General features: G+C 37.5%; 43 protein-coding genes. 25 read left to right on the forward strand and 18 right to left on the reverse strand.

What is annotated here, in order from left to right:
- Nucleotides 1-47: 47 nt before the first annotated feature.
- Both H4J56_RS16715 and H4J56_RS16720 read left to right on the forward strand, forming a co-directional pair.
- Nucleotides 48-446, forward strand: coding sequence for a hypothetical protein (locus H4J56_RS16715; protein WP_182222783.1), 399 nt, complete (start codon nt 48-50; stop codon nt 444-446).
- Between the two features lie 1,001 nt (nt 447-1,447).
- The gene (locus H4J56_RS16720) at nt 1,448-3,019 is read left to right on the forward strand and encodes an ATP-binding protein (RefSeq protein ID WP_182244820.1); all 1,572 of its coding nucleotides are present in this window, start codon (nt 1,448-1,450) and stop codon (nt 3,017-3,019) included.
- Between the two features lie 99 nt (nt 3,020-3,118).
- On the opposite strand, the gene H4J56_RS16725 is transcribed toward H4J56_RS16720, so the two are convergent.
- From H4J56_RS16725 to H4J56_RS16745, 5 genes are all read right to left on the reverse strand, one after another.
- Nucleotides 3,119-3,484 carry a hypothetical protein gene (locus H4J56_RS16725; protein WP_182259628.1) on the reverse strand — a complete coding sequence of 122 codons (366 nt, stop codon included), beginning with the start codon at nt 3,482-3,484 and terminating at the stop codon, nt 3,119-3,121.
- A gap of 339 nt (nt 3,485-3,823) precedes the next feature.
- On the reverse strand, nt 3,824-6,004 hold the full coding sequence (locus H4J56_RS16730; protein WP_182259629.1) for a malate synthase G: 2,181 nt from the start codon (nt 6,002-6,004) through the stop codon (nt 3,824-3,826).
- 472 nt (nt 6,005-6,476) lie between these two features.
- Nucleotides 6,477-7,196 (reverse strand): LrgB family protein, encoded by a 720-nt coding sequence (locus tag H4J56_RS16735; RefSeq protein WP_083278021.1) that lies wholly within the window; start codon nt 7,194-7,196, stop codon nt 6,477-6,479.
- Nucleotides 7,193-7,570, reverse strand: coding sequence for a CidA/LrgA family protein (locus H4J56_RS16740; RefSeq protein ID WP_182259630.1), 378 nt, complete (start codon nt 7,568-7,570; stop codon nt 7,193-7,195). Before H4J56_RS16740 ends, H4J56_RS16735 begins: the two co-directional genes overlap by 4 nt.
- A 9-nt stretch (nt 7,571-7,579) precedes the next feature.
- Nucleotides 7,580-8,515: a LysR family transcriptional regulator gene (locus H4J56_RS16745; protein WP_146795953.1), complete on the reverse strand. Its 936-nt coding sequence runs from the start codon at nt 8,513-8,515 to the stop codon at nt 7,580-7,582.
- Nucleotides 8,516-8,857: 342 nt separating this feature from the next.
- On the opposite strand from H4J56_RS16745, the gene H4J56_RS16750 reads away from it, so the two are divergent.
- From H4J56_RS16750 to ribBA, 11 genes are all read left to right on the forward strand, one after another.
- On the forward strand, nt 8,858-10,441 hold the full coding sequence (locus tag H4J56_RS16750; RefSeq protein WP_182202968.1) for an isocitrate lyase: 1,584 nt from the start codon (nt 8,858-8,860) through the stop codon (nt 10,439-10,441).
- Between the two features lie 713 nt (nt 10,442-11,154).
- A complete protein-coding gene (locus tag H4J56_RS16755) occupies nt 11,155-12,621 on the forward strand; it encodes an alpha/beta fold hydrolase (protein WP_182251702.1) in 1,467 nt (488 codons plus the stop codon).
- 13 nt (nt 12,622-12,634) lie between these two features.
- Nucleotides 12,635-13,381: an ATP-binding cassette domain-containing protein gene (locus H4J56_RS16760; protein ID WP_182216697.1), complete on the forward strand. Its 747-nt coding sequence runs from the start codon at nt 12,635-12,637 to the stop codon at nt 13,379-13,381.
- Nucleotides 13,378-14,541 (forward strand): ABC transporter permease, encoded by a 1,164-nt coding sequence (locus tag H4J56_RS16765; protein ID WP_070375855.1) that lies wholly within the window; start codon nt 13,378-13,380, stop codon nt 14,539-14,541. Before H4J56_RS16760 ends, H4J56_RS16765 begins: the two co-directional genes overlap by 4 nt.
- A 32-nt stretch (nt 14,542-14,573) precedes the next feature.
- Complete coding sequence (locus H4J56_RS16770) at nt 14,574-15,176, forward strand: RNA polymerase sigma factor (protein WP_182243780.1); 603 nt, start codon at nt 14,574-14,576, stop codon at nt 15,174-15,176.
- The gene (locus H4J56_RS16775) at nt 15,173-15,862 is read left to right on the forward strand and encodes a hypothetical protein (RefSeq protein ID WP_182243779.1); all 690 of its coding nucleotides are present in this window, start codon (nt 15,173-15,175) and stop codon (nt 15,860-15,862) included. The genes H4J56_RS16770 and H4J56_RS16775 overlap by 4 nt, the downstream gene beginning before the upstream one ends.
- Nucleotides 15,863-16,168: 306 nt before the next feature.
- Nucleotides 16,169-17,425, forward strand: coding sequence for a serine hydroxymethyltransferase (gene glyA, locus H4J56_RS16780; RefSeq protein ID WP_070375858.1), 1,257 nt, complete (start codon nt 16,169-16,171; stop codon nt 17,423-17,425).
- Nucleotides 17,426-17,654: 229 nt separating this feature from the next.
- Nucleotides 17,655-18,110 (forward strand): transcriptional regulator NrdR, encoded by a 456-nt coding sequence (gene nrdR, locus H4J56_RS16785; protein WP_070375859.1) that lies wholly within the window; start codon nt 17,655-17,657, stop codon nt 18,108-18,110.
- On the forward strand, nt 18,111-19,247 hold the full coding sequence (gene ribD / locus H4J56_RS16790) for a bifunctional diaminohydroxyphosphoribosylaminopyrimidine deaminase/5-amino-6-(5-phosphoribosylamino)uracil reductase RibD (RefSeq protein ID WP_182222787.1): 1,137 nt from the start codon (nt 18,111-18,113) through the stop codon (nt 19,245-19,247). It begins immediately after the preceding gene.
- Between the two features lie 55 nt (nt 19,248-19,302).
- Nucleotides 19,303-19,968: a riboflavin synthase gene (locus H4J56_RS16795; protein ID WP_182222788.1), complete on the forward strand. Its 666-nt coding sequence runs from the start codon at nt 19,303-19,305 to the stop codon at nt 19,966-19,968.
- 82 nt (nt 19,969-20,050) lie between these two features.
- Nucleotides 20,051-21,160, forward strand: a complete 1,110-nt coding sequence (gene ribBA, locus H4J56_RS16800) for a bifunctional 3,4-dihydroxy-2-butanone-4-phosphate synthase/GTP cyclohydrolase II (protein WP_070375862.1) — start codon at nt 20,051-20,053, stop codon at nt 21,158-21,160.
- A gap of 70 nt (nt 21,161-21,230) precedes the next feature.
- Here the strand turns inward: ribBA and H4J56_RS16805 are convergent, their stop codons facing one another.
- The 6 genes from H4J56_RS16805 to H4J56_RS16830 form a co-directional block, all read right to left on the reverse strand.
- On the reverse strand, nt 21,231-23,222 hold the full coding sequence (locus tag H4J56_RS16805; RefSeq protein ID WP_182259631.1) for a TonB-dependent siderophore receptor: 1,992 nt from the start codon (nt 23,220-23,222) through the stop codon (nt 21,231-21,233).
- A 181-nt stretch (nt 23,223-23,403) separates the two neighbouring features.
- Complete coding sequence (locus H4J56_RS16810) at nt 23,404-24,483, reverse strand: hypothetical protein (RefSeq protein ID WP_182222790.1); 1,080 nt, start codon at nt 24,481-24,483, stop codon at nt 23,404-23,406.
- A 156-nt stretch (nt 24,484-24,639) separates the two neighbouring features.
- Nucleotides 24,640-28,275: a hypothetical protein gene (locus H4J56_RS16815; protein WP_182230287.1), complete on the reverse strand. Its 3,636-nt coding sequence runs from the start codon at nt 28,273-28,275 to the stop codon at nt 24,640-24,642.
- Nucleotides 28,276-28,469: 194 nt separating this feature from the next.
- The gene (dxs, locus tag H4J56_RS16820; protein ID WP_182222792.1) at nt 28,470-30,353 is read right to left on the reverse strand and encodes a 1-deoxy-D-xylulose-5-phosphate synthase; all 1,884 of its coding nucleotides are present in this window, start codon (nt 30,351-30,353) and stop codon (nt 28,470-28,472) included.
- 37 nt (nt 30,354-30,390) lie between these two features.
- Nucleotides 30,391-31,281 carry a (2E,6E)-farnesyl diphosphate synthase gene (ispA, locus tag H4J56_RS16825; protein ID WP_182230286.1) on the reverse strand — a complete coding sequence of 297 codons (891 nt, stop codon included), beginning with the start codon at nt 31,279-31,281 and terminating at the stop codon, nt 30,391-30,393.
- Nucleotides 31,281-31,544 (reverse strand): exodeoxyribonuclease VII small subunit, encoded by a 264-nt coding sequence (locus H4J56_RS16830; protein WP_070375867.1) that lies wholly within the window; start codon nt 31,542-31,544, stop codon nt 31,281-31,283. The genes ispA and H4J56_RS16830 overlap by 1 nt, the downstream gene beginning before the upstream one ends.
- A 513-nt stretch (nt 31,545-32,057) precedes the next feature.
- On the opposite strand from H4J56_RS16830, the gene pomA reads away from it, so the two are divergent.
- The 3 genes from pomA to thiI all read left to right on the forward strand — a co-directional run bounded on the left by pomA (nt 32,058) and on the right by thiI (nt 35,425).
- Nucleotides 32,058-32,825: a flagellar motor protein PomA gene (gene pomA / locus H4J56_RS16835; protein ID WP_182216714.1), complete on the forward strand. Its 768-nt coding sequence runs from the start codon at nt 32,058-32,060 to the stop codon at nt 32,823-32,825.
- Between the two features lie 12 nt (nt 32,826-32,837).
- Nucleotides 32,838-33,776 carry a flagellar motor protein MotB gene (locus tag H4J56_RS16840; protein WP_070375869.1) on the forward strand — a complete coding sequence of 313 codons (939 nt, stop codon included), beginning with the start codon at nt 32,838-32,840 and terminating at the stop codon, nt 33,774-33,776.
- Between the two features lie 194 nt (nt 33,777-33,970).
- On the forward strand, nt 33,971-35,425 hold the full coding sequence (gene thiI / locus H4J56_RS16845; RefSeq protein ID WP_070375870.1) for a tRNA uracil 4-sulfurtransferase ThiI: 1,455 nt from the start codon (nt 33,971-33,973) through the stop codon (nt 35,423-35,425).
- A gap of 19 nt (nt 35,426-35,444) precedes the next feature.
- Here thiI and H4J56_RS16850 read toward each other — a convergent pair whose 3' ends face one another.
- Both H4J56_RS16850 and H4J56_RS16855 read right to left on the reverse strand, forming a co-directional pair.
- Nucleotides 35,445-36,365 carry a ketopantoate reductase family protein gene (locus H4J56_RS16850; protein ID WP_182216717.1) on the reverse strand — a complete coding sequence of 307 codons (921 nt, stop codon included), beginning with the start codon at nt 36,363-36,365 and terminating at the stop codon, nt 35,445-35,447.
- A 1-nt stretch (nt 36,366) separates the two neighbouring features.
- Nucleotides 36,367-36,729, reverse strand: coding sequence for a VanZ family protein (locus H4J56_RS16855; protein WP_182259632.1), 363 nt, complete (start codon nt 36,727-36,729; stop codon nt 36,367-36,369).
- A gap of 145 nt (nt 36,730-36,874) precedes the next feature.
- Here H4J56_RS16855 and H4J56_RS16860 point away from each other — a divergent pair, with 145 nt between their 5' ends.
- A complete protein-coding gene (locus tag H4J56_RS16860; RefSeq protein ID WP_182216720.1) occupies nt 36,875-37,357 on the forward strand; it encodes a YajQ family cyclic di-GMP-binding protein in 483 nt (160 codons plus the stop codon).
- A gap of 241 nt (nt 37,358-37,598) precedes the next feature.
- A complete protein-coding gene (locus H4J56_RS16865) occupies nt 37,599-38,954 on the forward strand; it encodes a sodium-dependent transporter (protein WP_182230283.1) in 1,356 nt (451 codons plus the stop codon).
- A 185-nt stretch (nt 38,955-39,139) separates the two neighbouring features.
- Here H4J56_RS16865 and H4J56_RS16870 read toward each other — a convergent pair whose 3' ends face one another.
- On the reverse strand, nt 39,140-39,847 hold the full coding sequence (locus tag H4J56_RS16870) for a TIGR01621 family pseudouridine synthase (protein WP_182222796.1): 708 nt from the start codon (nt 39,845-39,847) through the stop codon (nt 39,140-39,142).
- Nucleotides 39,848-41,209 carry a Na+/H+ antiporter NhaC family protein gene (locus H4J56_RS16875; RefSeq protein WP_182222797.1) on the reverse strand — a complete coding sequence of 454 codons (1,362 nt, stop codon included), beginning with the start codon at nt 41,207-41,209 and terminating at the stop codon, nt 39,848-39,850.
- Nucleotides 41,210-41,479: 270 nt separating this feature from the next.
- Between H4J56_RS16875 and gshA the strand changes: the two genes are divergently transcribed.
- On the forward strand, nt 41,480-43,051 hold the full coding sequence (gene gshA / locus H4J56_RS16880) for a glutamate--cysteine ligase (protein WP_310733620.1): 1,572 nt from the start codon (nt 41,480-41,482) through the stop codon (nt 43,049-43,051).
- Nucleotides 43,052-43,662: 611 nt separating this feature from the next.
- Nucleotides 43,663-44,283 (forward strand): hypothetical protein, encoded by a 621-nt coding sequence (locus H4J56_RS16885; protein ID WP_182173615.1) that lies wholly within the window; start codon nt 43,663-43,665, stop codon nt 44,281-44,283.
- A 497-nt stretch (nt 44,284-44,780) separates the two neighbouring features.
- Here the strand turns inward: H4J56_RS16885 and H4J56_RS16890 are convergent, their stop codons facing one another.
- The 3 genes from H4J56_RS16890 to H4J56_RS16900 form a co-directional block, all read right to left on the reverse strand.
- Entirely contained in the window at nt 44,781-46,064 is a 1,284-nt protein-coding gene (locus H4J56_RS16890) for an HlyC/CorC family transporter (RefSeq protein ID WP_182216728.1), read from the reverse strand.
- Between the two features lie 77 nt (nt 46,065-46,141).
- Nucleotides 46,142-46,942 (reverse strand): cytochrome c biogenesis protein CcsA, encoded by an 801-nt coding sequence (locus H4J56_RS16895; RefSeq protein WP_182221883.1) that lies wholly within the window; start codon nt 46,940-46,942, stop codon nt 46,142-46,144.
- An 89-nt stretch (nt 46,943-47,031) separates the two neighbouring features.
- Nucleotides 47,032-48,147, reverse strand: coding sequence for an SO_0444 family Cu/Zn efflux transporter (locus H4J56_RS16900; protein ID WP_310733512.1), 1,116 nt, complete (start codon nt 48,145-48,147; stop codon nt 47,032-47,034).
- A gap of 248 nt (nt 48,148-48,395) precedes the next feature.
- On the opposite strand from H4J56_RS16900, the gene ffh reads away from it, so the two are divergent.
- The 5 genes from ffh to rplS all read left to right on the forward strand — a co-directional run bounded on the left by ffh (nt 48,396) and on the right by rplS (nt 52,015).
- Nucleotides 48,396-49,787 carry a signal recognition particle protein gene (gene ffh, locus H4J56_RS16905; protein ID WP_070375879.1) on the forward strand — a complete coding sequence of 464 codons (1,392 nt, stop codon included), beginning with the start codon at nt 48,396-48,398 and terminating at the stop codon, nt 49,785-49,787.
- Nucleotides 49,788-49,995: 208 nt separating this feature from the next.
- Complete coding sequence (gene rpsP, locus H4J56_RS16910; protein ID WP_070375880.1) at nt 49,996-50,244, forward strand: 30S ribosomal protein S16; 249 nt, start codon at nt 49,996-49,998, stop codon at nt 50,242-50,244.
- Between the two features lie 26 nt (nt 50,245-50,270).
- Nucleotides 50,271-50,801, forward strand: coding sequence for a ribosome maturation factor RimM (gene rimM / locus H4J56_RS16915; protein WP_070375881.1), 531 nt, complete (start codon nt 50,271-50,273; stop codon nt 50,799-50,801).
- 1 nt (nt 50,802) lies between these two features.
- Nucleotides 50,803-51,624 carry a tRNA (guanosine(37)-N1)-methyltransferase TrmD gene (gene trmD / locus H4J56_RS16920; RefSeq protein WP_259366338.1) on the forward strand — a complete coding sequence of 274 codons (822 nt, stop codon included), beginning with the start codon at nt 50,803-50,805 and terminating at the stop codon, nt 51,622-51,624.
- A gap of 37 nt (nt 51,625-51,661) precedes the next feature.
- Complete coding sequence (rplS, locus tag H4J56_RS16925) at nt 51,662-52,015, forward strand: 50S ribosomal protein L19 (RefSeq protein ID WP_070375882.1); 354 nt, start codon at nt 51,662-51,664, stop codon at nt 52,013-52,015.
- Nucleotides 52,016-52,774 lie beyond the last annotated feature (759 nt).

Raw genomic sequence — 52,774 nt, forward strand, 5'->3', positions numbered from 1 at the left:
AAATAAAATAAAAATAATAATAATAATAATAAAAGTAAGGGTCGTTAGTGATATCTATTAATAAAAAGTTGTGGTCGTTTAACTTCGGCTGCCTAATTGCAGGCACGTTTTTTTGGTTAGTCAGTTTTGGAGTCTCTGCTCCTATCTCTGAAGTATTTCATTCTTATCCCCATTTTATACTTAATTATCATGCCGGAGTTGTAACCGCTTTCACCGCATTCTTGTTAACGGGCGCTATTATTTTTATTATGCGCAGCTTGTTCAATGTCTGTGCAAGTGAACATACATTTTGGCTAATGTTACCAAGTTTAGGTTTTATTATTTTAGCGATACTCTTTAGTCAGTCAATATTAATAACCATGCTCTACGCCGCATTCCCAGCATTAATTGTTATCTTAACCAGTGCAATAAAGAGACGGATACCTAAATATAAAACGTTAGCGTAAAGTCCTCAGTTAAGTCTTAGTAGCTGATGTTTATTAATGACTGCTCATATGATGATTTATTTTATTGGTTAACTAATCCTTTAAAAATTATCGAGCTTGCTCTTCAGAGACAGTAAACTAGGCTTTACTGTCCCTATTGTTAATGCGCTTACAAAGCGCATTGACCAAAATATTACTGCGCCGCTGCGTTGACATTTTGATATTAAAAAATACGGGCAAGTCGACAAACAAAACTATTAATGATGCCAGTAGTAAACTCATTTCACTAATCTCTGATAATTACTTGCATGAACTGTCACCTATTCAAAATTTGTATTTGTTATTCGTATTAAAATAATTAATGTTAAATCAGTATTTATGCGTTATCACCGACTGCATAAAGAGCCGCTGCTACCTCTGGTTTAGCTTTTTATATTCATTGTGAAGCTATTGAAAATTTAAAAAACTATATCAATAAGGCGGATATTATTTCTTGTGCTACGCTAAATACACAAGCATTATCTTTTGGTTAATGATTACAAAAATATCAACATTTAGATATGGTTGGAGCCTATAGACCCAAGATGAGAGAAATGGATAATCTGTGCTTAGTGTGCGCATATTTTTTGTCGACAACATGGAAAGTGCCTTACATTAAACTGGCTATTTAGCTATGCTGTTAAAAGCGAAGGCTATACTTGCTGACCGTATTAATACTGATTTATTTTCGATGTCTGATAAACCTTATTTTGTAGAACATAAGGCAGTAGATATTATTATTTAAAAGGTGCTAGTACAGGCACTAGAAGATATAACCGCAGCAAAATTTGTCGCTAGATATGTTAATACATCTAAGTCAAACCTTGCTCGTTAGAGGCGTTTTTTTTATGCTGATTAATAGCTTTATGTCGTTATTTTTATTGACATTAAACAAGATCAATATTTAAATGATGTTATAAAAACTTTTTTAAGTAATACAGATAGTCGTATCTATTTTACTGCTTTTATTGATGGTGTGATAAATGGAAAAATCTGGATCCTTTAATAGTAAGTTAAGCCGTAGAGTACTTATTTACATATTGCTATGTAGTTCGGTATTGTCTATCAGCTCAACTTTTCTGCAATTGTATGTTAACTACAATGAAAGTCTAACGACGTTAAATCAAAGATTTAGCAATGTTGAAACAAGTTATCTTCAATCTATATCCACTAGCTTGTGGGATTTTAACGAGCCGTTAGTACAACAGCAAATTCAAGGTATTGTAAAATTACCTGATATTAGTCATGTGAAAATTGTTACAGGTTTTGGCAAAACTTATCAGTTTGGTGACGAAAATATCTCAGCCGATAAAGTCGTTGAGTACCCGATATTTTATAGCGAAAATGATATTGGTGTGCTTATTGTTACCGCGAGCTATAAAGATATTTATCAACGATTGTGGCAGCAAGCAGGATTTATTTTAACTGCCGAAGTGATCAAGATTTTTATTGTGGCGTTTTTTATTATATTCATTGTTCATTGGCTTATTACTCGTCATATTTATCATATTACTTATTACTCGCAACAAGTTGCGGCTGATGAAATAGATACGCCCTTGGTATTAAGCTCTCGTCCAAAAGCCAAAGACGAACTTGATGAGCTTGCCGAAACGATTAATAACATGCGTACCACTTTAAAAAACGATATCTTAAAGTTAGAAGATGCAGAAAATGCGTTAATTAACCTTAACGGTGAACTTGAAGTAAAAGTGTATGACCGAACGGCTAAATTGGCCTCGAGCAACAACCAATTACAACAATCTTTAGATGACTTAACATTAGCAAAAGATCAACTAGTACAATCAGAGAAAATGGCCTCTTTAGGGCAATTGGTTGCAGGGGTTGCACACGAAGTTAATACGCCATTGGGTATCTGTGTTACATCAATAACGGCATTAAAAGAGAAAGTCTTGGAGTTAAGCCATTCGGTAGAGACTGAAAATCTGACCAAATCACATTTAACTAAAACCTTGAGTCTGTTGATTGAATATCAGAATATTATTGAAAGGAGTTTAAACAAAGCGGTTGAATTAATCAGAGGTTTTAAATCAGTTGCTGTTGAGCAACATACCGACCCAGAGTTGAAAATTAATTTATCCAGACACGTTAATGATGTTGTTAACACGGTAAAAACTCTCTTTAAACGTAAAAAATATGTCATTAATATCGAAGTTGATGAAAAACTTAATTTGCTCACTTATCCGAGTGCATGGAATCAAATTCTAACAAATTTTTTAACCAATTCGCACATTCATGGTTTTGACGAAAGAGAAAGTGGTGAAATCTCAATAAAGTTTGTTGAGGATAATGGCTTTTTAACACTGACCTATAGTGATAATGGCAAAGGATTAGATAGCAGCGTTGTTAATCGTATCTTCGACCCTTTTGTTACAACCAAACGTGGTCAAGGTGGTTCAGGTCTAGGAATGAATATTGTTTATAATTTAGTGGACGCAAAATTAAAAGGCACTATAAAATGCCTAGATACAAAAGTAGGCTGTAGTTTTGAGGTCAGGGTACCGATAAAAGATAAACAAGGTGAACTTGAAGCATAAACCTTATTTTTCTGTTAAAAAAAAAGCCCTTGAGGCTTTTTTTTTATTAATAGCCTGAAATGATTTTTAGGCTATTATGATTAAAGTCGTTGTTTGAGTTTAGTCTATTTTAGATAACTGCTTTAAAGGGATGTCACGAGCGTTACCCATATCATCAACAAATAAAGCGGAAATTAACTGCTGTAATTTATCATTAAAAATAATGGCCAATTCAAAATATCCATTTTTAGTGGTTGTTGTACCCGCGTTAAGTTCTTTTAAGTTATTGTCTGGCTTTAACAAGGGTTTTTCTTTAGCGCCACCTTCATCTATCACTTTAGGAAAAGCAAACATATAAGTAATAGTCTTCAGCTCTTTGCTCATTTGTGTGTGACTTGATTCTGCTGAAGCAGTCGAAAGGGTACAGCACAATCCAATGATGCTGAATATGGCACTTAACGCTACCGTTCTAATTTGTGATTTCATGTTGCGATCCTCGTCTTATAAATTCACATAGCATTGACTACAAAATTTCTGTATCGAAAACAATGTTACTTGTACTATTCTATCTAATTGAAATTGTAACTATATTGTTTACACCCTAACTATAAATTGTTAAGAAATATATAGCCAACGATATAAGTTCAATGGTTAAAAATTTGAGTTTAATGGCTTTTTAGTCTTACTTAACCCAGGTAAATCATCATTAAAAGTGTATTAGTTAGTTAGATAGACAGGCAATTGTGGAGGAAAGTTTCATTGAGCTTAAATAAAAAAGAAATATTAAGATTAATATTTCTTTTTTAGAGGGCGTATTAGACGAGACTAACTGAGTTGCTTCACTTTTAGTCGGTAACTATGTAATAAAGGTTCGGTATAACCATTAACTTGTGTTGTGCCTAAAAATACTAAATCACAAGCCGCTTTAAAAGCGATACTCTTTTCAAAGTTAGTTGCCATTGGTTGATAGTTAACATCATTTTTATTTTGGCTATCAACAGTTTTAGCCATCTTTTTCAAACTAGCTAACACTTGTTGTTCACTACAAACCTCATGCTTCATCCAATTGGCCATATGTTGACTGGAGATACGTAAAGTTGCTCTGTCTTCCATTAAACCGACATTATTAATATCAGGCACTTTTGAACAACCGACACCTTGATCAATCCATCGTACAACGTAGCCTAAAATACCCTGAGCGTTATTATCGAGTTCATCAGAGATCTCCTGCTCACTCCAGTTGGTGTCTTTTGCGAGTGGTATCGTTAAGATATCATCTAAGTTAGCCGGAGTACGTAGCATTAACTTTTTCTGAAGCGCGAAAACATTCTCTCTATGATAATGCAAGGCGTGCAGGGTTGCTGCTGTAGGAGAAGGTACCCAAGCTGTATTTGCCCCTGCTTGTACGTGATTAATTTTAGTAGCTAACATATTCAACATTTGATCAGGAATGGGCCACATGCCCTTACCAATTTGTGCTCTGCCACTAAAGCCACAGGCTAAGCCTACATCAACGTTATTATCTTCATAAGCGCTTATCCAAGGTGTTAACTTGATATCTGCTTTTTTAGCCATAATACCAGCCGCCATTGATGTATGAATTTCATCACCGGTGCGGTCTAAGAAGCCAGTGTTAATAAAGACCACACGAGACTTAGCTTGAGCGATACAAGCCTTTAAATTAACACTTGTACGACGCTCTTCATCCATTATACCCATTTTTATGGTGTTTCTTGTTAACGCTAAAGCATCTTCGACTTGTTCAAATAATGTATTAGCAAAAGCGACCTCTTCTGGACCATGCATTTTTGGCTTAACAATATAAATTGATTTTTCTGCACTATTACAAAATGACTTGGCATCGGCAGTTTGTTGTAAATTAAGGCTAGCGATTAGTGAGGTTACCATGGCATCAATAATACCTTCTGGCACTTCAGAGCCATCAGCTAATAAGATGGCATTGTTCGTCATTAAATGCCCAACATTACGGACAAACATTAAACTACGGCCTTTTAGCGTTAAGTTCGCGCCATCAGTTTGATGATACTGTCTGTCAACCGCCATAGTGCGCTGAATAGTTTTACCATTTTTGACTAAGTCAGTGGTTAAGTTACCTTGCATTAATCCCAACCAGTTTTTATAAGCGACCACTTTATCATCAGCATCAACGGCTGCGACAGAGTCTTCACAATCCATAATGGTGGTTAAAGCCGACTCAAGGGTAATGTCAGAAATACCTGCTTTATCGCTTTTTGCGATAACACTACTTTTATCAAAGTTAATTTCAAAGTGTAAACCATTATGTTCAAACAATAGCGCGGTTGGTGCATCTACTGTGCCTTGATAACCTTTAAAAGCATCGCCATTTGCAAGTTTAACGGTTTCGCCACTTTCAAGTGTAACCGTTAAAAAAGCACCAGATACGTTGTAGTGTTTCGCTTGGACGTGACTACCAGCAGTTAATGGAATACTTTGATCTAAAAATTGTCGGGCAAATTCAATAACCTTTTGACCACGAATGGCATTATAGCCACCAGCGTTTTCAGCCCCATTTTCTGAAGAAATAACGTCGCTACCATAAAGGGCATCATACAAGCTTCCCCAACGAGCATTAACGGCGTTAATGGCAAACCTAGCGTTCATTATTGGTACCACGAGTTGCGGGCCCGCCATTGTTGCTAATTCAGCATCTACATTTTTGGTTGTTATGGCAAAGTCATCAACCTCAGGTACCAGGTAATTGATGTCTTTTAGAAATTTTTTGTATGATGAAAAATCAAAGTTATCGGCAAAGTTATTCTGATGCCAGCCATCTATTTTTGTTTGTAAATCATCACGTGTTGCTAACAAGGCTTTATTAATAGGTGTTAATTTTTCAATGATTGTTGAGAAGTTTTGCCAAAAATCTGTTGGTGAAATTAGGCTATGAGGAAGTACATCCTGTTCAATAAATTGATGTAAACATTGCGCTACTTGGATATTTTGGATCTTTATGTACGGGGTCATCATGTTTCCTCTTGTGCAATCATTTACGCAACTTCTATTTGAATATTTAACTATGGCGTAAATATTTTTATTATAAATGTATTTAACCCTCTTTCTAAAAGAGCATTAAACATAATTAATAACAGTATCTAAGTGCAATGTAGGAGGTATTATTTTTTCATGCAAGAGCTGAAAAAAGTTTCCTAAAGAAATTAGTTGTTATTTTTGTATTTTGATAAGTGATTTTTATTATATCTAAATGATAATTATAGACTATTTAGTTTTTGATTTTATTAAAATCGGTCCAATAACTAATTATTGTTATTAATAATAGCTACCATAAATATTGTGAATGTAAGTTGTTTGATTTGTTTTTTTTGTGAATGTAACTTTTGATAAAGCGCGTCAATCATTTTTCATCAAAAATATTATGGTGCAGCTGTTGCCGAGTATTCATAGTGAGCACTCTATATAGTAAAATCGTTGTGGGCCGTTAGCGTAAAAAAAGTACCAAAGTATTAATAATCATTGGACTAAAGATGGCAGTGATAACCGCTGAAATAATCAAAGCCAAAGAACTGTAGGCGGCATGCTCATAACTCACTTTGCTAATTGTTGCGGTTCCCAATGCATGGCTCGCCGCGCCAATAGCTAAGCCTTGTGCTTTAGGTGAGGTGACCTTAATTAAAGATAGCCAAGGAGGACCTAATAAAGCGCCAAACAATCCGGCTAAAATTATCGCAAACGCAGTGATGGAATTACTGCCATTGAGTTGTTCCGTTAATGCTATGCCAATCGGTGTTGTTACTGATTTCAAAGAAAGCGATACGGCAATATCGTATTGATTAATGGTCAATAAAGTGATGATAAAACTTATCGATATGGCGATAAATACCCCAACCAATAGCAGTACCATTATATGTCGCCATTGTTTTTTAATCGTTTGAAGATGCTGGTATAACGGGAAACCCAAAGCCACAACAGCAGGCTCTAAGAGTTTATTTAATGAGGCGGTGGCTTGGTAATATTGTTCAAAAGGAATGTTAAATATTAGCAAAAATGGGATCAGCGTTAGAATCGACAACAGCATTGGATTTAACCAGGCTTTTTTTAATTTTTGTTGTAACTTGGCATAAGCATGATAAACCGCAAGCGTAAGCAGTATAAAAAATAAGGCAGCGCTTATCATTGATAAAAGGGGTTGGCTTATCACTTGTTTTGCTCGCTAGTTGCGGTTAATTGCTGTCGATTAAGTTGTCGCTGATAAACAAGTCCAACAAAGGTGAGTAATAAAAAGGTCGTAAAAAATATGATGGCAATTAAGGTGAAACCATGCGCTTTAATTAATTCGAAATGATTAATGATGCCAACACCCGCAGGGACAAAACAAACCGCCATATTAGCCAACGCCCACTCAATACAAGGTTGAATACGCTTGGCATTAAGTATCTTAAAATGCAGTAGCATGGTGAATATCATCATGCCATATAAACTCGCAGGTAAGATCGGCAGGAAAGTCTCAATCACTTTTCCTGCTAACAAACAAATGCCTACCGAGAATATACTGTAGATTATATGACTAAACATGGCGTAATATTACCCTTGTGCTGCCGCTTCAATAACCAGTTGTCTAAACCAAATATGGCTAGCATCATGATGTAATAACGGGCTCCAAATCATTTTTAATTCTATATCAGGAATGTCAAAAGGGGGATCAACAATGGTATATTTGTTATCATCTTTGTGTAATAAAGCCGCTTTTGTCGGTAAAGTGGCGATTAAGCCATCTTCATGAGCGAGTTGCATGGCAACATGATAATTACGGGTAAATACCTTTATATCTCTTTGCTTGCCTAAACGTGCTAACGCTTCATCTACCCAACCCAATTTTTGTACGTCTTTGGGATCCATACCAACCCCAACCCCAAAGCCAGTTTTTGACACCCAAACATGCTTTGATGACAGATAAGTATCTAAATTGAATTCAGCTACATAAGGGCTATTAGCACTTAACAAACATGAGAATGAATCACGCCAGATGGTTTTCTGATGAAATGACTGTGGTAATTCATCAAAGCGGTTAATCGCCATATCAATTTTGCCAGCTTCAACATCGTGAAAAGTTACGTCACTTGGCGTCATAATATCAATGGTCACATTCGGCGCAATTTCATTTATTTTTCTTAATAAACTTGGCAGTAACGTTGAAGCCGCGTAATCACTTGCCATAATGCGGAAAACACGTTGGCTGTGCTTTTCATTAAACTCTTCTTCACCCTGCAACGCTTCTTCAAGTTCTAATAAGATTTTTCTGATCACCGGTGCTAAAGCGCGCGAGCGTTCGGTTGGTACCATGCCATCAGATGTTCTTACTAATATCGGATCATTAAATAAGTTTCTTAGTCTTTTTAAACCGTTACTCATTGCCGGTTGGGTAATATTAAGCTGGCTTGCTGAACGAGTAACATTTTTTTCTCTTAATAAAACATCAAGGTAAATAAGAAGATTTAAATCGATTTTAGCAATATTCATAGTTTTTATGACCAACAGAAATAATATAACTAATGTATATGTCATGTGCAGAAAAATAAATCAAGAAGTTTTCATTGTCTAATAAAAATATTAATAAGCTTTTAAAGCGGTAATACTGAGGTTTATGCTTATTACCTATTGAAAAATAAGTACAATTATTATTTGTGAGTTTGGTATTTATCTTGTGAATGGTAGTGATTGATATTATATATTTTAAGAATACTCTCAGGATGTTCTAGACTTTGTCTTGTTCGGTGTGTTTGCTTTAATTTTTACTTTTTATTTTAAGTGTTGAAGCGAACAAGACCTTTTAAAAATATTATCAGACTCTTGGAGAGTACTATGTCTAATTATCAAAATGCAATAGAAGCGGTTAAAGCGATTAAAGCAAATGCAGGTACCTCTTGGGATACTATTAATCCTGAGTCAATAGCTCGTATGAGAGCACAGAATAAATTCAAAACTGGTTTAGATATCGCTCAGTATACTGCCGACATCATGCGTCGCGATATGGATGCTTACGATGCTGATAGCTCTAAGTATACTCAGTCTTTAGGTTGCTGGCACGGTTTTGTTGGCCAACAAAAAATGATTTCTATTAAGAAACATTTTGGTGGCAAAACAGACCGTCGTTACTTATACCTTTCAGGTTGGATGGTTGCAGCACTTCGTTCAGAATTAGGTCCTCTTCCTGACCAATCAATGCACGAGAAAACATCTGTCGCTGCTTTAGTTAAAGAACTTTATACTTTTCTTCGTCAAGCCGATGCACGTGAACTCGGTGGTCTTTTTCGCGACCTAGACGCAGCAAGTGCCGCTGATAAAGCCGCTATTCAAGATAAAATTGATAACCATGTTACTCACGTTGTACCAATTATTGCTGACATCGATGCTGGTTTTGGTAATGCAGAAGCAACTTACCTTATGGCTAAGCAAATGATTGAAGCAGGCGCTTGTGCTCTTCAAATCGAAAACCAGGTTGCCGATGAAAAGCAATGTGGCCATCAAGATGGTAAAGTAACGGTTCCTCATGCAGATTTTCATTCAAAAATTCGTGCTTTACGTCATGCATTCCTTGAACTAGGTATCGACAACGGTATCATCGTTTCACGCACTGACTCTGAAGGTGCTGGCCTGACTAAAGAAATCGCGGTTGTTAAAACGCCAGGCGATCAAGGTGATATCTATAACTCTTTCTTAGATGTTGAAGAGATTGACGTAGCTGACATGGCTGAAGGCGATGTATGCTTTAACCGTGACGGTAAACTTGTTCGTCCTAAACGTTTACCTTCTGGTTTATACCAATTCCGTCAAGGTACTGGTGAAGAGCGTTGTGTTTTTGACAGCATAGAAGCAATTAAAGCGGGTGCTGATTTGTTATGGATAGAAACAGCGACACCTAACGTTGCCGATATCACAGCCATGATGGATGAAGTTCGTAAAGAAATTCCAAATGCTAAACTTGTTTACAACAACAGCCCATCGTTCAACTGGACATTAAACTTCCGCCAGCAAGCGTTTGACGCTATGGTTGCTGCGGGTGAAGATGTATCTAACTATGTACGTGCTGATTTAATGAATGTTGATTACGATACGACTGAGTTAGCTGCATCAGCAGATGACAAAATCCGTAGCTTCCAAGCTGAGACTTCACGTAAAGCTGGTATCTTCCATCACTTAATCACGCTTCCTACTTACCATACAACAGCATTGTCTGTAGATAACCTAGCTAAAGAATACTTTGGCGACGCGGCGATGCTTGGTTATGTTGAAGGTGTACAACGTAAAGAAATTCGTCAAGGTATTGCCTGTGTTAAACATCAAAACATGTCAGGCTCTGACATGGGTGATGATCACAAAGAATACTTTGCTGGTGAGAACGCGCTTAAAGCCGGTGGCGAGAACAACACCTCTAACCAGTTCTAATCACGATTAAAAACAGTTTTCTCTAGAAGTAAAAACCGAATAGCATTAAATGTTATTCGGTTTTTTTATGTACAGGATGTACGGTATGTCGTGGTGCCATGGATGGCAATGAACGACGAATGTATACGACTGCATGGATGCAGGAGGTAGAGCGAAGCATGGATGCCCGAGCCGAGGATGTACGGTATGTCGTGGTGCCATGGGTGGCAATGAACGACGAATGTATACGACTGCATGGATGCAGAAGGTAGAGCGAAGCATGGATGCCCGAGCCGAGGATGTACGGTATGTCGTGGTGCCATGGATGGCAATGAACGACGAATGTATACGACTGCATGGATGCAGGAGGTAGAGCGAAGCATGGATGCCCGAGCGGAGGATGTACGGTATGTCGTGGTGCCATGGATGGCAATGAACGACGAATGGTCAGCGTTTGTCTTGCGCACTTATCGTCATACTGAATTTATTTCAGTATCTAAGTCACGATATCTTAAGGTCGTCATACTGAATTTATTTCAGTATCTGTTCTTGTAGTTGCAGTAAAAGGTACTAAAGCCGTCATGCTATAAATCATCGGTCCTTGCTTAAAATAATACTGCTAAATGTCATTTATAAACAATCACTTAAAAATAAATGCAGCTTTATTAAAATAAACTGTAATAAAAAGTCTAAGGCTGAGACTATATGTTCGATATTTTAAAAGGAATAAAATAATGAAAATAAAATGGCAAAGCCTTTTAGCATTAAGTTTACTGAGTTTTAGCTCACTACTTTTAGCTGAAGACAATAATACACAAAATAATAATAAAGAAGTTTTAAGCTTAGAAAACTGCCACCTAAAGGGCATTAAGTCGCAAGTTCAGTGTGGCACATTACAAGTACCAGAAAATTATAGTTTACCTGAAGGTGAAAAAATAAGCGTTAATTTTGCGGTGCTGCCGGCTATTGATAGTAGTCAAAATAAAACGCCTTTAATGTTTTTAGCGGGTGGGCCAGGTCAAGCATCCGTTGAACTAGCTGCGCATATATTTAGTACTTTTGGTGAAATTAAAAAGTCGCATGACATTATTTTAGTGGATCAACGGGGTACGGGGAAATCACATCCTTTATCGTGTGATGAAAATGAAGTAAGAAACGCTTATGAAATTATTCCAGAAGACTTTTCTCCACAAGAAATCAAAGACTGTATCGCACAATTCAAAGGCGACTTAAGTCAATATAATTCAGAAAATGCTATTCGTGATTTTGATGCAGTACGCGTTGCACTCGGCCATGAAAAAATTAATATTTATGGTGGTTCTTACGGCACACGTGCGGCTTTGGTTTATATGCGCCTTTTTCCTGATGCACTTAACAGTGTCGTACTAGACAGTGTTGGTCCCATTGAAGTGCCTATTGGTACTTTTGGTCAAAGTTCCGCGCGTTCATTTAATTTATTACTCGAAAACTGCCAGCAAGATGAAAGTTGTAACAGCGCTTACCCTTCATTAAAAGATGACTTTACAGCGGTTATTGCTCGACTAGAACAAGCACCGGTAAATCTTAAAATAGCGCATCCCCGTTTAGGTACAAAGACTGACTTCGTGTTAAGTCGTAGCAAGTTTATTAGTAATTTACGCATGCAATTATACTCTATGCAAACACGTACTTTAGTGCCCTTGGTTATACATCAAGCTTTTTTAGGTAACTATCAACCCATGATTGGTTTAATTGCCATGTCAGAAGGGGGAATGGGTATGTATGTGGGGTTAACGTTAAATATTGTCTGTAATGAAGACTTTCCTAAAATTACTACTGAAATGTTTGCTGGCGATGCCAACAATACTTTTGGTGGCAACGATAGCCATAGTGCTTGGCTACAAGCCTGTCCGTTATGGCCTAAATATTCGGTTAGCGATGATTTCTATCAAAGTGTTACGGCTAATATCCCAACACTTATTTTATCAGGAAATTTAGATCCAGTAACACCGCCGAGTAACGGTGATGAATCTGCCAAAACCTTACCTAATAATCACCACATTGTTTCTAAAAACAGTGCACATATTGTTGCTTCAACGCCTTGCGGCATTGAAATTGTTAATGAATTTCTAACAACACTCAATCCGAATGATTTAGATGAATCGTGTTTAACTGAGTTAAAAAGTGAAACATTTATGACGCATTTAAACGGCAACCTATAAGGATATAATTATTATGATTGAAGTTAACAATTTACATAAAAGCTTTATCGATAAAAAAAACACGGTAAAAGCCCTAGATGGTTTGTCGTTTACTGCGAAAAATGGTGAGATCACCGGTATTCTAGGTCCAAATGGTGCGGGTAAAACGACTTGTTTACGTACTCTCTATGGTTTGCTAAAAGCTGATGAAGGTTCGGTATTAGTCGATGGTATTAATGTTTTAGAAGACCCTTTAGCCGTTAGGCAACGATTAGGTATCTTCCCGGATAAATTTGGTTTGTACGAACGTTTAACGGCCTATGAACAAGTGGACTACTTCGCCAGTCTTCATGGTATGCAAGGAGCGAAGAAAAAAGCGGCAATAGCGCAAATATTTAAAGATTTAGAAATGGAAGAATTAGCGCATCGTAAAACGGTCGGCTTCTCGCAAGGGCAACGGATGAAAGTCACTTTAGCTCAGGCTTTAGTGCATCAGCCGAAAAACTTTGTTCTTGATGAACCTACTCGCGGACTCGATGTTATGAGCACACGAGTTTTGCGCAATCACTTAGCCAAATTTAAAGAGAAAGGTCATTGTATTTTATTTTCATCACATGTCATGCAAGAAGTTGCTGCCTTATGTGATCGGGTAATTATTGTTTCTAATGGCAAATTAGCCGCACAAGGCACGCCACAAGAGTTATGTGATTTAGCGGGTGAAAAATTATTAGAAGATGCCTTTGTTAAATTAATTGGCTCAGATGAAGGAGTTGCCGCATGATCCAGTTTAAAGCATTATTAATTAAAGAATTAAGAGAAGCCTTTCGTGATAAACGTGCCTTGATGGTCGCGTTAAGTATGGGCTTATTCGCGCCAATAATGATTATGGTAATATCGAAAACCATGATCAAAGAAATCGTTGATAACCCCCCTATTTATGTGCAATTTACCGGCGCTGAATTTGCACCCAAATTGATTGAGAAGTTTGCCGTCAATAATATTTTACAATTTGCCGATGTACCTGAAGAAGAAAAGTACGCATGGCAAGAACGTAATATTGAAGTAGATATACCAAAAGATTTTGCTGAAAAAATGTTAGCGGGTCAGGCTATAGACGTTGTTTTACGTGCGGATTTTGGTAAAAAAGCCTCTAGTGCACCGATCCGAAGAGTCAAAGAAGTGGTACGAGAATACTCACTTGCTATCGGTTATAAGCGTTTACTGGTCAGGGGAGTTGATATTAATTTATTACAACCTATTGTTCTGCAAGAACAAGATACAGCACTTCCAACCAGCAATGCAGTGATGGTCTCGATGTTTTTAGGTATCTATTTATTGATGGGCGCTTTTGTTTCAGGGCTATCAATTGCCATTGACTCGAGTGCGGGTGAGCGGGAACGTAATGTTTTAGAGATGCTACTATGTCAGCCGGTCAGTACCCTTAAAATAGTGTTGGCAAAAATGACTTGTGCCAGTTCTATTTCAGTATTGTCTATTGTTATCATGTTGGTATTAACCACCGTTTCTGTTGGCTTTATTGATCTCACTAAAATAGGGGCAACCTTTAGTTTAAATGCCTTTAGTATTGCGGCCTTATTACTACTACTTATTCCACTATGTTTTTTTGCAACGGCTTTACAATTATTCTTTTCGTTTCAAGCGAAAAGTTTTAAAGAAGCGCAGTCAACCGTCTCTATGCTAATTATGCTTCCTGCTATGGTACCGTTTGCCATTATGATGATTGATGATAAGCCTGAATGGGTGAATTGGTTACCTATTTCAGGACAATCAATGTTGATGGAAGATGTTTTTAAGGGCTTACCTGTCGATTGGACTGTGCTTGCAAGTACCACCGCAATTACGGTGGGGATGACCGTGGCATTAGTGCTGGCACTCGCACAAAAATTAAAATCAGAAAAAGTGGTGATGTCATTAAGTTAATCTTTATGACAATACGCTGAGTTGGTATTAAGATGGATAACTCGATAGAATTAACATTACAGCAACAAGACCGCTTTCAAACGGCGTATCAACATATATTGAGTTATTCTTTGAAACGTACTGCAAATTATCAGCAAACATTCACCCAATGGATGACAGAGTATGAAAAATTACTCCGTCATATCATTACCGGATTTGAAGCAAAACCGTCAATTCAAGATGAGCTTTTTCAAGAAATAGCCCTCAATCTTTGGCGGGCACTACCTAGCTTTAGAAATGACTGTACGGTAAAAACTTTTGTCGCTCGTATTGCTCATAATGTTTTAGCTACGCATGTTGCCAAAGCAGTAAAAAGTGTCAAGGTAGAGCAAAGTATTGATGATATTTGCCAAGAGACAGAGCAAGATAAAATTCAACCTACACCCCATCAGAGCTTAGAAAAACAACGTAGACAACAACGTTTAGCTCAATCTATTAGGCAACTTAAACTTGAACAACAGCAAGTGATCACCTTAGCGCTCGAAGGTATGAGTTATCAAGAAATTGCCGATATTTTAGTGATATCCGTTAATCTTGTTGGTGTGCGTTTACAACGCGCAAAAATCGCTTTGAGTAAGTTAATGGAGGCGGTATGAACGAAGAAGATTCCCTGTTACATAAAAAAAGTAAAGTGATTTTATCTACTCAAAGTCAAGCTGAGGCGATACTTGATGTTGCAACTTTACCCAAGAATAAAGCGACTAAACCACTCGATAGTTCGGTAATTGATGAACAATGGGCGCAGATGAGCCAAGACTGGCAAAGCCAACCTATTATTAAAACCGATATTAACCGTTTACTTAAACAAACAAAGCAAAGAACTGTGTGGGCTAAATCTTTATTAGTCATAGATATTATGGCTACGTTGGCTATGTTGTTTGTAGCTAGCTATATGTGGCTCAGTGGCTCGAAAGATCAAGCAACCATTATTTACTTAGGTGGTGGCGGCATTCTTTCCATTATTTTTGTAATATTTGCCATTAAAGCTCGTTTATCGGCATGGAAAATAAATTGTGGCAGTCCTGATAAAGCAATTGAACATGCCATTCTCGGTTGTCAGTCGTCTATTAGCTACATCAAGTTAATAAAGTTCTCTTGTCTCATTATTGGGCCCTTTGCCAATTGGTATGTTTTTGCTGTCACCGAGCAATTAGAAAAATCGCCCATTGTTGGTCTAGCTATTTTGAATATATTTCTGGTGAGTATTTGGCTTGTCAGTCAGTCTTTTTATATAAAAAGGCAAAAAGAGCTAAAACAACTAAATGATATTTTAATAAAATAAATATTGGTTATGTCTTAATAAAATAGATTATATTTTGTTTTTCTGCTTTATTTCTGTTTTAAATTTCTTGTTATTGCTTTTTTTCTTCGTTATATTCTATTTGCTGTTAACGTTGATCAAAGCTGTAAAAGTTTTTATCGATAATAACAGCAACACTCTTGGCATATTAGATTACTAAATGAGCTAAAGCTTGTACCTTTATCCGTGTACAACTGAGCTGATTTCAGGCAATATACGCCGCATAAATTTTGCTATCCATTAGACAATTGTCTGTAACAGCTAAGGCTGAATAATTGAGGAAAAACCATGTTTACACGTGATATGAATATTGCTGATTTTGACCCGGAACTTTATCAAGCGATGAGCAATGAGAAAGTTCGCCAAGAAGAGCACATCGAACTTATTGCTTCAGAAAATTACTGTAGCCCGCGTGTTCTTGAAGCACAAGGTTCTCAATTAACTAATAAATATGCTGAAGGTTACCCAGGCAAACGTTACTACGGTGGTTGTGAATTCGTAGATATCGCTGAGCAATTAGCCATAGACCGTGCAAAAGAATTATTTGGCGCAACTTACGCGAACGTGCAACCTCATGCTGGTTCTCAAGCTAATGCTGCAGTTTTTCAAGCGCTTGTTACTCCAGGTGGTAAAGTGTTAGGAATGAGTTTAGCGCACGGTGGTCATTTAACGCATGGTTCTCATGTTAGTTTTTCTGGCAAGTCTTACGAAGCATTTCAATACGGTCTTCACCCAGAAACAGGTGACATAGATTACGAAGAAATGGAACGTTTAGCACAAGAACATAAACCAGAAATGATCATTGGTGGTTTTTCTGCTTTCTCTGGTGTTGTTGATTGGGCACGTATGCGTAAAATCGCAGACGGTGTTGGCGCATACTTTTTCGTTGATATGGCTCATGTTGCTGGTTTAATTGCCGCCGGTTTATATCCAAACCCAGTGCCACATGCGCATGTTGTTACTACAACTACTCATAAAACATTAGCCGGTCCTCGTGGCGGTTTAATTATTTCGGGTTGTGATGATGAAGCTATCTATAAAAAATTAAACTCTGCTGTTTTCCCAGGTGGCCAAGGTGGCCCATTAATGCACATTATTGCAGCTAAAGCGGTTGCATTTAAAGAAGCATTAGAACCTGAGTTTAAAGTTTATCAACAGAATGTTTTAGACAATGCTAAAGCTATGGTTGCTGTTCTTCAGGAACGCGGTTACAAAGTTGTTTCTAACGGCACTGAAAACCACTTATTGTTACTTGACTTAATTGATAAAGATATTACAGGTAAAGATGCTGATGCTGCATTAGGCCGTGCCCATATTACGGTAAATAAAAACTCAGTACCTAACGACCCACGTTCTCCGTTTGTAACTTCTGGTTTACGTTTAGGTACTCCGGCTATTACGCGTCGTGGTTTTGGCGTTGTTGAAACTCAAGCATTAACGGGTTGGATTTGTGATATTTTAGACGATATCAACAATGAACAGACGGTTACTGATGTTAAAGCCAGTGTTAAAGAACTTTGTTCACGCTTCCCTGTATACGCGTAAATTAAGCTAACGACTTTAGTGTCTTAAGCGATATAGCTGTGGCGCTTAAAGTCTAATGGGAAAAGCTATAAATAAGTTAATGTAACAATAGCTTAATTAGACTAAAATGGCCGCATTAGCGGCCATTATTGTTTCTGTCAATTAAACAGAGCTATGTGTCGAAAGTACCGAGTCCATTAAGATAAAAATATACTTATTGGGATTGGTATAACCTTTTTTGGAGCTTTCCATGTATTGTCCTTTTTGTAGAGCCTTAGATACCAAAGTCATTGACTCTCGTTTGGTCTCTGACGGTCATCAAGTTCGCCGTCGCCGCGAATGTCTAGCCTGTCATGAGCGCTACACTACCTTTGAAACTGCTGAGTTAGTTATGCCACGTATTATTAAAAATGATGGTTCACGTGAGCCTTTCAATGAAGATAAAATGCGTAATGGTTTAGTGCGAGCACTCGAAAAACGTCCGGTGAGTGTCGAGCAAGTCGAACTATCGATTAATAAAGTCAAATCAAAGCTACGTGCCACTGGTGAGCGAGAAGTATCGAGTGAGTTGCTTGGTAATATCATCATGGAACAATTAAAAGAATTAGATAAAGTCGCTTATGTGCGTTTTGCCTCGGTTTATCGCTCTTTTGAAGATATTCGCGAATTTAGTGAAGAAATTGCGCGCTTAGGTAATGAAAAATAGATGAAAGAATTTTCAGCCGAAGATTACCGTTTTATGCAACGGGCTATAATGCTTGCCAAACAAGGACATTATACCACCTCGCCTAATCCGCGCGTTGGTTGTGTTTTGGTAAAAGATGGTAAAATTGTCGGAGAAGGTTTTCATCAAAAAGCGGGTGAAGGCCATGCTGAAGTTAACGCGTTAGCAATGGCGGGTAAAAATGCGCAAGGTGCAACCGCTTATGTAACACTTGAGCCGTGTAGTCATTATGGGTTAACGCCACCCTGTGCTAAAGGACTTATTCTTGCCGGTATTAAACATGTCATAGCGGCGATGGTTGATCCAAATCCTAAAGTTGCTGGTAATGGTTTAAAAATGTTAGCACAAGCGGAAATATCTTCGCAACACGGTTTATTGAGACAAGCGGCTGAAGATTTAAATGTTGGTTTTATCAAACAAATGACCACAGGTTTGCCCTACGTCCGTTGTAAATTAGCGGCGAGTTTAGATGGAAAAACCGCGATGAAAAATGGTGAAAGTAAATGGATTACTTCGCCTCAAGCTCGACAAGATGTTCAGCGTTTACGCGCACAAAGTTGTGCGATTATCAGTGGTGCTGACAGTATATTAACCGATAATGCAAAAATGACGGTACGTTGGTCTGAGCTAGGGGAATTAAAAGATAGTTATCAAGAGGAAGACGTTAGGCAACCGATAAGAGTGATTATAGATACAAAAAATCGCTTAACGCCTAACTTAGCTTTATTTAATGAGCACAGCCCAATAATTTTAATTCGTCGTACCATTGAAAACATTCATCAATGGCCTCATTTTGTAAAGCAGGTGGTTTTACCTGTAGTCAATACATTAGCTAATGAACAACAGATTGACTTACATGCATTACTTCAATATTTAGCTAAGCTAAATTTAAATGATGTACTCATTGAGTCAGGTGCTCGATTAGCGGGTGCTTTTATTGAACAAAATTTAGTCGATGAATTGATTTTATATCAAGCCCCTAAATTGATGGGTGCAGACAGTAAAAGCTTAGTGAATATGACAAGCATTGAAAGCTTGAGCCAAGCAAAAGAACTAAATATAATTGATTTACGTATGATCGGCAAAGATATCCGTATTATTGCTAAACTTTTACCGTAAAATTTTAGTATGGTGTTGAGTTTTACTTGACCTAAAAATGACTTAAAGAGTGATTATGTTCACAGGAATAATTGAAGCAGTTGGTAGCATTCAAGCGATAAACATTACTGGACAGGGTGCAAGAATTGTTATTTCCACCGGTTTATTAGATATGAGTGATGTTAAATTAGGTGATTCAATAGCGACCAATGGCATTTGTTTAACCGTTGTCGCTTTTGACTCATCAACTTATAGTGCCGATGTTTCTAATGAAACCTTACAGCGTACTGGCTTTGTTGATTATCAAACAGGGCAGGCTGTTAATTTAGAAAAAGCCATGTTACCCACCACTCGTTTTGGCGGACATATGGTGTCTGGCCATGTCGATGCTGTGGTTGTAATAACCTCGATTGAACATAATGGTAATAGCCTAGAATACTGGCTTGAAATGCCAAGTGATTTAGCGCCATACATTGCCGAAAAAGGCTCTATCACAATTGACGGCACGAGCTTAACAGTTAACAGTGTCACCGATGATAAATTTCGTCTAACGATCGTTCCTCACACTAACGCGCAAACCATTATTGCTCAATATAAAGCGGGCACTAAAGTCAATTTAGAAGTTGACTTAATCGCCCGTTATATCGAAAGGCTATTAACAAAAAAAGCCGCTAGCACGGCCGAGCACCATAGTTCTGGTGTGACTCATGAACTATTAGCACGTAACGGTTTTATGAAGTAAACAAACAAGGTAGCGTTTGTATATCAAGCGCACTATTGTATTCCTCAAAATTATGAAAAAAAATTAAATAAAAGAGATGATCATGAATTTAAATACCCCACAAGAAATTATTGACGATATTGCTCAAGGTAAAATGGTCATTTTGATGGACGATGAAGACAGAGAAAATGAAGGTGACTTCATTATGGCTGCTGAAAAAGTAACCCCCGAAGCCATTAATTTTATGGCGACTCACGGTCGTGGTTTAATTTGTATGCCGATGACGGTTGAAAAATGCCAGCAGCTCAAGTTACCTTTGATGGTTGAAAAAAATGACGCTCAATTTAGCACTAATTTTACTGTGTCAATTGAGGCCGCTCAAGGAGTAACTACCGGGATTTCTGCTGGCGATCGTGCAACGACTGTATTAGCTGCTGTTGCCAAAGATGCTAATCATTTAAGTATTGTTCAGCCGGGGCATATTTTTCCATTAATAGCCAAAGATGGAGGTGTATTAAATCGCGCAGGCCATACGGAAGCTGGAACCGATTTAGCGCGTTTAGCGGGTTTAGAGCCTGCCGCCGTTATTGTTGAAATACTCAATGAAGACGGTACTATGGCGCGCCGCCCAGACTTAGAAATTATTGCTGAAAAGCATGATTTAAAGATGGGCACCATTGCCGACTTAATTGAATATAGAAATGCTAATGAGACCACTATTGAACGTGTCTCTCAATGTAAGTTACCAACAGCCTTTGGAGAATTCGATTTAACAGTATTTAAAGACACCATTGATGGACAGGCGCACTTTGCCCTAACTAAAGGTGAGATTAAAGCTGACGAACCAACACTAGTTCGTGTTCATCTAGAAAATACCTTTAGAGATTTATTATTTAGCCAACGTGAGAGTGTTGCTCAATGGCCAATGGCTAATGCTTTAGAAAAAATTGCCAAAGAAGGCGGTGTTTTAGTACTTTTAGGTAAGCATGAATCTACTGCGGAGTTAATTTCTCAAGTTGAAAAGTATGCAAAAATTGATGCGGGTGAAGTTGTTAATGAAATAAAGCGTCATGTTGGCTCTCGTAACGTTGGCGTAGGCTCACAAATCCTTTCTAACTTAGGTGTTAGTAAGATGCGCTTGTTAAGTTCACAAACTAAGTATCATTCGTTATCAGGATTTGGTCTTGAAGTTGTTGAATATATAGCGGAATAATTAACGTTAGTCCGAGTTTGTTCATCTATAGAAATATTTTTATAGATGAACATTTAAGCTTGTGATTACGTTAAAATTGATAGCGATAACTCACTGATATTTCTCTGCCTTTTCCTGGTACTTCACCGTTAAATACTCTTGGGTCGAAGACAACATAATCTTTATCCAGTAAATTTTGCGCAATTAATGAAAGTTGCTGTTTTTTATCAAGCTCATAAGTGACTTTACCTGAAATTAAAAAATACTGTTTTTGTATAAAACGGACATCATTAATTGGAGGTAGTGTTACTTCATCTCGCCAAATACCATTAACATTGAATTTCCATTGTCCTGACTTATAGCTTAAATTGGCGCTACCAAAGTGTTTAAAACTCTCGTTAATGGGGTCATCAAAGAGATGGGTGTAATTGAGTGAAAAACGTAATTTTGGCGTTAATTCAACACTGGCACTGCTTTCCAAACCACTAATTTCCATATCAACATGGTTAACAAAAGTAAATTGTGCGTCGCCATCGTCAGGAACCTTATTTATAAAGTCTCGTAAATCATTATGAAAAAAGACCAGTTCACTGGAAAAATCATTATGTTGATATATCCAAACGAGCTCTGTTGTTTTGACAAACTCTGAGGATAAATTAGGGTTGCCGTTAGTCACACTGTCATTTGAATAAAGTTCGTTGTTTACCGGAGTACGAAATGACTCACCATATTGCAGTTTTAAGCTATGGTTTTTATTGGCTTGCCAAACGGCTGCGGCACGCGGTGACAGTTTATGATCAATATCTATCACATTGTCATACCTAGCCCCTAAAAATAAACTAATATTATTGGCGACTTGCCACTTGAGTTGACTGTAAATTCCATGCATTTCTTGGGCTTGGTTTAACGCTTTTGTTTCAGGCATCACAGCGATAGCGACAATTTTGTCGAGATAGTTTTCATCACTAACGATAATCCGCTCTTGCTGATAATCATAGTAAGTGACGGCGTTACCCGATTGAAATTGATTAGCGCGGCGATATTCAACCCCAGAATTGAGATGAATACGTGGATTAACTATCCAACTGTGATCTAGGTTTACATCGCTTGATTGAGTGCGCCAAAAGGGCCCCACCAAAAAATCATTTTCGATAAGGCCAGACTCTTTTGCTAAGGCCATCCCAGCAGACTTGATTTCAAAGAGGCTATAAGACGCCTTAATCTCTAGTTGATGCTTGTCATTGTGCCATATCTTACTTTTACCCGATATTGAAAAGCTTTCACTGGTGTGGATATTATCGACAGAATAGCCACCAAGATTAATAAATTCATCGAGTTCATTTTCGCTGTAGCGGATGTTAAGTTTATTATTTTTATAGTGTGCACCGAGTTCTAAATAGGTATTACTATAGGGGTCTTTAACTTGGCGATTCAATGGTGAGGTATATTGATGGCCATTAGACTTCTCAATCGAAATATTACTGTGTAAACGTAAGTTTTTAGAGAGCGACTTTTGCCAGCTAGAGGAAAGTTGCTGATAACCTTTTTCACCTATACTTACTTTAAGCTGCTTAACTGATTGTTGAGTAATTATATTTAACACACCTAAAAAAGCATTGCTGCCATAAAGCGCTGAGCCAGGACCTCGAATAACTTCAATACGTTCAATAATATCAATGGGAATATAGGGGGTATAAACGGAAGCTTTACCAAAGGAAACTTCATTAAGTCGTTCGCCATTGAGCATAACAAGAATATAACCATTGTCTAAATAAACGCCACGTGCATGTTCTTTCGGGACTGCTCCCACCCAATCACCACGAGTCATTTGAAAGCCAGGAACAAAATTCATCACATCATAGGCATTTTTCACCCCTAATGATTCAATATCAGTGCGTTCAAAGACCGTGATTGTTGAAGGTACTGTTAGAACAGTTTCTTCAGTTTTTGTCGCTAAACTAATACGTACTTGCATTAGTTCTTTTATGCTGAGATCAAAGATGTCTTTTTCAACGACAGCAGCAAAACTACTATTAAGGGGTACAATGAAAAGACAGCTAATAATCCAAACGAAAATTTTCATATAAATTAAAAAATTAATAGCTTTGTCATTAAATTAGTTGGTTCTCCCGTGCAATGCAAGCGAAAAGCGACATCACTTCAGCCACCGGCTAACTTTAGAAGTGAAAGTCGAGATTAAAGGCTAAATTTACTGTGTTTTCAAAGTAAGCTAAAAGTTATATGGCTTTAGCCAATGGCTAGTTTTAGAAGCGATAGTAGAGATTAAAGCCTAAATTTAATAACATTGCCTGTTCTATTTTAAGACTGTCAATCGCAAAGGTAACTGAAAGCCAGTCATTTTTATATTGGATTTCTGGGGCGGTATTTTCAATATCAAATGAAATCCGTGTTGATGAATTTTCGTGTGCGATATCGAATCCTAAATAATAAAAATTTTGCTCGCCCTGTCTTTTATAACGCGCTAGATAACTTATTTGCTCGCTGTGATGATAAAAACCGATAAAGCTTAATTGTTTAGGTAACTTAAACTGATGTTTGCTGGTTGTTTCTTTACCACGATAAACAGGTAAGTAGGCGACCCCGCCAACACTATTAATAAAAGTACCATCGGTATCTATGTTGCCCGCACTAAAGCCAGATTCGTCAACGGTAAAATGGTTATAGATATCTTTTAAGTCAGCGTTAATAGATAAGTATTGGTTTAGCTGCCAACGTAAATGAATATCAATCGTTATACCTGTGCCATCGGCATCCCAATCGTTACTGTTGCGGCGCTTTAAAAAATTATTGGCAGTATAAAACTCATCTAATTGTGCAATGGCAGATATATTGCCATTAAGATCACTAGCAAGGGTACCCGTTAAGTTAGACTCCCTCGTGACATTTAAGTCCCAATAACCGAGACGTATTTCACTACTAAAGTTTTCAAATTCATATTTATAGCCGATACGTAAACCATTACTACGCTGATGGAATAACTTTAATGCGATATGATATTTTTCTTGTGTGTCGAGTGCTAAATCGTTTTTGTCTAAATAGAATACTTTTGCTGTATCGGGATTTGAATAAACAAAATAATCATAGCGTTGTGCAACACTCAATGACAAGTGCTGCCAATAACTGCTCATACCCACTTCATTTTGTGTAAAACCGTCACTGGCATTTTTTTCTGGTGATTGTCGCCAGTTGTCAGTAATCAGTTGCTTAACGGGTAAAATATTACTAAATGATTGGCTTGTGGTAAATACTTCAATTTTTGTTGAAGCTTGAGAAAAAGTGGATAAAAATATCAATAGTAATAAAAATAAATAATTAACGTTCATTAACTTCCTTAAGTTCTAGCCGTGTTTTCCATGATATTTATTGTAGTTAAACAAAGTTTAAGTTTAATAAAACAACTTAACTTATAAATAAAAAAATACCAGTCACACACATGACTGGTATTTTATCTCTACTTTTTGTTTAGCTAATGATAGAGGTTATAATGTTTCGGTTGTTTCATCGGTAAATACAAACCAAATAACACCATCACGATCTTCTATATCTGCAACTTTAGTTGCTGAAGAACCTACTACAATACTACCAATAACATCGGATGTTGAATCTTCCACATCATTCATTATGAGTAATACACCTTCGCTGTTATTTACACTAAAAGAGCCTTCTTCATCAGTTTTCATATGGGCAACAAACTTACGCATATTCTCATCGCCAGGCAATTTGTAACTCATTTCAAGATCGAACTTACCGTCATCAAAAGCGGTACGTTGACCTGATAGCATTAAGTTTACTTGGTAATCACCTAAAGTTGCTTCTAATGAGAGCGCAGCACTTAAATCTAAGAAAACATCTTCGTTTTCTAATGATTCATCACTATCTGGATGCGTGTTAACACCAGAAAAGGTTGTACTACCTATAACTATTGAAGCAATATCTTCGGTTGATAGTTCTGCTTCCACTGAACCTACACCGTCGATATATGTTGTTAAGTAAGATCCTCTTCCATTCACTATAAACTGCTTATAAGCTTCTAAAGCATTTGTTGTTGAAAAAGGATTAAAAGGTATCTGCCAATGAAGTTCAGCACTCTCCCAAGTATCAAATGCATAAAAAGGATTCTCTATTAAAGCGATACCATCTTCATCAACTAATACGCCTTCTTCATTGATGTAATCGCTATATGTGTATGATTGAGTAAAGTAATCAGCTAAACCATCATTATTTTCATCAATAGGAGTGATTCGAACTAATAGATAAAACTCATCGTCTATACCAAAAGAAGCGTGTCGGTTTATTAAGAGCTCTTCTACATCTAAATCAACATCATTCGTTGAAAAAGTTCTTATATCTGTAACCTCGTCTCCGATATTACTTGTTACATGGCGAGTAAAGGTAAAGTTAGCCGTGTTCGTATAATCAACACCATAGACTCGAGTATAAGTATCGTCTTTTACAGTAACTGTGTTGCTGTCATCACTCACCGTTATTGTAAATACATCTTCAATTGGCAAACTCGAAGTAATATTTGCAGCAATTACTGTGACCCCCCCTTCAGCGATTGCAGAATAATCATTATCGCTAAAGAAAACTGATGCACGAGCACCTGTCGTTAAGTTAGTTTCAAGTTCATTACGTTCAAATGCTTTAATCTCAAATATAAATGCATCTGCTGCATTCGCTATTGAAGCGGGATACATTCTATGTGCTTCCATTAACTCTTCAAATGTATCATAGCTACTTGAGCCCCATTCAGGTGTTACTAAATCATGAACTTCACCCTCATTATTAACTAAAGCGTAATCGTCATTGATTATAGAACCCGAATAGCCTTTCCAAGTGTAACTATCAGCAACGCCATCACCATTATCATCATTTGGAGTAACTGTTTCGAAGAAAGCCCATTCGTCTAAATTGGTTGCAGTATCAAAGCCAGCCATTGTGCCATATGTTCGAGGAATTCGTGTTGTAGTGTTGACTCGATGTGGTGTTTCAGTAGATTGATCTGGATTCCAAATTGTTTCTTCGCTACTCCAAGCACCTTGTGTGTCATGAGAGGTAAAAACAAAAGTATAATCGACAGGTTGAGACATTAACTCTGAAGATATTGCATTCAGAGTGTTTTTATCATCAGATACGGTAATCGTATACATATCGGCAACCGGAGCGCCAATGTATTTAAATTCAGGAGCTTCGTAATTTTCTAAGTTTTTAATGTTAACAGTTAAAGTTGCTCTAATTAAGTTACCTTCTAACGAGCTAAACCCACCACTTAAGGTTAGCATTTCTGGAAGAATATTAGTTTCGGTACTCTTTAAGTATCGATCAACTTCACGCATAGGGTTACCATTTTCATCCCTAATAATTATGTAATTTTCATCTCTTGCATATTGTTCAACTGCATCTAAAACATGTGATTTAACCGGCATTAGCTTAGTTTTAATCATGCCAGTAAAAGCGACGGGGTCTATTACCGTATCACTTGCTTTTTGTTCTAAGATAACTTCAAGCGATAACTCCCCTGAGGTTATTTCTCCTGCGTAGGTATCATCTTCAAGTGAGGTTCGACTGATAGCACTATCAAGGTTAACTTTTGCGAAACTACCTTGAGTTAACGATAGCATGGCACCCGCTGATTCAATTGAACCATCAAGGTTTAAAACAATGCTTAAGCCGTCTTCAGCAAAAACAGCAGAAGCATTTAAGCTGATTTTTTCACTACCTGAAGTGGCACTGATTTTAAATAATATGCCGCCATTAGCCGTTTCTTCATCAAGCGTTATAGAACCTACCGCACCATCAATACTCAAAAATGGGCCTATTGGGAAGGTTCCCTCCGTAATGGTGCCTGCTTCATACCTTATGCCCATTTCTGATAAGGCGTCGGTAACGTCTGCTAGTAATAAAAAGCTCGCTGCTTCAGCCTCAACCATTAAACCAGCACTATCAATGAGCTCGATGTACTTGTCGCCTTCGGTAGTTACACCGGTATTGGCTTCTTTACCCACTTCAAATAGATGACTAAAGAGACGCACATCAGCAACCATAGCTTTTGCTTTAGCAATAGCATCACCTGTTGTTGGTACTTCCGTTTCAGGTTCACTGCGGCCATCTTCATCTTCATTGGCCTCTTCATATTCTGATTGATTTTCTAAGGTGATTTCTTGTTGGTCAAGCTCGCCCAGTATTTCACTGTTATCTTGGCTTGATAATATTGGATCTGCAGCTATCGCTTGAGCTGCAGCAGCTGCGACATCGCCAGCACTATCAAGAACTTCAACTAAAGACAGTTCAAAACCTTCATCGTTATCATCTTGATGTACCAGTAATGCGCCATTGTGTTCGACTATATCTTCAATAACATCGGCTAATCTATTTGATAGAACACCCGTAGCATTTTCTTGGCCGGCAAACAAAACAGACATAATGCCAGCATTGATCAAGCCGTAGCGTAACTCATTAACATTATCTTCACCTGCAACACTGGCTGCATTTTCGACAGCCGTTGGCTCAAGTGCCGTTAAACTGCCCATAATATTAAAAGCATTGGCAATAATAGAAGAGTGCGCTTGTATTGTTGTTTCACTAACTCCGCTTTCATCGGCTTCTATAAGTGCTGCGGCTAAATGGGTGAGAGCTGAAATATTTACATTTGCGGTCCCTGCATTATCACTCCCTACGGTTGAAATCGCTGATAAGACTAAGGTTGGATCAACAGTGGCTAGTGCTATTGGGGCGCCGTGGGCTAATTCACCACAACCTGCAGGAGCATCACATATCATCGTGGTGTTTTCACCTACAGATAATTCTACTTTGATAGCGCCGTCGTAATCTAAAAGGGTAATGGTATAGCTACCATCATCTTCAGTAATAATTGAAGATGCAGCTAACTCGGCATCTTCAAGTTTAACCGCTTTTCCGTCAACGTATTTATAAACAGTAACCACAGCGTTTGCTATTGTGCCTTTTATCGCTTTACCTTTGACAACGGTTTGTATGAGGACTGGAGCAGGTGGTGGTGCTATTGTAGGGGGTTTAGTACTAGAGCTACTGGAGCCACCACAAGCGGTGAGGGCTGAAATTAGCGCAAGAGAAATAATATTTTGAGTGAATTTCATTAAATAATCCTTATTCATATATGAGAAATATATCACGTATATTATTTAAGCAGATAAAGACAAGTTTTTAAAGAAAAAATAATAATTAGTCGTAACAATCTAAGAATAATTAGAAGGAAAGAGAAGGGGGATAAAGATTAAGTCACTAATAATTAACTATTATTAGTGACTTTTGGTGGGCGTTTTAACAATATTTAGCGTTCAATAAAATGGGTTATTTTATCAATAATACCTTTACTATCTAAACCAAGTTCTTGATGAATCTCTTGTTGGGTACCATGCTTGATAAAGGTATCAGGTAAGCCAATATTTAATATTTTAATCGCAACACCTTGGCTTAGTATATATTCATTGACTGCTGAACCTGCGCCACCTGCAATTGCATTATCTTCAACGGTCACAATAACACTATGGCTTTTTACAATGTGGTCGATAAGTGTTACATCAAGCGGTTTTATAAAACGCATATCAATGAGCGTAGTATTTAATTGTTGAGCCGCTACTTTAGCTTCATCAAAAGTACTACCAAAGTTTAAAATGGCAACCTTCGGCTCAGCACTATCAGTGGTTGTTTCTAAAATAGTTTTTGCTTTACCTATTTCAATTGTCTCGCTGATGTCAGGTAAAGGCGCACCGTTGCCTGACCCTCTTGGATAACGAACAGCCGCAGGACCATTATGCTTAAAACCCGTGCTAAGCATCAATTGACATTCTCGTTCATCCGATGGTGCCATAATAACAATATTTGGAACACAACGCATAAAGCTTAAATCAAATGAGCCTTGATGAGTTGGCCCGTCTGCGCCAACAATACCGGCTCGGTCAATTGCGAACAAAACGGGTAAGTTTTGGATCGCCACATCATGAATGAATTGATCGTAACCACGCTGTAAAAAGCTTGAATAAATAGCGACTACCGGTTTTTTACCGCCAATAGCGAGACCCGCAGCAAAAGTTACCGCGTGTTGTTCTGCAATCGCGACATCAAAGTACTGCTTAGGAAAGCGCTGACTAAATTCAACCATGCCAGAGCCTTCACCCATGGCAGGTGTAATGGCTATTAGTGAATCATTATTTTCTGCTGTTCTACAGAGCCAATCGCCAAATATTTTTGAATAAGTGGGTAAACATGGCTTACTCTTTGGCAAACTCGTTTGTGCGGGATCAAATTTAGGGACAGCATGATATTTTATCGGGTCTTGCTCTGCTGCGTGATAACCTTTGCCTTTTTTAGTGGCAATATGAAGGATTTGAGGCCCTTTTAAGTTACGCATATTAGTAATGGTATCAACCAAACCATTGACATCATGACCGTCGATAGGGCCAATGTAATTAAAGCCTAACTCTTCAAAAAAGGTACTGGGTACAACCATGCCTTTTAAATGTTCTTCGGCACGACTTGCTAATTCTTTAATAGGTGGAATACCCTTAAGTATGCGCTTACCACCCTCGCGTATTCCTGTATATATACTGCCAGATAACAATCTAGCAAAGTGATTATTCAATGCACCAACATTTTCTGAAATTGACATTTCATTGTCATTTAAAATAACCAGCATATCGCTTTTAATATCACCAGCATGATTTAACGCTTCAAAAGCCATACCTGCTGTCATTGCGCCGTCACCAATAACAGCAACAACTTTACGATTTTTGGCTTCTTGTTCTGCAGCAACAGCCATACCGAGTGCCGCAGAGATAGACGTGCTTGAATGGCCAACACTTAATACATCATATTCACTTTCTTCACGCCACGGAAAAGGGTGCAAACCATCTTTTTGACGAATAGTATGCAGTTGATCGCGCCGACCCGTTAAAATTTTATGTGGATAAGCTTGATGGCCAACATCCCATATCAGGTGATCAAAAGGCGTTTTATAAACATAATGTAATGCGACCGTTAATTCTATTGTGCCTAATCCAGAAGCAAAATGGCCACTACTTTTACTTACAGAACTTAATAAGTAACTACGCAGTTCTGTACTGGCCTGAATTAGCTGGCTTTTATTTAGCATGCGCAGATCGTCAGGAGAATTTATATTGGCCAATAAAGGGTAGTCGGCAAGATTTATAGTCATATTTATTTTGTTTATTCTTTAAATTGCAAGAGCAAGATCAATGAGCGCGTTTGATAATAAACGTCGCGAATTGAGCTAAGTTATCTGTATTGTAGGGTAAAGTTGCTAAAGCTTGAAGTGCTTGTTGATATAAGTTGTCAGCTTTTTGCTGAGCGCCCTGTAAACCTAATAGCGCAGGGTAGGTACTTTTATTAGAGGAAACGTCTGAACCTGCTGGTTTTCCTAGTTCTTCTTCACTAGAAATAATATCAATTATATCATCGCGCACTTGATAGGCTAAACCAATATGATCAGCAAAAATGGCGAGTTGGTGCTTTTCATCGGCAGAAATATCGTTACTTAACTCTGTAACCATGGTCACAGAAGCTTTTAACAACGCACCTGTTTTTAGTGAGTGTAGTTTTTCAAGTTCAACTAAAGTGATCACTTTATCGGTCGCAGAAATATCAAGTGCTTGTCCACCGCACATGCCTTGGTAACCTGAAGCATTGACTAATTGACGGATTAAGCTAATACGTTTTGATTCAACCGCGGCGCTAAAGTTATGATTAACTAAAATATCAAAGGCAAGTGTCTGTAAACTATCACCTGCTAAAATAGCGGTCGCTTCATCAAACGCTTTATGACAAGTTGGTTGCCCACGACGTAAATCATCATCATCCATCGAAGGTAAGTCATCATGAATTAATGAAAAAGCATGGATACATTCTAATGCTGCCGCAATACCGTCAACGTCAGATAATTCAAGTCCCAGTGCATCACCGGTAATATAACTTAAATAAGGACGCATACGCTTACCACCAATTAATAGGCCGTATTGCATTGCTGATAGCAATTTTTGATCATTTATTTCATAAGCGGCTAATTTGTCGGCAAGGTATTCATTAATGCGCGTTTGATAAAAGTCGAGTTGGTATAATTGGGTCACTAATTACTACCCAAACTTTCTGAGTCAACTTCGTTTTCAAAATCTTCAAGTTGGGCTTTACCATTCTTAGTCAGTAAAATTTGAATTTTTTGTTCTGCATTTTTTAACTTTTCTTGACTGGCTTGGCTGAGATTTAAGCCGCGCTCAAAAAGGGTCATTGAATCTTCTAAACTCAATGCTCCTTGTTCTAAATTCTGAACAATAGTTTCAAGTTCTAAGAGTGATTCTTCAAAGCTTAAGTTTTCTATTTTTTTCTTAGCCATCATCGAGAGTTCAGTGATTAAATATCTAGGCGCAAATTTATACCAAACGCCTTAATTAATCAATAAACTTCAAATGCTTTTGCCCCTTAATGACTATCATATACTTTCTATTGTCGGTCATTCTATGACTATATTGGCGCTTATATTTATCGTTAAAGCGCTGCGGTTAACGATAACTAGATAAATATAAATTGGGTAAGCTTAAATATGGCGAATTTAGTTGGCAGTATTAACTGTCTCTGGGCTATACGTTGTTAAAGATATTGAACAATTATTTTGTTCAGCAAAGTTAACCTTAAAAATAGCGACTAATTACTTAAGTTATTGACAATATGGGCGATAATAAACTTATAGAACCGTAAGCCATTCATATGCAGTTTTAACTGCGCGCTTTGGATGGTTACGGTTAAATCACGAGTGTGGATAAGAATATAAGTATTCGCGTATCGTAATACCTTAATGTATTATCAAATAATACGACTATCCGTATCATTTTTTTGTGGAGACTTTTTTGTGGATATAGCAACAATATTAGGTGTAGTAGGCGCAATAGGTTTACTCATTATGGCAATGATGCTGTCTGGTGATATCGGCATGTTTATTGACGTTCAGTCAGTTATTATTGTTTTTGGTGGTTCAATATTTGTTGTTTTATCTAACTATAATCTTGGTCAGTTTTTTGGAATTGGGAAAATTATAGGTAAGGCTTTTATGTTTAAAATTGAACAGCCTGACGACCTTATTGAAAAATCAGTTGAAATGGCTGACGCCGCTCGTAAAGGGGGGTTTTTGGCTTTAGAAGAAGCAGAGATAACTAACGGCTTTATGCAAAAAGGGGTCGATATGTTGGTCGATGGCCACGATGCAGATGTAGTACGTGGCACACTAAAAAAAGATATTGAGCTTACTGCTGAACGCCATGAAACAGGCGTAGGTATGATGATGGCACTTGCTGATGTGGCACCCGCGATGGGCATGATTGGCACCTTAATTGGTTTGGTTGCGATGTTATCAAACATGGATGACCCCAAATCTATTGGTCCAGCTATGGCGGTTGCACTACTAACAACCCTATATGGAGCATTCCTCGCTAACGTTATTGCCATTCCTATAGCGTCAAAACTCAGGCTTCGCCTTGCTGAAGAAAAAATGAACCAGGAGCTTATTCTTGACGCTATTCTGGGTATTCAAGACGGACAAAATCCACGTGTCATCGAAGGGTTACTTAAAAACTATCTTGCTGAAGGTAAACGTGCTGTAAATACCACAGAAGAAGAGTAACGGGAGTAATTTATGGCTGAAAAATGTAAATGTCCACCTCCGGGGCTTCCCGCTTGGATGGGTACTTTTGCTGACTTAATGTCACTATTGATGTGCTTTTTCGTTTTGCTGTTATCTTTTTCTGAAATGGATGTTTTAAAGTTTAAACAAATTGCAGGTTCGATGAAGTTTGCGTTTGGTGTACAAAATAAGATTGAAGTAAAAGATATTCCTAAAGGCACCAGTATTATTGCGCAAGAATTTCGCCCGGGTAAACCTGAGCCAACACCTATAGAAGTTATTCAACAGCAAACCATGGAAATGACCCAACAGATGCTAGAGTTTCAAGCAGGTGATGAAACCTCTGCTGGTGGTCGACAAGAACAACGAGGTACAGAACGTGGTGGACAATCACAAAGTACTGCAGATGAAATGTCAGCCCAAGCAATGCAAAAGGCCCAAGACGAATTAGAGCAGGCTTCGCAAGAGCAAGTAAATGAATTAGTTAAAAAAATTGCTGATCAATTAGAACAACAAATTCAAGATGGTGCCATAGAGCTTGAATCTCTCGGACAACAAGTGATTATTCGTATTCGTGAAAATGGTTCTTTTCCTTCGGGTTCTGCTTTTTTACAACCACAGTTTCGCCCTATTATTAGAGAAATAGGTGAGCTACTCAACACGGTTCCGGGTGAAATTATGGTTTCTGCACACACAGATGATCGCGGTATTAGTTCAGAGTTATTTTCTTCAAATTGGGATTTATCAAGTAAACGAGCTGTCGCTATTGCTCATGAATTAATTAAAGTCCCTGAGTTTGACCAGTCACGTTTACTGGTTGTTGGTCATGCCGATACAAGACCGGTAGTGCCTAATACTAACGCGCTAAATCGCAGAAGAAACCGTCGTGTTGAGATTTCAATTAACCAAGGTAAAGCAAAGGAAACCGAACCTGTTTCTATTATTAAATAATAAATTAAGCCGATAAATTCAACTATCGTGATGGCGTTAAGTGATAAACCCCCGTTTATTGCTTAGCGTACATTTTTCAACTTACTCTTCATTTCAACTTACTCTTTATTTCAATTTCGTGTATAATTCGCGCCATTATTTTTGTCGGCCGATTATGGCCTTTAGTCTAGTTTTATATTTAGGGTCGTTTGTTCATGAAATTCATCGTAAAACTCCAATCTGAAATTGCTGTAAAGAGTCGCCCGGTTCGTAAGCGCTTTACTAAAATTTTAGAATCCAGCATTAAAAATGTTTTACGACGTGTTGATGAGCAAATTACCACTCAGGCAAACTGGGATAATATAGAGGTTAATACTAAAAATAACTGTCCTAAAAATCGTTTGGCACTTATTGATACCTTAAAATGTGTGCCGGGCATCGCTCATTTTCTTGAAGTTCAACAAACAACCTATACAGATGTGCATAACATTTTTGAAAAAACATTAGCAGCACACGAAAAGACAATTGAAAATAAAACGTTTTGTGTAAGAGCTAAACGAATTGGAACACACGACTTCAATTCCTTACAAGTTGAACAATATGTTGGCGGTGGTTTAAACGAGCACGTTGAATCCGCTAAAGTTAAATTGAAAAAACCTGATGTAACTATTCGATTAGAAATAAAAGATGAATACTTATTTATTGTCACAGAACGACATCAAGGACTAGGTGGTTTCCCAATAGCAAGCCAAGAAGATGTTTTATCATTAATGTCAGGTGGTTTTGATTCGGGTGTATCAAGTTTTCAAATGATCAGAAAGGGTGCTCGTACTCATTACTGTTTCTTTAACTTGGGTGGCGCTGCGCATGAAGTTGGCGTAAAACAAGTGAGTTACTACTTATGGAATAAATTCGGTGCATCACACAAAGTAAAGTTCTTTTCGGTTGATTTTGAACCGGTTGTTGCTGAAATTTTAGAAAATGTTGAAAACGGTCAAATGGGCGTTATTCTAAAACGTATGATGATGCGTGCTGCTGCGAAAATAGCGAAAAGAGCGAATATAGAATCTTTAGTTACGGGTGAAGCGTTAGGTCAAGTATCTAGCCAGACATTAACTAATTTAAATGTGATAGACCGAGTTACTGATACGTTAATTCTCCGTCCATTAGTCGCTTATGATAAACAAGATATTATTGATATCGCCCGTAAAATTGGTACTGAAGACTTTGCTAAAACTATTCCGGAATATTGTGGTGTAATATCAAAGCGCCCAACCATTAAAGCGGTATTATCTAAAATTGAAGCAGAAGAAGAAAACTTTGATTTTGATGTTTTAGACAAGGTTGTTGAAGCAACGCGTATGTACGATATACGTGATATTGGTAAAGAAAGTGAAGAAGAAATTCATGCAGTTGATACAGTAGACGATCTTCCTAGCGATTCAATCGTTATTGACATTAGAAGCCCTGATGAAGAAGACGAAAATCCTCTAGAACTTGAAAACGTCAACGTTGTTCATATTCCTTTTTATAAGCTATCTAATAAGTTTAGTGAGCTAGAGCAAGACAAAGAATATTTACTGTATTGTGATCAAGGTATAATGAGTAAGCTACAAGCACTTTACTTAATTGGTGAAGGCTATAAGAACGTTAAAGTTTACCGTCCTTAATATGACTCGTTAACTCGGGTCAATATTTATCCTCAAGTGCTTTAACAGCTAACCATAGTTGAGTATTCATCGCTGTGGTTAGTTTATGTTTCTCCCCTAAACGGTGAATGTAACCGTTGATATACTCTATTTCTGTACGACGTTTATTACGCACATCAGCGCGCATCGAAGAGGTGTTTCTATTGGTGCTTTTAGCAACATTATGGATTAGCTGTCGTAATAAAACTTCACTTAATATTACGCCTTCCTTCGTCGCTACAGCAACGACTTCACTGATAATATCTTCGGTCATTCTTTGGTAAGCTTTTTGATTTACTTCACCATTTTCAATGTCGTTTAGTGCTGAAATAGGGTTGATCACACAGTTAATGGCTAGCTTTTTCCATTGCGCTTGTTGAATGTTTTCTTGCCAGCTAAGCTGTTTCAGGCTTTTATTAAGGTGTTCTAACAATTGCTTTTGCTTTATTGAGTCCAGCGTCCCATAAATAATACCCAGATCGCTATGGCCCATACCGGTATGTTTAACATGATAAGGGGCGACTTTTTTAGCGCCTTGCGTAAGTAACAAAGCCAATAAACATTGTGATGGTTTAAGTCGTGGGCTAATTTCTTCGAGAGTTCCTAAACCATTGTGGGTAAGAATAATAACTGCATCGTCACTGATTAAATGATCAACAGCTTTCAACGCATCGGTGACTTGATAAGATTTTACACAAAAAATTATAACGTCAGCACTGGCTATTAATTGGTTATCAGCCATTGTAAATGGAAAGCTTTTTGCAATATCATTCATTTCACTAAAAAGGTAATCAGATAATGTTGTTGGCGTTGACGGCCACAATGACACTAAGTTATCACCTTGTTGGTTAATTATCGCTTGAGAAAGCCGATGATAACAAAGTAAACCTATTGCACCTTGGCCAACAATAACAATATTCATCTTATCTTTTTATGCCTTTGGGCTGTTGATAAAGTAAAAAAATCCACTGAAGAACAGCAAAGAAAGATATGCCTACAACATCAGCGACAAAGTCAAAAAATTCCCCACTGCGAAAGCCTAAGTAATACTGGCTTAATTCAGTCAATGCACTATAAAAAAATAAACAAATAACCGTATTGATTAAAGGTAGTTTCATCAAACTGACTAAAATCCAAGTCAGACCAAAAAAACCAATAACATGGCCAATAGTATCTATTTGTATTTTATTAATAACGGTGGTTTTTAAATCGTCAGGGATCAAAAAAATCAGTGCTAATACCAGTAAAAAAACTAATATAATTAGTAGTTGAATGTAACGTTTCATTAAAGGGTAATTTTATGAAGTCATTAGTTTAGAATTATTCATCATAACATGTGAAAATAGCGGTTGCGATCACCTTTACCCACTAGTGGTAATCTTGCTAAGATTGCCAACACTTAAATTATTGAATTATCGAAAGGTCAAGATCATGCCCTCAATGGATATCGTTTCCGAAATTAATTTGGAAGAAGTAAGAAATGCAACTGAAAACTGCAAGAGAGAATTAGAAACGCGTTTTGATTTTCGTGGTGTTGAAGCGAGCATTGAATGGAAAAAGCCCAATGTGGTAATAAAAGCTGAAGGTGACTTTCAAATAAAACAACTGGTAGATATGGTGCGCGTACAGTTGGCAAAGCGTAATATCGATGCTAAAGCCCTTACCCTTTCTAATACCGAACATACAGGTAGAACCTTCACTCAAAATCTTTCATTTAAAGAAGGTATTGAGCAGCCTATCGCTAAAAAAGTCATTAAGTTAATTAAAGACAGTAAGTTAAAAGTACAAGCGGGCATTCAAGGCGATCAAGTACGAGTGACTGGTAAAAAGCGTGATGATTTACAAGCGGTCATGCAATTAATTCGTGAAGGTGATCTAGAGCAATCTTTTCAGTTTAATAACTTTCGCGACTAATACCGAGCTTTCTTCATACGTTCAGTCTTTGAAGGGTGAATATCTCAATACTAAAAAACAGCACTATCGGTGCTGTTTTTTTATACGTTTACTTTTTGTTTTACCTGGTAAGTAATCTTATCTTTACAAGTACACGATGATTTTAGTGACAAATTGCTTACCTTTAGACAATTAACGCTGTTGTTTTGATGACACATTAAGTAGATTAACCGCATTCTAATAATAATAAAGATTACGTTTAATGAGTGTTTCAAGAGGTGGGTTTAGTTCTCGGATTGGTTTTATCATGGCAGCGGCAGGTTCCGCTGTTGGTTTAGGCAATATTTGGGGATTCCCAACACAAACAGCAAGTAATGGTGGTGCTGCTTTTGTTTTAGTTTATTTAGTTTTAGCCTTTTGCTTAGCTTACCCTGCATTTATGGCCGAATTATTGATAGGCCGATACGGGCAAGCGAATGCAGTTAGCTCGTTAGAAAAAATGTCACGCAGTCTTTGGCAGAAAAAATTCGCCTTCTTTGTTGGTTTTGGAGGCATAGTTTGTGCGGCACTTATTCTTAGTTTTTATGGGATTTTAGCTGGCTGGATGATGTCTTATGCCGTTGAACCCGTTTTAACCTTTGTTGGTTTAAGTGATGCAGCGCAATGGGTTATTTCACAATCTTTGTGGCGTAATTTAGGCTTTACCGCCTTATTCATGATCTTGACCGTTTTTATTATTCGCCATGGCGTTGAAGATGGTATAGAAAAATGGTCAAAACGTTTAATGCCAATGTTGATCGGTTTATTAATACTGTTAATTATTTATGTTGTTACCTTAGATGGTGCAGCTGAGGGATTAAATGCTTATTTGAACCCTGACTTTTCCCGTGTATTTGAAGCTGATTTATTAATTAGCGCATTAGGGCAAGCCTTCTTCTCTTTGTCACTAGGCACCAGTGTGATGATTATTTATGGTTCATATATTTCTAAAAAAGAGAATTTAATTACCCTAGGTGCACAAGTCACGCTTATTGATGTGTCTATCGCATTCCTAGCCGGCTTATTAATTATTCCTGCTATGTATGTTGCTCAAGCGCAAGGCGTGGCGATATTTGCTGATGATGGCAGTTTAATCAATGGTTCAAGTCTGGTCTTTACTGTCTTACCCAGTTTATTTGAAAGCATGGGTAATGTGGGCAGTTTTGTCGCTTTTGCTTTCTTCTTATTAATGTCTATTGCCGCTTTAACATCTTCTATTTCAATGCTTGAAGGACCGGTATCTTACGTGGTTGAGCGTCATGACCTTCCAAGAGAAAAAGCGACCACCTTAATTGGTATTGGTATTTTCTTATTGAGCGTGGTTATCGTTTTAAATATTGAAACTATGCTCGATTTTGTTGCCATTGCTGCTACGCAATATGGGCAACCTATTATAGCGATGCTATGTTGTGTTTTTGTTGGCTGGATTTGGCATAGAAATGATGTGCTTATGGAGCTTAAGCAAGGTCATGATAGTGCAGAGCATAGTGTGTTTTGGAAAATCTGGCCTTGGTATACCAAGTTTGTTTGTCCAACAGCGATAGGTGTTGTGTTTATTCATTCATTAAATCTTTTTTAAAACAGTAGAATTTAAAAATGAACATAAAAAAAGCGAGCTAAGCTCGCTTTTTTTATGTTCACAGTATCAGTGAATTGGTTAGGATGACTATGCGTTAGTAAGTGGGATGGTGTTTTTCTTTCACCTTTGTCGTCATGCTGAATTTATTTCAGTATCAGGATGACGCTTTCAACAGGAGGCAATTGTTAGCTTATATTTGGCCAAGTAAGTGACCAAGGGGTCTTAATGGCCTCTAATTGTTGTTGGCAAGATTCACTTAAATATTTTTCTCCAGAAGATGGGCAAAGTACAAATTGATATTTTTCCCCATCTAAAGTGAAGCTCAGCGCGAATGCATGTAAATAACCACGTTGCTCTTGATAAGCGTCTTGCGTTGCGTAAAGTGGATCACCGAGTATTGGAGAGCCAATACTGGATAAGGCAACACGTAGTTGGTGGGTTTTACCACTTCGCGGTTTTAATAAATACAAACGCAGACCATCGCTAAGTGAATACGACAAGAACTGTGTAATCGCGGGGTTGACTTGTGTTCGTAGTAATTTCCACATGCCTCGGCGACTTTTTTCCATATCGCCTTTAATCAAACCTTGTTTTTTCTTAGGTTTTTTATCACTGATCGCCAGGTAATATTTTTCAACCTTATGTTGTTCAAATAACGTTTGAAACTGTTGCGTAGTCGCTAAGTTTTTTGCAAAAATCATTAAACCTGAAGTCATTTTATCAAGGCGATGCACCGGGAATAAATCATCAAATTTACCTTGCGCTTTTCCCTGTTTTTTAACTTGGTTGAAAAAACCTTGCTCAAGGTCGCCTTCATCATGGAAGTTAACATCGGCCGGTTTCTCTACAATAATAAAATTATTGTGTTCAAAAATTATATTAATCGATTGCACTTATGAGAGCCCTAATCCTACCAAGATATAAAGAATAATTGTGAGCACAGCACCAAATAATGCATAAGGTAATTGTGTCTTAACATGTTCGAAATGATCACAACCACTGGCGATGGATGCAACCACGGTAGTATCAGAAATAGGAGAGGCGTGGTCGCCAAATACGCCACCACCTAACACTGCAGCGACTAAAAATTCTATGGGTAACCCACTCTGTTGAGCGATAGGTACAGCAATAGGCACCAATATAGCAAAAGTTCCCCAAGAGGTTCCTGTTGCAAAAGCCATTAACGCCGCGGCAATAAAAATAACGGGTGCCATTAAAAATAACGGCAGTTCAACATTAAATAATTCACTGACATAAATACCTGTGCCCAAGCCTTTTATTGCGTCACCAAAAGCAAATGACAAGACTAAAATGGCAACAGCAGGAAACATATGTTTAATGCCTGCAGCTGAGCTGAGGGTTATTTCTTTAACACTAAGGAGTTTATTCAAGGTAATTAATAGCACTAATAAAATAAAAGCGCTGATGATTGACCAAAATACAGCAAATGAGCCTGAGCCACGGCGTATGTCGCCATCACCTGTTATCCACAATAAAATTAGGGTCAGTGCTAATAACGTTAATAAAGGCAACCACATGATATAGGCTGGCGCTATTTGTTTTACAGTATCTTGTTGCTGGTCGGTTACCAAAGACTCTGCTCTTTTCATTGGACCATAAATTTTTCCGCTGTAGGCGGTATAAAAAGCCAATGAAATAGCGATTATTGCGTAAAAATTATAACTAACAGTACCGATTAGAACACCCACTGAGTCGGCAAGTTGATAATCATCAAGTAACCCTAATACATAAGCACCCCAGCCGTTTACTAATAATAAGATGCTTACTGGCGCGCAAGTTGAGTCAATTAGGTAGGCTAGCTTTGCGCGGCTCATTTTATATTTATCAAAGAGTTTCTGACTAGCCATACCAGCAGTAAACATACTTAAATTAGTATCGGTAAAAATACTGGTACCAATAATTGTCGGCAGCATACTCGCTTGTCGAGCGTTTTTGACTAAATTTAATGAGGACAGTTTTTCGATAAAACCATTAACCGCGCCTGATTTATTCATTAGGGTTACTAACGCGCCAATTAATAAACTAAAACTAACAATATAAAGGTTACTGGTAGAAGTGAATACACCACCAATCGCCAAAAAACCATCGGTTATGCCCGTTATTATTTGCCAGTTTGTCGACATTATACTTGCTAAAATTAAACCGCAGAATAAAGCTAGTAGAGCGTTTTTTCGCCAAATGGCAATCACAATAGCAACAAGTGGAGGAAGTAATGATAAAGGACTGTCTTGCATGATTTTAACTATTTTCTTATTATTATCTTATAAGGCACTTTACCGTAAGCGCTAATGTTTAGAAACTGCTTTGTAAGAGATTCATACAAATTTGATTAGTTTTATTTTGAAAATAAAACTAGCGTATTACGGTCTAGTGCTTTTAGAAAATGAATGTTTATTTTGAGGATGTCACTTAAGATTGATTTTTAATACGATAAAGTATTGAAAAGTTAATTATTACCCTCAAATAGTCAATAGCAGCTACGCTTAATGTATTAGGGATTATTTTTGAAACTTTCTTTTGATGACTATGTAATGGCATTTAGCCAAGATGAACATTTATCTTCCTTAACAGGCATTGGGCGAGGCATAGAACGAGAAGGCTTACGCGTTTTACCTGAAGGACGTTTGTCATTAGCCCCCCACCATAAAAGCTTAGGCGCTGCGTTAACACATCCTAATATCACTACGGACTACTCAGAAACGTTATTAGAGTTTATTACACCGGTGAGTTTTGATCCCGAAACAACTATCGCGCAATTACAAGATATTCAAAAATATACCTTAAGTAAAATTGATGGCGAACTGCTGTGGCCAATGAGTATGCCATGTTTTGTTGATAATGATGATGCTATACCGCTAGCAAACTATGGTTCATCAAACGTAGGTCAAATGAAAACAGCCTATCGTCAAGGGCTAAAAAATCGCTATGGTAGTATGATGCAGGTTATTTCTGGTATTCATTTTAATTTCTCATTTTCTCAAAATTTTTGGCAAAGTATGCAAAAAATTTCAGAAAATAAGGCACCGATAAATGATTTTATATCAGAAAAATATTTTTCATTATTACGTAACTACAAACGATATTGCTGGTTGATACCTTACCTTTACGGTAGCTCGCCAACTATTTGTGGTTCATTTTTGAAAAATAAAACCACCACGCTTCCTTTCAAAAAGTCAGCGAGTGGTTATATGTACCTTGAGTACGCTACATCGTTGAGAATGAGTGATTTAGGTTACACCAATAGCGAGCAAGCATCGTTGAAAATTTGTTATAACGATTTAAGTGGTTACTTAGATGGTGTACAAAATGCGATTAATTTACCTTCAGAAAAGTTTGCTGCCTTTGGTGTAAAGGTTAACGGAAAATATCAGCAACTTAACAGTAATATTTTACAGATTGAGAATGAACTTTATGCGCCTATTCGGCCTAAGCAAGTTGCTAAATCTGGAGAGAAACCCTCAGAAGCATTAAGAAATAGAGGGGTTGAATACATTGAAGTACGCGCCCTTGATGTTAATCCATTCTCTGATACGGGGATAAGCATTGAGCAAGTTTATTTTCTCGATGTTTTCATTACCTATTGTGCCTTAGCAGATAGCCCTTTATTTACTTATCAACAACAAGAAAGCTGCGATGCCAATATGGACGAAGTTGTTGTTCGAGGCAGAGATCCACTTTTACTACTCAATGATAATGGTTGTGATAAATCAGTGAAAGCCTGGGGCAGTGAAATTTTCCAACAAATGGAGAAAGTCGCAATCTTATTAGATAGTGCTTATGGCAGTGACAAATATAGTCAAGCGGTGGCCAATGAACAACAAAAATTGCTTGATCCTAATTTAACACCTTCCGCTCAATTACTTGATTGTGTGGTAAATCAAAATCAAAGCTTAACGGGCATCGCTTTACAAAAAGCACAAGACTATCGTCAACAGTTACTAGCGGCAGATTATCAGGTGTTTAATGAGCAGTATTTTATTGACGCGGCAACAAAATCACATCAAGGACAAAAGGATATTGAAAACGCTGACCAAGTAGATTTTGATACTTTTTTAGCTGACTATTTTGGTAAATAGTCTTTAATAATTACTCGCCAGAATAGCGCGTTAGTTAACGTGCTATTCCATCTTTCACTCCTGACAATAAAACTCTTGTTCAAGTATAATCGTTCTCTTAAGCCCTCACTTCCTTGTTGCGTTGACTTTACTCATTTCATTTTGCTAAATAATAAGCAAACATTTTGCTAAATAATAGGCAAAAAAAAACGCATTACTTAAAAAAGAATGCGCAATAAAAACATAATAACTAAGGGAAACATAAACACTTATAAAGTAAGAGTGTTAGTTGTGGTTTTAGTTCCATTTATTTAGCTATTTTTATTCATTGTTTTATCGGCAGAGTCGTTGGTGATTAAATCGGTTGTTCCGGATAAAATGCTGATAAACTTTTACTAGAATTTAGGCAAAAAAAAACGCATTACTTAAAAAAGAATGCGCAATAAAAACATAACTACTAAGGGAGAAACATAAACACTGCTAAGTAAGAGTGGCAGTTCTAGTTTTAGTTCAATAATGTTTCATTTAAAATAAAAATATTTTTTACAACACTACTCTCACTATTATCTAGTTGGTATAAGGTCGTCTTTCTGGCATGATAACAATATCCAATCCAATAACGTACTGATGTTATGTCGTTTATTAAACCTTTTCTTATTTCATTGTTCAGCATCATACTCCTCTCAAGTTGTGCTACATCACCGCCAAAAAATCCTGAAAATATCTGTGAAATTTTTCGTGAACACCGTGATTGGTATTTTGCTGCCAAAGAAGTGCGTGAGCGTTGGGGGGTGCCTATCCATGTGCCCATGAGTATGATGTTCCAAGAAAGTTCATTTAGAGCCGATGCTTTGCCTCCTAGAGACTATTTACTGGGTTTTATCCCTTGGGGTCGGGTAAGTACTGCTTACGGTTACTCTCAAGCAAAAACGATGACTTGGGATGATTATATTAAAGAAACAGACAATTCTGGCGCCGACCGTGATGACTTTGACGACGCTATTGATTTTATGGGTTGGTTTATATTTAAAACACAGAAAATTAATAAGGTCTCTAAATGGGATGCTTACAACCAATATTTAAATTATCACGAAGGTTGGGGAGGCTTTAAGCGTCGCTCTTATAAACAGAAGCCTTGGCTGGCAAAGGTCGCCCGCAAAGTCGATAACCGAGCACGGCGCTACAGTAGCCAATTAAAAAGCTGTGAAGCAGATTTAAATCATGGTTGGTTATGGCGATTATTTTTTGCATAAAGTTTATTTGTCGATATAACTGTAATTAGCTTTGTGAGTATGGTCTTTTATAAAAAGGTCATGCTTTTTAGTTTTAGGGCTAAATTAAAGCCAATGATTGTTCACCGAGTTACATAACATAAGTAGTGATAACATGTAGCATAAATAGTACTTATATAATCTCTTTGCAGTAAAAATGCTCGCAAAGGCTTACGTTTCTTATCATAAAAATTATTGTAAAAAAAACTTCATAAATATTAAAGAAAGGCATTGCATTATTTGAGGGCTGGCTCTTATTGGGCTGCGTTTTGTTATCCACAGAAATTGTGGAAAAATCATTATTAGATCAAGTGGTGTGAATAACTCTGTGAATAACTTTGTGGCTTGCTGCTATTATCCACAAAAGAAGAAATAAGAGCATCTAAAAGTAATTGTTACTATGATAAGGATTTCATAAAAAAAGGCCTTAAAATGATGATTTAAGGCCTTGTGTTATATCTATGGTGTAACCAAACTTGCTACTTTTCTTTATCATTATCGAGATAAAGTTCAGGAAGGATCCTAACTGTTTTGATCATATTATCTGAGACATCAACAATTTCTAAAGGGTAACCTGCTATACGTACACTTAAATTAGCTTCTGGTATATCTTCTAAATATTCGATAATTAAGCCGTTTAATGTTTTAGGGCCATCGGTAGGGAAATTCCATGTCATTTCTTTATTAATATCCCTCACCGTAGCACTACCATCGACTAAATAACTACCATCAGGTTGTGCATTAACCTCTTCACTTGTCGTCGGCGTCATCGTTGTTGTAAAGTCACCAACGACTTCTTCCAAAATATCTTCTAGGGTTACTAAGCCTTGAATGTCACCATATTCATCGACGACTAAGCCTAATCGTTCTTTGGCATGCTGAAACTTTAATAGTTGCACATTCAGGGTGGTGCCTTCGGGAATAAAATATAATTCTTTTATTGCTCTGATTAAGGTGGTTTTAGTAAATTGATTTTTGAATAAGAGTTTCAATGCATCACGTAGATGAATATAACCGACAACATCATCCATATTGTCTCGATACAATAACACACGGGTATGGTTTGATTGTGCCAGTTGTTTTTGAATCTTTTTCCAGTCATCATTAATATCAATGCCCACTAACTCATTACGTGGGATCATAATATCTTCAACGGTCACTTTCTCTAAATCAAGAATACCGACCAACATATTTTGATCGCGCTCGGGTAACATAGCCCCAGAGTCATTAACAACGGTTCTAAGTTCTTCTGAGCTTAAACTGTGATGAACACGTTGTTCAGAACTAACACCGATTAATAGCAATAAACCGTTAGTGATCCAATTTACAGCAACAACGAAAGGGAACAACAGCTTCAATAAAACAGATAAGACAACTGAGCTTGGAAAAGCGATTTTTTCAGGGTATAACGCCGCTAATGTTTTTGGGGTTACTTCAGAAAATATAAGCACAACAAGTGTTAATGCAATGGTTGCAACCAACACACCCATGTCACCAAATAAACGTAAGCCGATAATAGTGGCAATCGCAGAGGCCGCTATATTAACAAGATTATTGCCAATAAGTATTAAACCAATTAAACGGTCTGGACGCTCTAATAATTTACTGACGCGTTTAGCACCTTGATGATTTTGTTTTTCTAAATGGCGAAGTCGATAGCGGTTAAGCGACATAATGCCAGTTTCAGATCCTGAAAAATAGGCTGATAGAATAATTAGAATGCCAAGAATGGCAAAGAGCATTTCCGTTGATATGTTGTCCAAAAAAGGAACCCTATGTTGTGTTATAGATAGTCATTAAGTACGTTATATACTTATTTAATGACCATTATTTTGATAATTTACAGTAAAATAAATTCTTTAACAAATCGACTACCGAAATATGCCAATGTTAATAAAGCACTACCGGTAACCATTAATATTAATACTCGATGTCCTCGCCAACCCCTATTGTAATGACCCCAGAGTATCGTTGAATAGACCAGTAGGGCTAATATAGACAATATTGTTTTATGTAAGTTTTCGTGTGAGATCATCCCATCTAAAAATAAGAAGCCAATCACTTGGCTGAGTAATAAAAAACTCGTGCCAATACTTAATATAATAAAAAGCTGACCTTCAACTTGCATCAGTGGTGGTAAATGATTGACCGCCGCCAAATTTTTTGTTTTTAATTTAAAATGGATGTAAGCCACTTGAAACGCATAAAGTGTCGCAATAATCAGCGTACAATAAGAGAGCAGTGCAAGCGTTACATGGCTTATTACACTTAATTGGTGATTAATTAAGGGGGCTTGTTCAACACTCGGTATGAATATCATCAAAAATTGCCAAATACCCGCAAAACCATAAATAACTGGTAAGAGTAAATTCACCTTAAAGCGCAAAGCAAATGCAGAGACTGATAAACAAATAATTAAACTGACTAAAGAAATAACGTTAGGCAATGCAAAGTTAATATCCGCTTGAGCAACTAAAAACTGTGCATTACTTAACGTGTGAAGCACCATAGCTAAACAGCCAAAAAATAATACAAAAACTAAATTAGGCCCTTTAGGGTGAAATAAACGTAATAACATTGCAGAAGTTGCTACAGCATAAGCAAAAAATGCAATTAAAGAACAAATATCCGAAAAACTCACAACGTGCTCCCACACAAGAACTTAAAAGTTAGGTATTTATACCTGCAAACGATTCTATCAGAATGCGGGTAATACACCCTATATTAAAACTATAAAACTAATTTTCTTAAAGGCTTTATCGATAAAAAGGCAATTAACCCTGCGCAAGTTAACCCAAACCAAAAGGGTAGTAACTCATGGCTATGTTGCATTTGCTGCGTAATATTAATATCAAAAAACGCCAAGCCCCAATCAAGTAGTAAGCCAAAGCCAATTGCACACGACGAAATACCTAATAAATACCGGATTAAAACACTGCTGCCCATTTCATTTTTAATGACGCCCAATGTTGAAATATTGGTTGCAGGGCCAGCCATCATAAAGACCAACGCTGTGCCAGGAGATATACCGGCTAAAATAAAGCCCGCGGCGACAGGGGTCGATGCAGTGGCACAAATATACATAGGGATTGATATAACAATCATCACTAACATTGCGCCTAAACCACTTCCGTAGCTAAGTAAAAAAGAGGCGGGTAAAAATGTTTTTATTAACGTGGCAAAAACTAAACCGACTAATAACCAAATAATGATATCGTCTATCAATTGCGTTGCCGCGTAATGAATACCTGAGGTGGTTTTACTGATAAAACTTGCTGATTTTGTTGGTGGTTCAGATGTTTTTTCACTGGCACAACATGAAGATTTTACATTTTCTGTCGCAAGTACAGGTTCAGTAACTACTTTTTTCTTACTTGGACAACAACTAGGTGCATCTTCAGTTGCTGATTTTGGCAGAGTAATGTCTTCTTTTTTTATCGTTGAAACCAATAAGCCTGTAATAATAGCAGAAAATATCGCAGTTATTGGACGATAAATAGCAAACACGGGCCCTAATAAAGCATATGAAACAGAAACAGAGTCAACGCCTGTTTCTGGGGTCGCAACTAAGAAGGATGAGGTTGCAGAAGCGGAAGCGCCACTGCGACGTAATTCAGTCGCAACAGGGATAACACCACATGAGCATAAAGGTAAAGGTGCGCCAATGAGTGCGGCTTTAATAATAGCGAGTTTCCCTTCGCCTAAATGTTGACTTAAAATTTTAGTGGGTACCCAAGACTTCATTAAACCAGCGATGAGTAAACCTAATAATAACCAAGGACTTGCTTCAGCACTTAGGGCTAAAAAGTTTGTCAGTAATGCAGATAAATATTCCAAGACAGTCACTATATTAATTATATAAAAGTTAAACCAACCTACAGCTTACCATACTTATATTAAGGTGCATTAGTCGTTATCAAATAACGACGATTTATTTATCTGATCTGCTGTTCTTTACTCTTGTAGTTAATTGATAAATCTAACGCTAATGAGCATGAAGAAACTGAGAGGATTTGCTATTAATCCTTTCGCTTATTTTATTGGCGGGTATAATATGCAATAATTTTTATATTCAGCACAATATAGAGTCATACATGTTTGAGAATCTTTCCGATCGTTTAACGAAAACGTTAAAAAATATCAGCGGCCGTGGCCGATTAACAGAAGACAACATTAAAGAAACATTACGTGAAGTGCGTATGGCACTTCTTGAAGCGGATGTTGCCTTACCGGTTATTCGTGATTTTATCGCTAAAGTAAAAGAGAGCGCGGTTGGTCAAGATGTCTCTAAAAGTCTTACTCCAGGACAAGTCTTCGTAAAAATTGTTCAAAAAGAACTTGAACACGCTATGGGTGAAGTCAACGAGACCCTTAATTTAAAAGCGGCTCCGCCAGCCATTGTATTAATGGCAGGTTTACAAGGGGCGGGTAAAACAACCTCTGTGGCAAAGTTATCAAAATACTTAACAGAGCGTGAAAAGAAAAAGGTATTAGTCGTCAGTGTCGATGTTTATCGTCCGGCTGCTATTAAACAGCTAGAAACATTAGCAAACGAAATTAATATTGAATTTTTCCCAAGTGATATTTCGCAAAAACCAATAGATATTGCTAATGCAGCTATTGAACATGCTAAAAAGTTTTTATTTGATGTATTAATTGTTGATACTGCGGGTCGTTTACATGTTGATAAAGACATGATGACTGAGATACAAGATCTACACGCGGCTATTAATCCAATAGAAACATTATTCACCGTTGATGCAATGACGGGACAAGATGCGGCAAACACAGCGAAAGCCTTTGGTGACGCTTTACCGTTAACCGGTATCATACTGACCAAAACTGACGGTGACGCTCGAGGCGGTGCTGCGCTTTCTATTCGCCATATTACCGGCAAGCCTATTAAATTTATGGGTGTTGGCGAAAAAATTGAAGCATTAGAACCTTTCCATCCTGACCGTATTGCCTCACGTATTCTTGGTATGGGCGATGTACTTTCTTTAATCGAAGAAGTTGAACAAAAGGTTGATAAGAAGAAAGCTGAGCAATTAGCCAAAAAATTTAAAAGTGGTAAAAGTTTTGATTTAGAAGATTTTCGTGAGCAACTTGTGCAAATGAAAAACATGGGTGGCATGACTAGCATGATGGACAAATTGCCAGGTATGGGCAATATGTCAGATAAAATTAAAGATCAAATGGATGATAAATTAACCTTACGAATGGAAGCTATTATTAGCTCTATGACTAAAGGTGAACGTGAGCGTCCTGATATTATTAAAGGTTCTAGAAAACGTAGAATTGCTGCAGGTTCAGGTACTCAAATTCAAGATGTGAATCGTTTATTAAAACAATTTATGCAAATGCAAAAAATGATGAAAAAAATGTCTGGTAAAGGTGGCATGCAGAAAATGATGCGCTCAATGAAGGGCATGATGCCTCCAGGCGGTGCAGGCGGTGGCCCAGGTGGCGGGATGTTCGGCCGTTAAGTTAAACAATATTTAATTTCAAAAGGTAGCGTTCGCTACCTTTTTTGCTTTTAGTCTTTAGTCATTTCAGGTTTATCATTAGCACTGGGCGATCTTTATACTTGCTATTTATCCTAGGAAGCGTAAAATACGCGAGCTTTTCTGTCACCTAGGGTGTCAGGAAATGTCTGGAAAATTCGTTTTAACACTTTAAATAATAGAGGGCGATATGGTAACCATTCGTTTAGCTCGTGGCGGCGCCAAAAAGCGTCCATTCTATCAGGTTGTTGTTGCAGATAGCCGTAACTCTCGCGATGGTCGTTTCATCGAGAAAGTTGGCTTTTTTAACCCAACAGCAGAAGGTCAAGCTGAGAAATTACGCTTAGACCTAGACCGTATCAACCATTGGGTTGGTCAGGGTGCTGGTTTATCTGATCGTGTGGCTAAGTTAGTTAAAGACGCTCAAGTAGCAGCTTAATTAATTTAGTAGGTTTAGGAGTTGTTGTGGAAGAAATAAATAAAGAAGTCATCTTAGGTAAAGTAGGCGCAGTTTACGGTATCAAAGGTTGGTTGAAAATTCATTCGTTCACTGATGAAACCGAAGCTATATTAGACTATTTTCCTTGGTCTCTAAAATTAGGGAATAAAATACAATCAGTCGATATATCTGATTGGCGCAAACATAATAACGGACTCGTTGTTCATGTTGCTGGTATTGATGATCGTGATATAGCCCAAAAGCTTGTCGGATCAGAAATATTTGTCAACGAAAGCGCACTAGCAGAATTGCCCGACGGGGAGTTTTACTGGCGCGATTTGATCGGCATGTCTGTTGTTACTGACAAAGGTTACGACCTTGGTCATGTTTCTGAAATTTTAGAAACTGGCGCTAACGATGTACTGGTTGTTAAAGCTAATCGTAATGACGGCTTTGGTCAAAAAGAGCGTTTAATTCCGTATCTTTTTGAACAAGTTGTAAAATCAATTAGTGCTGAAAATAAACAAATTTGTGTTGACTGGGACCCAGGTTTCTAACTTGAGTAATAGTGTTTTAACAAACAAACGATGGTATGGGGTGATAAGCCTTTTTCCTGAAATGTTTGACGCCATTACAGAGTATGGGGTGACAGGCCGAGCGATCCGTAACGGGTTAATTGAATTTCATAAGTGGAATCCAAGAGACTTTACGCACGATAAACATAGAACCGTTGATGACCGTCCTTATGGCGGTGGTCCGGGCATGTTAATGATGGTGCAACCGCTACGTGATGCTATTAAAGCTGCAAAAGCTGCTGCGAATTTCGCTGCAGATTCTGCGATAGGTGATAATAGTAGTTCTGATAAAGAACAAGTCAAGGTTATATATTTGTCGCCGCAGGGACGTAAACTCGACCAAGCTGGTGTACGCGAATTAGCACAACATAATAAGCTGCTATTTATAGCAGGGCGTTATGAAGGCATAGACGAACGATTAATTGAGTCGGAAATCGACGAAGAATGGTCTGTCGGTGATTATGTTTTGAGTGGTGGAGAACTCCCCGCAATGAACATGATCGATGCTATAGCACGTTTTGTGCCCGGTGTTTTAGGACATAATCAGTCAGCTGAGCAAGATTCTTTCTCAGAGGGTTTATTAGATTGTCCTCATTACACAAGGCCAGAAGTACTCGACACTTCAATAGAAGCTATGTCGGTACCTAAAGTGCTATTAAGTGGTAATCACGAACACATAAAGCAATGGCGTATGTTTAAGTCACTAGAAAGAACATGGACCAGAAGACCAGAACTATTAACTAACCTAGCTCTGACAGCAGAACAAAAGAAAATGTTAGCTTCTATTAAAGAAGATAATAAATGATTTTGTTGATGCCTGTGAACCCTAGGAAGAAGGTATTATGAGTAACATTATTGATATGCTCGAAAAAGAGCAGATGAAAACAGATTTACCAGCATTCGCACCAGGCGACACTGTTGTTGTACAAGTAAAAGTTACAGAAGGTGATAAATCACGTCTTCAAGCATTTGAAGGTGTAGTTATTGCAATAAAAAGCCGTGGCATCAATTCTGCATTCACTGTTCGTAAAATCTCGAACGGTGTTGGTGTAGAACGTGTATTCCAGACACATAGCCCTATTGTTGACTCTATTGAAGTCAAACGTCGCGGTGATGTACGTCAAGCTAAACTTTACTACTTGCGCGAGCTATCTGGCCGTAAAGCACGTATTAAAGAAAAATTGGCAAAAAGATAATCTCTTTTTAAGCCCGTTTTGCTTTAGCAATACGCATAAAAAAAGCCTGAATAATTCGTTATTCAGGCTTTTTTTGTTTTAGTGTATATTCTGATACAGTAATCTATCTTACTGATTCTGCTGATTGTATTCTTATCCATTCAAGATGACTGACAAGCTATTTACCCGTCGGTTTTAGTTCGACCCTCTCACCGTAGAAGAACGAGTTAAACCCTAGTTTAACGATCATATTACTTGATTGAAGATTTAAAGCTCACTGATATTACTTACTATAGGTAGTTTATTAACTTAATTGGAAAGTACTAATAGCGAACATAAGTGTTGTCGCCCTTGGTCGGTTTACAATCTAGTTTAGCAGTCTGATGTCATAAAGGTTGGTTAATCATTTCTCATAATAGTTTGCAATTTAATAATTTTATTATTTTATTTTGCTCTATGTTATTGAATTTATTTGTTATTTTTATTGGTGTATTTTTTGCATTAATAAGTAAGTAGAGTGGTTTATTTGCATAATAAAAATTATGTTATTCATTCTGCGAATATTTATTCTACGATTATTATTAGGCGACAATTAGCTTGGCCGGGTCGCGACAATTAGGTTGACCGGTTTTGGTACACTTTAGATATATCAAACTCAATAGAGAAAGATATGTCTGGAAAACCCATAACCAAGCAACAGGTTAATTTATATATGTCTTATCGTAATGATCATAAACAAACAGCAGCCGCTGCCCAATCTGGTATGTCAGAGCGTACAGC

Origin of the sequence: Colwellia sp. BRX8-4, from assembly GCF_014077345.1 — a bacterium.
In the GTDB taxonomy this organism is placed as follows: domain Bacteria; phylum Pseudomonadota; class Gammaproteobacteria; order Enterobacterales; family Alteromonadaceae; genus Colwellia_A.

What these genes read in the sequence shown, in the direction of transcription:
- H4J56_RS16720 (WP_182244820.1), top strand. Translation starts at nt 1,448, where the DNA reads ATGGAAAAATCTGGATCCTTTAATAGTAAGTTAAGCCGTAGAGTACTT.
- H4J56_RS16725 (WP_182259628.1), bottom strand. Translation starts at nt 3,484, where the DNA reads ATGAAATCACAAATTAGAACGGTAGCGTTAAGTGCCATATTCAGCATC.
- H4J56_RS16730 (WP_182259629.1), bottom strand. Translation starts at nt 6,004, where the DNA reads ATGACCCCGTACATAAAGATCCAAAATATCCAAGTAGCGCAATGTTTA.
- H4J56_RS16740 (WP_182259630.1), bottom strand. Translation starts at nt 7,570, where the DNA reads ATGTTTAGTCATATAATCTACAGTATATTCTCGGTAGGCATTTGTTTG.
- H4J56_RS16745 (WP_146795953.1), bottom strand. Translation starts at nt 8,515, where the DNA reads ATGAATATTGCTAAAATCGATTTAAATCTTCTTATTTACCTTGATGTT.
- H4J56_RS16750 (WP_182202968.1), top strand. Translation starts at nt 8,858, where the DNA reads ATGTCTAATTATCAAAATGCAATAGAAGCGGTTAAAGCGATTAAAGCA.
- H4J56_RS16755 (WP_182251702.1), top strand. Translation starts at nt 11,155, where the DNA reads ATGAAAATAAAATGGCAAAGCCTTTTAGCATTAAGTTTACTGAGTTTT.
- H4J56_RS16760 (WP_182216697.1), top strand. Translation starts at nt 12,635, where the DNA reads ATGATTGAAGTTAACAATTTACATAAAAGCTTTATCGATAAAAAAAAC.
- H4J56_RS16765 (WP_070375855.1), top strand. Translation starts at nt 13,378, where the DNA reads ATGATCCAGTTTAAAGCATTATTAATTAAAGAATTAAGAGAAGCCTTT.
- H4J56_RS16770 (WP_182243780.1), top strand. Translation starts at nt 14,574, where the DNA reads ATGGATAACTCGATAGAATTAACATTACAGCAACAAGACCGCTTTCAA.
- H4J56_RS16775 (WP_182243779.1), top strand. Translation starts at nt 15,173, where the DNA reads ATGAACGAAGAAGATTCCCTGTTACATAAAAAAAGTAAAGTGATTTTA.
- glyA (WP_070375858.1), top strand. Translation starts at nt 16,169, where the DNA reads ATGTTTACACGTGATATGAATATTGCTGATTTTGACCCGGAACTTTAT.
- nrdR (WP_070375859.1), top strand. Translation starts at nt 17,655, where the DNA reads ATGTATTGTCCTTTTTGTAGAGCCTTAGATACCAAAGTCATTGACTCT.
- ribD (WP_182222787.1), top strand. Translation starts at nt 18,111, where the DNA reads ATGAAAGAATTTTCAGCCGAAGATTACCGTTTTATGCAACGGGCTATA.
- H4J56_RS16795 (WP_182222788.1), top strand. Translation starts at nt 19,303, where the DNA reads ATGTTCACAGGAATAATTGAAGCAGTTGGTAGCATTCAAGCGATAAAC.
- ribBA (WP_070375862.1), top strand. Translation starts at nt 20,051, where the DNA reads ATGAATTTAAATACCCCACAAGAAATTATTGACGATATTGCTCAAGGT.
- H4J56_RS16805 (WP_182259631.1), bottom strand. Translation starts at nt 23,222, where the DNA reads ATGAAAATTTTCGTTTGGATTATTAGCTGTCTTTTCATTGTACCCCTT.
- H4J56_RS16810 (WP_182222790.1), bottom strand. Translation starts at nt 24,483, where the DNA reads ATGAACGTTAATTATTTATTTTTATTACTATTGATATTTTTATCCACT.
- H4J56_RS16815 (WP_182230287.1), bottom strand. Translation starts at nt 28,275, where the DNA reads ATGAAATTCACTCAAAATATTATTTCTCTTGCGCTAATTTCAGCCCTC.
- dxs (WP_182222792.1), bottom strand. Translation starts at nt 30,353, where the DNA reads ATGACTATAAATCTTGCCGACTACCCTTTATTGGCCAATATAAATTCT.
- H4J56_RS16830 (WP_070375867.1), bottom strand. Translation starts at nt 31,544, where the DNA reads ATGGCTAAGAAAAAAATAGAAAACTTAAGCTTTGAAGAATCACTCTTA.
- H4J56_RS16840 (WP_070375869.1), top strand. Translation starts at nt 32,838, where the DNA reads ATGGCTGAAAAATGTAAATGTCCACCTCCGGGGCTTCCCGCTTGGATG.
- thiI (WP_070375870.1), top strand. Translation starts at nt 33,971, where the DNA reads ATGAAATTCATCGTAAAACTCCAATCTGAAATTGCTGTAAAGAGTCGC.
- H4J56_RS16850 (WP_182216717.1), bottom strand. Translation starts at nt 36,365, where the DNA reads ATGAATATTGTTATTGTTGGCCAAGGTGCAATAGGTTTACTTTGTTAT.
- H4J56_RS16855 (WP_182259632.1), bottom strand. Translation starts at nt 36,729, where the DNA reads ATGAAACGTTACATTCAACTACTAATTATATTAGTTTTTTTACTGGTA.
- H4J56_RS16860 (WP_182216720.1), top strand. Translation starts at nt 36,875, where the DNA reads ATGCCCTCAATGGATATCGTTTCCGAAATTAATTTGGAAGAAGTAAGA.
- H4J56_RS16865 (WP_182230283.1), top strand. Translation starts at nt 37,599, where the DNA reads ATGAGTGTTTCAAGAGGTGGGTTTAGTTCTCGGATTGGTTTTATCATG.
- H4J56_RS16875 (WP_182222797.1), bottom strand. Translation starts at nt 41,209, where the DNA reads ATGCAAGACAGTCCTTTATCATTACTTCCTCCACTTGTTGCTATTGTG.
- H4J56_RS16885 (WP_182173615.1), top strand. Translation starts at nt 43,663, where the DNA reads ATGTCGTTTATTAAACCTTTTCTTATTTCATTGTTCAGCATCATACTC.
- ffh (WP_070375879.1), top strand. Translation starts at nt 48,396, where the DNA reads ATGTTTGAGAATCTTTCCGATCGTTTAACGAAAACGTTAAAAAATATC.
- rpsP (WP_070375880.1), top strand. Translation starts at nt 49,996, where the DNA reads ATGGTAACCATTCGTTTAGCTCGTGGCGGCGCCAAAAAGCGTCCATTC.
- rplS (WP_070375882.1), top strand. Translation starts at nt 51,662, where the DNA reads ATGAGTAACATTATTGATATGCTCGAAAAAGAGCAGATGAAAACAGAT.